Genomic DNA, 57,671 nt, shown 5'->3' on the forward strand with positions numbered 1-57,671 from the left:
GCTGAACATCAGCGACGACCAGGCCAACGAGTACCTGAACACCGCGGTCGACAAACTCCAGGCGAGCGTCGGCAGCATCGCCACGGCCACCCTGAACGGCGTCGGCTCGTTCTTCAACGGCCTGGTCAACACGATCATCGCGCTGTTCCTGATGTTCTTCTTCCTCAAGGACGGGCCGCGCTTCCTGCCCTGGCTCAGCCGCCAGTTGCCGGGCCGGCTCGCCACCGACGTACCCGCCGTCGCCGGCCGCAGCTGGGACGCGCTCGGCTCGTTCGTCCGCTCGCAGGCGCTGGTCGGCATGATCGACGCGGTGCTGATCGGCATCGGACTGTTCGTCCTCGGGGTGGACCTGTGGCTGCCCCTGGCCGTGCTCACCTTCGTGACCGCGTTCGTGCCGATCGTCGGCGCGCTCTTCGCCGGCTTCGTCGCGGTGGTCATCACCTTCGTCACCAACGGCGGGACCGACGCGCTCATCGTGCTGGCCATCATCGTCGCGGTGCAGCAACTGGAGGGCAACGTCCTCCAGCCCATGGTGCAGAGCCGCGGGCTCGGCCTGCACGCCGGGGTGGTGCTGCTCGCGGTCACCCTGGGCAGCAGCCTCTACGGGATCGTCGGGGCGCTGCTCGCCGTACCGGTCGCCGCCATGCTCGCGGTGTTCTGGAACTACCTGCGGGAACAACTCGCCGACCGGCCCGCCGTCGTCCCCGAGCCACGAACAGCAGAATCGGCAACCGTCGATTAACTAGGCGCCGCGGGCTAGAGTGTGGCCCGTGAGGGCCAGGTGAGCGCCGTGGCGCGACAGGAGACCGTCCTCGCCGACGACACCCGGCTCCGCGACCGGCTCGTCTTCGGCGACGAGGACGCCTTCGGTGAGCTGTACGAACGGTTCAGCGCGCTCGTCTACACCGTCGCCGTCCGGGTCACCCGGGACGAGCGCGCCGCCGAGGACGTCACCCAGGAGGTCTTCCTCTCCGTCTGGCAGCGCCCGCTCGCCTTCGACCCGGCCAAGGGCAGCCTGCGCGGATGGCTCGCCATGCTCGCCCACCGGCGGGCCGTCGACCTGGTCCGGCGCGAGGAGACCCACCGGCGCTCCACCCAGGACGGCAAACTCAGCGCGGAGGCCCTCAGCCGCGGTGACCCGGTCGGCGACCAGGTCGAGGACGCCGACGCCACCCGGCGGCTCCGGCTCGCGCTCGGCACCCTGCCCGAACACCTGCACACCGTCATCTCCCTGGCCTACCTCCAGGGACGCACCTATCGTGAGGTCGCGGCCGAACTCGGCCTGCCCGAAGGCACCGCGAAATCCCGGCTCCGCGAAGGGTTACGGCGATTGACCGTGGCGTTGAGTGGAAATCACGCTCACGACCCGGAGGCACAATGACCGGCACTGATCGTCACGAGATCGTGGCCCCCCTCCTCGGGGCGTGGGCCCTCGACGCCTGCCCGCCCGGCGACGACGGCCTCGTCCGCGAACACCTCGACCACTGCGACATCTGCGCCGGCGAGGCACGCACCCTGCGCGAGACCGCGGCCGAGCTGGGTGGCACGCACCGGCGGCCCCCGGCCCGGCTCGCCGCCCGGTTGCGGTCCGCGGCGCCCGCCCGGCGGCGTCCGGCTCCCGCCGCTCCGGGGTGGGCGCAGCCGTACGCGGCCCAGGTGGCGGCCCTCGACCTGCTGCTCACCGGGCTCGACGACGACCACTGGGGGCGGATCGCGGCATACGGGGAGTGGAGCGTCCACGACCTGCTCGCCCACCTCACCGCCACCGACAGCCTGATCGCGGCCGCCCTCGGGGTCACCGTCGAACCGCCGCTGGCGCCCGGATCCGACCCGGAGTCCCGTACCCGCGAGGTGTTGAACTTCGCCCGGTCCCGCACCGCCGAGCAGGCGCGGCGCACCTGGCGCGCCCAGGCCGAAGCCCTGTGCGGCGCCCTGCTCGCCGGCCCCGCGCCGACCGGGACGATCGCCGTCGGCTGGGACATGCCGGTGCCGGACGCCCTGGTGGCGCGGGCCTTCGAGACCTGGATCCACAGTGAGGACATCGGCGGCGTCCTGGCCCGGCCCACCGTCGCGCCCCTGCCCGAACACCTCAACCCGATGGCCGACCTGGCCGTCCGGACCCTGCCGCTGGCCACCGCCACCCGGGTCACCGCGCCGGAGGGCCGCCACGTCCGGCTGAACCTCACCGGGCCCGGCGGCGGCACGTGGACCGTCCCGGTGACCCCGCCGGCGCCCGGTTCCACCCCGCCCGCGTCGCTCGTGCCGGACGCCGAGGTCACCGCCGACATCGTCGAGTTCTGCCGCCTGGTCGGCGACCGCCGCCGGCCGGACCAGCTCTCCGTCAGCATCACCGGCGACACCCGTCTCGGCCTGGAGTGGCTCGCCGCCGCCCCCGCCCTGGCCGTCCCCTGACACCCCGCCCCCGCTGGCTCTCAGCCCTGCCTCGGCAGCCGTGAAACATCTTCAGCCGGCCGCCAGAGCTGTATCGCGGGGCCTGAGACAGCACTGGGAGCCAGCTGGTTCGGGCGGGTGTGCACTGTGGGCCGACAGGGCTGCACCGTGGGCCAGCGGATCCTGGGTGGAGGGCCGATAGCTTTCGGTTCGTCATGGCTCTACAGGGACGGGCCGGGGAATGCGGGACGCTGCGGGAGTTCATCCGGGCGCTGCATGGGGGCCTCGGCGACGCGCTGGTGCTGGTGGGCGATCCGGGGTCGGGTAAGACCGCACTGCTGGAGGAGGCCGTCACCGGAGCCTCCGGCCTGCGGGTGATCCGGGTGACGGGGGTGGAGGCGGAGAGCGGCTTTCCCTATGCGGCGCTGCACCGGCTGCTGATCCCCGTGCTGCCTCTCGCCTCGACGTACCTGCCACCGGACGGTCTGCGGGCGTTGCATGCGGCGTTCGGGCTGGTTGATGATCCGCCCACCGGGCCGGAACCGGTCGTCCGGGCGGTCGCCGCACTACTCGGCGGCCTCGCTGTCGAAAGCCCGGTGCTCTGCTGCGCCGACGACGCCCACTGGTTCGACCGGGAGTCCCTTGCGGTGCTCGCCGCGGTCGCCCGCCGTCTGCCGGGCGCCGCCGTCGCCGTGATCCGGGACGGACGGACGGCGGCGCGGTGGGCTCAGGGCGGAAGGGCGGGGGTGGGACTGATTGTGGCGGCTCGGGAGATGCCCGCCGGGTGGGGGCGGTTCCCGGTGCTGGAGGTGGCGGGGCTGGGCGCCGCGGACGGGGCCGCCGTCCTGCGGTCGGTGGTGGCCGGGCCGCTGGATGCCCTGGTCGCGGCTCGTCTGGTGGCGGGGACCGGCGGGAATCCGCTGGCGCTGATCGACCTGGGGCGGGAGCTTTCCGCCGATCAGCTGGCCGGGGCGCAGTCGTTGCCCGATCCGCTGTCGGCCGGCAGCCGAATCGAGGAGTTCCACCTGCGCCGGGTCCGGGAACTGCCGGACGACACCCGGACCTGGCTGTTGATCGCCGCGGCCGAGCCCGGTGGGGACATCGCGCGGATCGCGGCGGCCGCCGACCGGCTCGGCATCGCTCCGGGGGCGCCCGGACCGGCGGTGGCCGCCGGCATACTGACACTCGGGGTGACCGCGGTGTTCCGGCGTCCCCTCGCCCGGTCGGCGATCTACAGCGGAGCGACCGGTGACCGGCGGCGGGCCGTTCATGCCGCCCTCGCCGCCGTGACCGGACCGGCCGACGACGCCGACCAGCAGGCCTGGCACCTGGCCGGATCCTGCGCGGGGCTCGACGAGACGGTGGCACGGGCTCTGGTCGGGGCCGCGGACCGGGCCGGCGAGCGGGGCGGATATGCGGCACGGGCGGCCTTCCTGACCCGGGCCGCGGAACTCACCCCGGGCGCCGGCCGCGCGGAACGGTTCCTCGACGCGGCCGAGGCCGCTCTGGTCGCGGGCGCGCCCCTACAGGCACGGCGGCTCGCCGACGCCGCCCTCGAGGCAAACACACCCTCACCGGTACGCCGACCCGCCCGCACCGTCCTGGAAGCGGGGTCGCCCCCGCCTGATCGGCAGCCCCGTGACGTCGCCCGTGACGGAGAGGTCGAGGGCTTACGAGCGCGGCAGGTTGTTGGTGGGCGGGCGATGCTCGTCGAAGCGGGGGCCGTGGTGATGTCGGGGCGCGCGGCGGCGTACGCGGAAGGGTCTCTGATCTGTCTGGAAGCCGCGCGCGCGATCGGGGAGAGTGAGCCGCGACTGGCTCGCGGAGCTCTGCTCGAAGCGGTGGAGCATCTGATCCGCGCCGGGAATGCGGGACCCGGCACCGGCCTCGCCGAGATCGCGGAGGCAGCGGCCCGACCGCCCAGCGGCAGAGGGACAGCGCGGGTGAGCGGGGCCGCCGAGGTTGACGGGGCGGCGGTGGTGGAGCAGCAGCTACGGGCGTTCGGCGCGCTGGTGGCGGAAGGATGCGCGGCGGCCGTGCCCGAGGTGCGGCGGGCGGTGGGGATGCTGCTGGCGCCGAACGTCCCGGACGACGTGGTGTTGCGGCGGCATCTGACCGCGGCGACGCTGTCGGCTCTGCTGTGGGATCCGGGTGCGGAGCGCGCGGTCTGGCGGCTGGTGGTGCGGACCGCGCGGCGGTCGGGGGCCCGGTTTCAGCTGGTGACGGGGCTGTACGGCTCGGCGGACGCGGCGGCGCGGCTCGGTGATGTGGCGGCGGTTCGGGAGTCGCTGGCGGAGGCGGAGCGGGTGTGTGCCGAGATCGGCGTCGACCCGCGCCCGGACCGGCTCGCCGAGGGGGCGGTGGCGCAGGCGCTCGGCCGGGGTGACTATCGGCGGGCTCGGGTTCTGGCCGGTCAGGTGGTCGCCGCGGACGTGCTCGGGGTGCATGGGCGGGTGCTGCCCGATCTGGTGGAGGCGGCCGTCCGCAGCGGTGATCCGGAGACGGCCGGTTCGGCGCTGGCGAGGTTCACCGGCTTGGCGGAGGCGGCGGGCACCGGCTGGGCGCTGGGTGTGCTGGCCTGGACGCGGGCGCTGGTCGCCGGGGCCGGGGAGGCCGAGCCGCTGTACCGGCGGGCGGTCGCGCTGCTGGCCGGCACCGGGGCCCGGGCGGATCTGGCGCGGGCGCATCTGCTCTACGGGGAGTGGCTGCGGCGGCGAAGGCGGCGCCGTGATGCCCGCGACGAGTTGCGCCGGGCGGCTTCGATGTTCGAGGCGCTGGGCGCACGAGGGTACGCCGAACGCGCGGCCCGGGAACTGGACGCGGCCGAGGGGACGGGCGGCGGCCTGACCCCGCAGGAGCTGACGATCGCGCGCCTGGCCGCGGCCGGCGCGACGAACGGGGAGATCGCCGCGCGGCTCTTTCTCAGCGCGAACACCGTCGACCACCATCTACGCAAGGTGTTCCGGAAACTGGACGTGACCTCCCGCCGTCGGCTGCCGCCCGTCTAGGTCAGGTGGCGGTCGAGGAAGGTCAGGCCCTCGTGGACGAGCGGGGCCAGGCCGGCGCCGACGAAGCAGTGGTCGGCGCCGGGCACGATGTGCAGTTCGGCGGGGGCGCCCACCGCGGTGAGGCGTTCGTGCAGCTCCCGGCTCTGGCCGACGGGCACCACCCGGTCCTGGTCGCCGTGCACGAGCAGCAGCGGCGGCGCGTCCGGGGAGACGTAGCTGACCGGGCTGGCGGCGGCCGACTCCTTCGGCATCTCCTGGACCGGGCCGCCGACGAGCCGGCTCTCCGGGGAGTCCGGGGCGTCGTGGTCCTGGAGGCCCCGCGGGTGGTTCTGGGCGGCCATGGTGAGCAGATTGCTGGGCGCGTACCAGAGGACGCCGGCCCGGACCGCGTCGGAGACACCGGGGTCGTGGTCGCCGACGGTGGGATCGTCGCCGGTGAGCGCGACGAGCGCGGCCAGGTGGCCACCCGCCGATTCGCCCCAGATCGCGAAGCGGCTCCGGTCGAGCCCCAGGTCGGCGGCGTTGCGGCTGAGCCAGCGGACGGCGGCTTTGACGTCGTGCAGCGGGGCCGGGAAGGTGGCTTCGGCGCTGAGCCGGTAGGTGACGCGGGCCAGCGCGTACCCGGCGGCGAGGATCCGGTCGCCGATCCGGGCCGGGGCGAGCTGGGGCCCGTCGTGCTTGTTGGTGCCGTAGCGCCACGCCCCGCCGTGCACCCAGATCACCAGCGGCAGCGGGCCGTCGACGAGCGGCCGGAACAGGTCGAGGGTGACCGGCCGGTAGCCGGGGTGCTCGGCGACGATCGCGTCGATCACCGGGGTCGGTTGCCGTAACACGAGATCCCCCTGCTCAGAATCGGGTTTCCCGGGGGCGGCACCGGGCGGTTCAGATCCGAGGTGCCCGCCTGCGGCCCGGGAAAACCAGCATGCCCGGAGAAACCGGCTCCGTGCGTCCTGCTGTCCGGTGTGCGACCGCGCCCGCGATGCGCTAAAGATGTTCTATGCGCCTCAACCGCAGACTGCTTCTGACCGGGGGCTCCGGTGTCCTCGGGGTGACCGTGCTGAACACCGTGACGGGCTGTTCCGGCGCCGATCCGGCGGGGACACCGTCGGCGGCCGCTCCACCGCCGGGCCTGGTCGGCGACTGGCGCCGGGTCGATCTCTCGTTCGTCTCGGTCTACCTGCTGGTCCGGGGCGGGGAGGTGGCCGTCGTGGACACCGGCACCCCGGGTTCGGAGGCGTCGGTGGAGGCCGGCCTGAAGGCGGCCGGCCTGGGGTGGGACTCGGTGCGGCACGTGATCCTCACCCACCAGCATCAGGACCACGCGGGCGGGCTCGCCGCGATCGCCCCGCTGGTCGGCGCCACCCTGTACGCCGGTGAGGCGGACGTGGCGGCGATCGACGCGGCGGGCGACACGCTGACCCCGCTCAAGGACGGCGACGAGGTGTTCGGCCTCCAGATCATCGGCACCCCGGGGCACACCCTGGGTCACGTGTCGATCTTCGAACCGGGGACCGGGGTGCTGGTGACCGGTGACGCGCTGCGCAACCAGAACGGGCTGGAGGGTTCCGCCCCGCAATACACGGCGGACGCCACCCAGGCCGCCGCGTCGGTGAAGAAGCTGGCCGGCCTGGAGGTGAAGGCGATCCTCCCCGGTCACGGGGAGCCGTTGACCACCGGGGCCAAAGAAGCGCTGCAGAAGCTCGCGGCGTCGCTCTGAGACTCGTTCAGCCATGACCGTTTCCGGCCGAAGAGGTTTTCGTGACGCCGGACGCGAAGTGAAGGTTCCCGTGACGGATACAGGGTTGACCGGCCTCGAGGTGGTCGACGAGCTCGGTCGTGGCGCGTTCACGATGGTCCACCGCGCCCGGCGCGGCGACCGCTGGTACGCGCTGAAGCGCCCCCTCGCCGACGCCGCCGAGTACCCGAGGATCCGGACCGAGTTCGCCCGTGAGGCGTCGTTGCTGGCCTGCATCGACGATCCGGCGGTGGTGCGCGTCTTCGCGGTCGGCGACCTGGACGGCGTACCGGCTCTGGTGCTGGAGCATCTGCCCGGCGGAACGCTCGCCGACCAGCTGTCCGGTGGCGTGCTGGCCGAGGACTGGGTGGTCGCCCTGGCCGCCCGGCTGGCCCGGGGCCTGGCCGCCGCGCACCGGCTCGGGCTGGTGCACCGGGACCTCAAGCCGGGCAACATCATGGTCGGCACGGATCAGCCGGCCAAATTGATCGACTTCGGTCTGGCGCAGCTCGGCGAGGAGACGGGACCGTCGAACCAGGCGGTCGGCACCTTCCTGTACTCGTCGCCGGAGCAGTCCGGCATGCTCAAGCGCCCGGTCGACGGCCGCTCCGACCTGTACTCGCTGGGCGTGGTGCTCTACGAGTGCCTGGCCGGGCGGCTGCCGTTCGAGACCGACGACGTCGGCGAGCTGCTGCGCCTGCACCTGGCCGCCCCTGTTCCGGACCTGGCGGTGCTGCGCCCGGGCATCAGTCCGGCGCTGGCCGAGGTGGTGTACCGGCTGCTCGCCAAGGACCCGGACGACCGCTATCAGGACGCCCGGTCGCTGCTCGACGCCCTGCGCGGCTGTCCGGGCGGAGAGGCCGCCGAGCAGCCCGCGGTGGGCGCGTGGCCACTGCGCGGCCGGGCCGCCGAGACGGAGCGGCTGGCCCGCCGCTGGGGACGGGCACGGGCCGGGCACGGCGGGGTGGCGGTGATCCGCGGCGGGCCCGGTTCCGGCCGGACCCGGCTCGCCGAGCAACTGGCCGCCGAGGTGGAGGCGGCCGGTCTCCCCCTGTTCTGGGCCACCTGCCGGGCCGGCGAGGCGACCCCGCTGTCGGCGGTCCGGGAGGCCGTGCGGAACTGGCTGGCCGGGGTCCGCCGACTTCCCACGGCCCGGCGCGCGGCGGTCGAGCGGCTGGTGGCGGAGGCGGCCGCGGCGGCCGGGCCCCGTCTGCTGGCCCGGATCTCCGGTGAGCTGGGCCTGCCCGGCGCCGACGTCGCGCCGGCCGGCGGTGACGAGCACGTGCTCGGCGCCGGGGCCACCTTCCTGAGCGAGCTGGCCACCCGTTGCGGTGGGCTGATGCTGGTCATCGACGACGCACAGCATCTGGACTCGGGCTCCCGGCAACTGCTCGAGAAGCTGGCCGCCGACGTGGCCGGGCTGCCGGTGCTGGTGCTGCTCACCGCCCCGGACGGGGCGGGTGACCCGGCCGCCGGGCTGGACAGCACCGGGACCCTGGAGGTCGACTGCGACCCGCTGGCCGGGCCGGCGGTCGCCGATCTGATCGCGTCCCGGCTGCCCGGCGCGGAGGTGACCGGGGAGCTGGTCCGGCACGTCGCGGCGCGGACCGACGGTACGCCGCTGGCCGTGGTCAGCTACCTGCTGCGGCTGCTCGACGCGGGCCTGCTGCGCCCGGTGTGGGGCGCCTGGCACCTGGACGTCGCCGGAGCGGACGCGCTGCCGCCGGTCGCCGACGTCCTCGACCTGCTCGCCACCCGCCTGACCGCGCTGCCGGACGGCATGCTCGACTGCCTGGCCGTCGCCGCGGTGGCCGGAGTCCGGTTCCGGACCGCGACGCTGCTCGCGGTCGGCGATCCGGACCGGATGCTGGCCGCGCTGAGGGCCGCGGCCGACCGGCACGTGCTGGAGCCGCGGCCCGGCGGCTGGTACGCCTTCGTCCACCCCCAGTTGCGCGACGTGCTGCTGGAGCGGCTCGACGAGGACCGGCTGCGGCGGGTGCACGCCGATCTGGCCCGGGCCCTCGAGGGTCTGCCGGCGGAGCTACGGGACGAGGGGTACGCGTACGCGGTGGCCCGTCACTACAGCCGCGCCGGTGACCAGGTCCCGGCCGAGGACCGCCGGCGCAGCGCCGCTCTGGCCGGCCGCCGTGCCCTGGCCGACCAGGCGCCGGACGAGGCGATCCGCTACCTGACCGAGGCGGTGGCCGGGGACCAGGCGCCGGACACCGGACTGCTGCACTCGCTGGCCCAGGCCTACCTGCGGGCGGGCCGGCTGGAACTGGCCGGGGAGGTGCTGGACCGGGCGCTGGCCGGGGAGACGGACAGGCTGTGGCGGGCCCGGCTGCTCGCCACCCGCATCGAGCTCTACCACACGGTCTGGGACGACGGCCGGGCTCTGGAGGCGACCCGGGCCGCGCTGGCCGAGCTGCGCCGACCGCTGGGTGGCCCGGGGCTGCTGGTGGTGGTCACGTCGCTGCTGGTGGCGTTCCTGGGTGGGCTCGTCCGGCGTACCCGGGTGGGTTTCGGAACCGCACGCGGCCGCCGCCGGGAGCACCTGGCCGTGCTCGCCGCCGTGCTGGATGCCGGCGGTTATGCCGCCGGGCTCGGGTTGCGCCTGGCCGAGGCCGGCGCCCTGTCGTTGCGGGCCGTGTACGCGGTCAACCGGCTGGGCCCGTGTCCCGAGTACGTCCGCGTCTACGCCCTGATCGGCTACGTGACCGCGGTGATCAAGCTGCGCGCCACGAGTGAACGCTGCCTGCGCCGGGCCGCCGAGGTGGCCGCCGGGCTCGACGACCCGGGGCTGGGCGCCTATGTGGAGTGGATGCAGGGTTGCGCCCTGATGATCAGCGGCGTCGACGACGGCAGCATCTGGGAGAAGACCACCACCCGCAACGCCCGCTGGTACGTTCCGGCCCAGCTGATCCCCGGTTACGCCACCCTGGCGATGCGGTACCTACTGCGCGGCTACGTGGAGGAGAGCGCCCGCGAATACGAGCGCGGCATGCGGAACCTGCCCGACCAGGAACAGGTGCTGGGCACCTCGCTCGGCATGCTGAGTGTGATGATCCCGGCCGGGCAGAGCCGGTTCGGTGAGGCCGCGGCCGCGCTGAAACGGCTGCACACGGCGTTCCCGAAGGGCACCGGCACCCGGGTGCAACGGGCCAACATGCTGACCGCCGCCGCCTGCCTGCTGATCGAGCAGGGCGACGTGGGGCCGCAGCTGGAGGAGGTGCTCGCCGAGTTCCACGCGCTCAAGCTGCGCCGCGGTGAGCTGCTGCCGCAGCACAAGTGGATCTATATGTACCAGGCGCACGGCCGGCTCATCCAGTTCCGCTTCGCCGCGGACGCCGACCGGCCGGCCCGGCTCGCGGTGGCCAAGAAGGCGATCCGGGATCTGGGCCGGGTCGGCGGCACCCCGCTGCTGCGCTGTGTGCACCTGACCACGAAGGCGTCCTGGTACCTGGCCTCCGGCGACCCGCAGCGCTGCCTGCGGATCGCCGACGAGGCGGAGCGGCGGCTGCGGAAGGTGGACGCGCCGTTCATCCAGTACGAAGTGTTCCGGATCCGGGCCCGGGCGATGCGCGCCATGGGCATGGCCAACGAGTCCGACCGGCAGGCGCGGTTCGCGCTCAGCCTGGCACTCTTCCACGGCTGGGAGCAGCGGCGGCGGCAGACGCGTGCCGAGTTCGGTGTGGACGAGGGCGCCGGCACCCATCGGCGGACCGTGGCGGACCGCCGCCCGGCGTCCGGTCGCAACCGGCACCTGGAGGCGTTGCAGCAGGTCGGCACGGCCGCCGCGACCATCCTGGACCCGCAGCAGCTGGCCAGCGTGGCGCTCGACGAGATGCTGCGCATCCTCGGCGCCGAGCGTGCGATCTTCTTCCGGCTGGACGAGTCCGGCGAGCCGGTCCGGTACGCGGGCCGGGACGCCTCCGGTGATCTTCCGGAGGCCGACGAGTACGCGTCCACGCTGGTCCGCCGGGTCGCCGGCGCCGGGGAGCCGCTCGTGGTGGCCGGCACCGAGCAGGGCGCCGCGCTCGGCTCACGCAGCGCCGTGGTGCACGGGCTGCGCAGCATCCTGATCGCCCCGGTCCAGTTCAAGGGCCGGATGGTGGCGGTCGTCTACCTGGACAGCCGGCTCGCCCGGGGCGTCTTCACCGACGACGACGTCGCCGTGCTGACCGCGGTGAGCAGCCACGTCGCCGTGTCGCTGGAGACGGCGCGGGCGGCGCAGCTGCACTCGCAGGTGCAGGCCGCCCGGCAGCAGCAGGCGCTCGCCGAGATGCTGCGGGCCAGCCTGGCCGAGATGAGCGCCATCCTGGAGCCGGACCGGCTGCTGTGGCACCTGTGCGGCACGCTGCGGACCCAGCTCGGCGCGACGGCCGGATGCCTGATCAGCACCGGCGGCGAGGTGCTCGAGGTGGTCGGTGCCGCGCCCGTCGAGGCGGTCGGGACCACGGTGCGGCTCATCCCGGGCGACACGCCCGAGCTGCTCGGTCTGGAAGAGACCGCGGGAGTACGCGAACGCCTGCTCGCCGGCGCGCCCAGAGCATTGACCGTTCCTCTGGCGGGACGGGACGGCCCGGTCGGGCTGGTGCTGCTCGGCGGCGCCGGGCTCGACGGCACCAGCCGTCAGGTGGCGGCCGCGCTGGCCACCCAGGGCATGACCGCGTACGAGAACGCCCGCCTGTTCAGCCGGGTGCAGGAACTGGCCACCACCGACGAGCTGACCGGGCAGCACAACCGGCGGCACTTCTACGCGATCGCCGGCGCCCTGGTACAGGCGGCCGCCCGCAACAGCCGTCAGCTGGCGGCGGTCATGCTGGACATCGACAACTTCAAGACCATCAACGACTCGTACGGGCACGGCGTCGGCGACGAGGTGATCCGTACCGTGGCCGCCCGGATCCGGGGCCGGCTGCGCCACTCCGACGTGCTCGGCCGCTACGGCGGTGAGGAGTTCGCCGCGGTCCTGCCCGATCACGGTGGCCACGCCGAAGACCTGGCCGACCGGATCCGCCTGGCGGTCTCCGCCGAGCCGGTGCCCACGCAGGCGGGCCCCCTGCCGGTGACGATCAGCGTGGGCCTGACCAGCCTGAGCCCGGACGACACCTCGCTGGACGAGCTGCTGGCCCGCGCCGACCACGCCCTCTACCGGGCGAAGGAGGCCGGCCGCAACCGCGTCATGTCCGGCTGAGGGCGCCCTGCCGGGAAGACTGGACAGCTGTGATCCGACTGCTCGCCGCCCTGCTCCTGCTCCCACCCGGCCCGCCGGCACACGCCGCCCTGCCCCTGTTCCCGCCCGGCCCGCCGGTGCACGTCGTCCGGCCCGGCGACACCCTCTCCGGCGTCGCCGCCCGGTACGGTCACCGCGTCGCCGACCTGCGGAAATGGAACGGCCGGGCGGCGCTCTCGGTGGATGGCATGCTCCGGCTCACCGCACCCGCCGCACCGCTGCCCGGCTGGCGCACCCGGATCGAGCGGCTCACCGCCCCGGAACCGGAACACTGCCCGCTGCGCGCCACCGATCTGCGCCGCATCTGGGTCCGCCATCTCGGCTTCGACGGCCGCGCCCACGACGGCCACCTCACCATGCACCGCACCCTGGTCCGCCCCACCCAGCGGGCGTTCGCCACCCTGTACCGCCGCCGCTTCCCGATCATGGCGATGCCGCCGGCCGTCGTCCCGGACGAGACGGTGCTCACTCTCGGCTACGAGTGCCGCTACGTGGCCGGGACGAAAACCTGGTCACAGCACGCGTACGGCCGTGCCTTCGACATCAATCCACGACAGAACCCGATGATCCGCGGCGACTACCTCGACCCGCCGAACAGCGCCGCCTGGCTGGCCCGCGACGCCCACCACCCGGGCATGCTGCACGCGAACGGCGCGGTCACCGCCGTGACCCGCGAGGGCTTCACGTGGGGCGGCCACTGGACCACGTTGAAGGACTACATGCACTTCAGCACCACCGGCCGCTGATGACCTTTGAATCCGGGTTGCTCCGGAGCCCGGCTCTCAACCCCTCCGCAATCTTGGACGGGCGCCCACCGCTACAGGTGGCAAAACGTCCAAGATCGCGGAAGGAGGGCTTTCGGAAGTGAGCGCACACGGAAGCCGCCACGTGGCCGCCACGTGGCCGTCGCGGCTATGTGCCATGTAGGCGACCACGACACCGCCGCCGTGTGCGCCCACGGGACGGCCCTGATATGGGCGGGACGCGGACACGCGTACAAGAGAAAGGAGCCGGAAGCGACACGCGGACCTGGACCATGAAGGTCTTCTAGACGCCGGGGCGGCGGGCGTCGGCCGAGGCGCGGCGCAGCTGGGTGGGGGTGAGGCCGTAGCGGGCCTTGAAGCGGCGGGTGAAGTGGGTGACGTCGCGGAATCCCCAGGAGTGGGCGATCGCGGTGACCGGCCGGTGCTGGTGGCCCGGGTGGAGCAGGTCGTGGCGGGCGCCGCGGAGGCGCTCGTTGATGATCCACTGTTCCAGGCTGAGGCCAGCGCCGGCGCAGAGTTTGTAGAGCTGGCGCAGGGAGATGTTGTGGGCCGCGGCGATCCGGGCCGGGGTGAGGCCGGGGTCGGTCAGGTGGTGGCGGACGTGCGCCCGGATCCGGGTGAGCAGGGTCTCGGCGAGGGCGCGGCGAGTGTGCCGTTCGCTGCGGGTGGCCGACGCGAGCAGGGCCCGGACCAGGTCGACGGTGGCGGCGGCCACGGTGGGGGCGGTCGGGTCGGCGGTGATCCGGGCACGGTCCCGGGACAGGGTGGCGACGTGGGCGGCGACCAGGCGGTAGAGCGGGCTGGCCCGCAGGTTGCCGAGCGCCGAACGGATCGCGTCGAGGGGCAGGTCGAGCTGGTCGAGCGGGATCTGTACGCACCCGGCCGCCCCGTCACCGGACCAGGAGTAGTCGTAGGCGCCGGAGAGGTCGACGCCGAGCAGTTCGCCGGGTGGCGTGACCCGCTGGTGGCCGTGCTGGTCGAGGCGGCCGTGGCCCTCCCGCTGGACGGCCAGCGAGATCACCGGCATCGCGTCCTGCCGGGCCAGTCTGGCGGTGCGCAGCAGCCGCAGACCGGAGGAGCGGCAGGTGAAGATGTTGGTGTCGCCGAGGTCCCACACCTCCATCCGGGCGTGCACCGGGCCGGCCGGGTTCTCGTGGATGACGTGGCAGGGTGCGGAGGCGAACATCATCGCGGTGTGCACGGCCTCCACACGTTCGGGGGCGGGCAGGGCCGCGGTGTCGAGAACGAACGCCATGCCTGCTCACGTTAGGCGGCAGAACCCGGAACGGTACGTACAGGGGACTCGAAAAGATCAATTTCGAGGAATGTTTGGTGTACCCCGGGATGACACTGCATGTTTGGGTTCCCCCCGATTCAGGAAGACCCACGCCGTGCATCCTCAACCCCCGCGCCGCACCACCCACGCCTACGGAACTCCGAAGAATCTGCTGGTCTACGACCGCTGGGGCAGCTACGGCCGCCCGGTGGTCCTGCTGCACGGCCTGTTCTACGACCGCACCATCTGGTGGCCGGTCGCGGCCGAGCTGACCGGCCCGTGCAGTGTCATCGCCGTGGATCTCCCCGGTCACGGCCAGTCCGCCACCCGCGGCGACAACGACCTGGACGCGCTGGCCCGGGATCTGGCCGTGCTGGTCCGTGACCTGGAGCTGCACCGCGCCCCGGTGCTGGTCGGCCAGGGCGAGGGCGCGCTGCTGGCGGAGGCGTTCGCGGCCGCCTACGCGACCCGGGCGGTGCTGACCTTCGACGAACCGGCCGAGGCGCCACCGGAGAGCCCGGAGCAGCACCGGGCCGGTGCCGACCTGGCCGGGGTGCCGGCGGCGTACCGCCAGTTCGCGGTGCCGCGCGGGGATCGGCGGCTGCGGGACTCGTACCGGTGCTGGTTTTCGAGTGGAGTCCCGGCCCGGGCCGCGAAACGGCCCGGTTTTCCGCATCTGCGCGCGCCCGCGCGTTTCGCCGCGACCCTGCGCGACCTGATCTGAGCCGCGACCCCGCACGACCTTGATCTGAGCCGCGACCCCGCACGACCTTGATCTGAGACGCGACCCCGCGCGACCTGATCTGAGACGCGACCCCGCGCGACCTGATCGGAGGGAAGCGCGTCAGCCGTGCCGGTGCCGGTGGCGGCGACGGCGCCGGTGATGTGGTGACGACAGCGCGGCCATGCTGATCAGCATGCAGAGGATCAGCAGGCCGGCGAGCACGATCTCGATGAACATCGCGGACCTCCTCAGGGCCGCCGGCGACTGCGATGAGCAGCCGGAATCTCACCGTCCCCCCGGTGGCGGCGGCCGTCAACCGATTCGGCGGAATCCGCGGTTGGCATGGTGTGCCGGGCCGGGCCTGCCTATGCTGCCCCCGAGGGGAGTACCTCCACGAGAGCGTGGCGGTCACCACGGGCACGCGGAAGTGCCCTCGTGCGTTCGCCCGGCGTGCCGCCGGGTGAGGGAGACCTCGGACGATGACACGTGTCCGAGGGGGTCCCGTGCTCGATCTTCCGTCCATCGCGTCTCCGCAGCTCTGGGCGATCAGCGTCGCCGTTCTGCTGGGTCTGCTCATCGCCGATTTCGCGATCACCCATCGCCCCCACGACGTGGGGATGCGCGAGGCGGTCGGTTGGTCGCTCTTCTATCTCGCGCTTCCGGCCGTGTTCGGGGTCCTTCTCTGGCAGGTGTACGGACAGCGCCCGGCCGTGGAGTTCTTCACCGGTTACGTGGTGGAGAAGTCGCTGTCGGTCGACAACCTGTTCGTCTTCATGCTGCTGCTGGCGGCGTTCGCCGTGCCTCCGCGCCTGGCCCAGCGGGTGCTGCTGTACGGGATCGCCGGCGCCCTGGTGCTGCGCGCCGTCTTCATCGCGGCCGGCGCCGTCGTGCTGCGCAGCGGGACGTGGGCGTTCCTGCTGTTCGGGGCGGTGCTGCTGGCGACCGCGGTGAAGGTGTTCCGGGAGGCGTTGCGCCACGAGCAGTACCGGGTCGACATCGACGACATGCGCAGCGTGCGGCTGATGCGACGGCTCATGCCGGTGACCGGCGGCTACCACGGCGGCCGGCTGACCGTGGTGGAGCGGGGCCGGCGCGCGCTCACCCCGCTGGCGCTCGTGGTGGTGGCCGTCTTCATGACCGATCTGGTCTTCGCGGTGGATTCGGTGCCGGCCGTCTACGGCGTGACCGAGGACCCGTACCTGGTGTTCGCGACGAACGCGTTCGCCCTGCTCGGCCTGCGGGCGCTGTATTTCGTGCTGCACAACGTCCTGGACCGGCTGCGGCACCTCAACTACGGGCTCGCGGTCATCCTCGCCTTCATCGGCGTGAAGCTGGTGCTGCACTGGGCGCACGGTGTCTGGCCGGGCGTGCCGGACATCCCGACCGACGCGTCGCTCGCCGTCATCGGCCTGACCCTGGCCACCGTGACCGCGACCAGTCTCTACGCCGACCGCCGGGAGCGCGTCCGCGCCTGAAACCCCGTCAGTGGCCGGCTCGCACCGGGCGCCGCCGGATCTGGTCGGCGGCCTCCCGGACCGTCCGGATCAGCGGGCGGGCCGCGGTGAAGGCGACCACGGCGGCGTCCAGGTCGCCGGCGCGGGCCGCCGACTCGATCCGGCCGCAGGCGGTCGTCGCCGGGCCCGCTCCGAGGTTCGCCAGCACCCCCATGAGCTGGTGGGCCTCGGTACGGATGGCGCCCGCGTCGTCGAAGGCGAGGGCCTGCTCGATCCGGTCCAGGTGTTCCGGGATCTTCGCCGAGAGGGTGGCGAGCAGCCCGGTCAGCGCGCCGGCGGTGGCCGCCGGGTCGGGTCCGCGCAGGTGGTCCAGCCGCCGTTCGATCTCCGCCGTCACCTCGGCGAGGTCCGGCGGCGTCGCCTGTGACCAGTGTTCCAGCACGCGGGCCACGTCCACCGCGATGAGCGGCTTGGGCAGGTGCTCGTCCATGCCGGCGGCCAGGCAGCGGGCCCGGTCCTCGGCCAGGGCGCTGGCGGTGAGCGCGATGATCGGCACGTGCCGGCCGGGCGGCTCACGACGGCGGATCTCCGCGGTCGCCTGGTAGCCGTCCATCTCCGGCATCAGGCAGTCCATGAAGACGGCCTGGTAGTCAAGGCTCAGGGCGCGGTCCACCGCCTCCCGGCCGTTGACCGCCACGTCGGCCGTGTAGCCGAGGTTCGCCAGGATGCCCAGCGCGACCGTACGGTTGATCTCGTTGTCCTCGACCACCAGCAGGTGACCGCGACCCGGCGGATTCGCCGCGACCGTGCCCACCACGCCGTCGCCGTCGGCCTCGCTCAGCACCCCGGCGAGCGCGTCGAAGAGCTGTGCCTGCCGCAGCGGTTTGGCGAAGGCCCCGGACACCCGCTGGTCCGGCTCGCTGGGCAGGTGACCGGGGTCGGCGGCGAGCAGGACGGTCTTCGGCACCGGGCAGCCGGCCGGCACCAGCCGCTCCACCGGGGTGCTCTCGGCGTCGGTGAGGACCAGGTCGAAGGGGCGTCCCGCGCCGGCCGCCTCGGCCAGCGCCCGGGTGGCGGCGTCCTCGTCGCGGACCCCGGTGGCGTCCATCGACCAGGCGCCGAGCTGTTCCATGAGGACGGTCCGGTCGTCATCGTCGGGGTCCACGATGAGCACCCGCAGCCCATCCAGGCTGTGCAGGTCGAACAGGTCCAGGCCCTCCCGTGCGGTCCGCAGGGTGACCGAGAACCAGAAGGTGCTGCCCTCCCCCGGCACGCTCTCCACGCCGATCCGGCCGCCCATCAGCTCCACCAGGTCGCGGCTGATGGCCAGGCCCAGGCCGGTGCCGCCGAACCGCCGGGTGGTGCTCGCGTCGGCCTGGGTGAACGCCTCGAACAGCCGCTCCCGCTCCAGCGCCTCGATGCCGATGCCGGTGTCGCGCACCTCGAACCGGATCGGTACGGCGTCCGGGCCGCCGGTGACCGTACGGTCCAGCGCCGCGGCGACCACCACCCGGCCGCTCGGGGTGAACTTGACCGCGTTCCCGGCCAGGTTGAGCAGCACCTGGCGCAGCTTGCCGGGGTCGCCGCAGACGGTGGCGGGCAGCTCCGGGTCGCAGTCGCCGCGGACGGTGACCACCTTCTGGGTGTCCGGCGGGGCGACCAGGGCCACCACGTCGGCGATCAGCCGGGCCACCTGGAAGTTGGCGTCCTCCAGCAGCACCTTGCCGGCTTCCAGCTTGGAGAAGTCGAGGATGTCGTTGATCACCGCGAGCAGGGCCGATCCGGCGGCGCCGATGCCCTCGGCGTACCGGCGCTGCCGGTCGTCCAGCGGGGAGCCGAGCAGCAGGCTGGTCAGGCCGATCACGCCGTTCATCGGCGTACGGATCTCGTGGCTCATCGAGGCGAGGAACTGCGACTTGAGCCGGGCCGCCTCGATGGCCTGGTCGCGGGCCTCGGCGAGGGCCTGTTCGGTCTGCCGGCGGGCCGTGATGTCCCGGACGAAGCCGTGGTAGTGCGGGCTGTGGTCGTGCCGGATGCACCACATGGTCAGCTCGACCGGGATCTCGTGGCCGTCCCGGTGCCGCGCGGCCATCTCGGTCGGCCGGTCCAGCAGCCATTCGAGGCGGCCGTCCAGCAGCCGCAGCAGCGCCGCGTGGTACCGCTCCGGCAGTATCGTGCCGGTCAGGTCCCGGCCCAGGATCTCCTCACGCCGCCAGCCGAAGACGTGCTCGGCCTGCCGGTTCCACTCGGTGATCTCACCGGCCGCGTCCATCGTGAAGAACGGGTCGCTGGCCGCCTGCATGATCATTTCGAGCTGTTCGCGTTCCACCCGGCGGCGATGCTCGGTCAGGACCCGCACGGTGATGTCGTGCGCCACGGTCGAGGCGCCGATCACCGCGCCGTCGGCATCGCGCATCGGCGCCATGCTCAGCGACACCTCGATGACGGCGCCGTCCTTGCGCCGGCGACGGGTCTCGAACCGGGTCAGGGCCTGGCCGCCGAGCACCCGGGCGAGCAGGTCCCGCTCCTCCCCGAGCCGGTCCGGCGGGAGCAGGCGGGTCATGTCGCTGCCGATCATCTCCTCGGCGGTGTAGCCGTAGAGCCGCTCGGCGCCCGGGTTCCAGGTCTTGATCGTGCCGTCCGGGAACTTGCTGACGATCGCGTCCTGTGAGGCCTCGACGATCGCGGCGAGCTGGGCGTTCTCGTGCGCCTGCGTGAGGCGGCCGGCCTCGGACACCGTCAGGTCGGTCACTTCGGCGCTGACCCCGAAGATCGCGTACGGCCGGTCGTGCTTGTCGCGGAGCGCGTACAGGGTGGTGACGAACCGGCGCATCCGGCCGGCGTCGGGAATCATGTCCTCGAAGGCGACCGGGCCGTCCGCGGCGAGGGCCGCCCGGTCCCGGCGGCGGAACTCCCCGAGCCGGGCGGGCGGGTGCACCTCGCGGTCGTAGCGGCCGGTGGCGCCGCCGTTCGGGATGCCCTGGAGCCGGTCGTAGGCGGCGCTGGTCAGCCGGTAGCGCCCGGTGAGGCCTTTCACGAACGCCGGCGTGCCGGTCTGGTTCAGGATCACGGCGAGGTAGTGGTAGCGGTCCAGGCGGTGCCGGAGCCGGCGGGCGGCCAGCGTCATGGCTCCGGCCGTGACGACTCCCGCGGCCACCAGAGAGGCGGCACCCCCCAGCACGGCCAGCACCCCCGAAGATTCGAATCCGTTTCAGTATCAACGTACATGCTTTAACCTTTATTACGGACATATCCTGATCAAACGCTTCTCTTCTCGAGGGAGCCTCCGTGGCGACAGTGATGGTCGTCGACGACGTAGCCGCCAACCGGGACATCGTGCGCCTACTGCTCGGCTTCCGGGGTCACGAGGTCATCGAGGCGAAGGACGGCGCCGACGCGCTCCGGCTCGCCCACGTCCACCACCCCGACGTGGTCGTCTCCGACGTGCTGATGCCCGGCATCGACGGCCTGGAACTGGTCCACCGCCTGCGTGCCGACCCGGACCGGGAGGCCGCCTCCGCACCGGTCATCTTCTACACCGCCAACTACCTGGAGCCGGAGACCCGGCCGCTGGCCGAGGCCTGCGGCGTGAGCCAGGTGGTGCTGCGCTCCCAGGACCCGGGCACCCTGCTCGACGCGGTCGAGTCCGCGCTGGCCGCCGGGCCGGTCACCGTCGACCTCGACACGGAGGAGGACTTCGCCCAGGCCCACCTGCACGCGGTCAACGCCAAGCTGATCGAGAAGGTACGGGCGCTGCACGACACCGAGCGCCGGTTCGAGGCGATGGCGGTGGCCTCCCCGGTCGGCATCGGCATCATCGACCGGCACGGTCACGCCGACTACGTGAACCCGCGTTTCGCCGAGATCCTCCAGACCCCGATGGACCGTCTCCTCGGACAGGGCTGGCTGGCCTGCCTGGACCGGCCCGCGCAGGACGCCGCCCGTGAGTTGCTGCGCGGCTCGGGCCCCGACACCGAGCTTCGGTTCACCCACCGGATCACCCGGCCGGACGGGGAAGGGCTCTCGTTGCGGGTGCACCTGCGGCAGATCCACGACGGGGAGGACGGCCTGACCGGCGGCGTGCTGATGGTCGACGACGTCACCGACGTGGCCCTGGCCGAGGAGCGGCTGCGCGAGGAGACCGAGCGGCGGCAGGACGAGGCCCGGACCCGCGACGCCGAACGCCTGCACGCCCTGCGCCGGATGGCCGGCGGCACGGCGCACGACTTCAACAACATCCTCGGCGCGATCCTCGGCTACGTGAACCTCGCCATCGAGTCGATCAACGACGGCCGCGACGACGGCAGCATCCCGGCGGACACCGCGGAGAGCCTGATCGACGACCTGGCCCAGGTGGTCAAGGGCGGCGAACGCGCCCAGGGCCTCACCCAGCAACTGCTCGCCTTCGGCCGCCGCGAGGTCAACCAGCCCACCGCCCTGGACATGAACGCGCTGCTGTGCGACTGCGAGACGTCACTGCGAGCCGCCGCCGGACCGGGCTCCGGCCTGCGACTCGACCTCGGCGCCGGGCTGCCCACCGTCAAGGCCGACCCCGCGCAGCTCACCCAGGTCCTGTCCAACCTGGTCCGCAACAGCGGTGAGGCGATGCCGGAGGGCGGCGCCGTCACGATCACCACGTCGGCTCAGGACGACCAGGTGGTGGTCGAGGTCCGCGACACCGGCACCGGCATGGACTCCGACGTCCTCGAACGCTGCTGCGAGCCGTTCTTCAGCACCAAGTCGACCACCGGCACGGTCGGGCTGGGCCTGTCCACGGCGCACGGCATCGTCAGCCAGGCCGGCGGTCAGCTCACCATCGAGTCCCGGGTCGGGCAGGGCACCTTCGTCACCTTCACCCTGCCCGCCATGGCCGGCGCCGTCCCGGCGGTCCCGCCGCCGACGACCGCACCGCAGGACCCGGCCGGCGGCGAGACGCTGCTGCTGGTCGACGACGAGGAGGCGGTGCTCCAGGTGACCGCCCGGATCCTCAGCGGCGCCGGGTACCGGGTGCTCACCGCGCCCGACGCGGGTGAGGCGCTGCGCCTGCTGGAACGGCACGGCGGCGAGGTGGCGGCCCTGGTCACCGACGTGGTGATGCCCGGCATGAACGGCCGCCAGCTGGCCCGCATCGCCGCCGGGCGACGGCCCGGCCTCTGCGTCGTCTTCGTCTCCGGGTACGCCGAATCGCTCTTCGACGACCAGGGCAACAACCTGGAGCCGGGGTCGACGATCCTGGCCAAGCCGTTCGACCGGGAGAAGCTGGTCAGCACCGTACGTACCGCCCTGGGCGCCCGCGTCAGCTCTTCGTAGCGGCCACCACCAGGTTGAACCCGGTGTCGGCGGCCAGGACCGGGTCGCTGAAGCCCGCGCCGGCGAGCAGTTCCAGCCGCTTGGCCGGACCGCCCAGCGTGCCCAGACCGTGGGCGCCCGGCTGGCTCAGCGAACCGGGCGTGCACAGGGCGGTCGACGACGCGTAGCCGATCCTGGTGATCGGCATCCCGATCGTGGACGTCCAGTCGTCGGCCGACCACGGCTCCACGGCCACCACGACGCCACCCGGCGCGAGCGCCTCGTATGCCGCCTTCAGCGCCGACACCGGGTCGCCCAGGTCGTGCAGCGCGTCGAAGAAGACCACCACGTCGAACGGGCCGTAACCGCTGATCGCGGCCGAGTCGGCCACGTGGAAGGCGACGTTCGCCGGGCTGCCCGCCTCGATGGCCCGGGCCCGGGCGGTGGCGATCGACGGCGCGTGCAGGTCGAATCCGGTCACCCGGGAGTTCGGCCAGGTGCGCCCGATCAGCAGGTCGGCGTACCCGTGGCCGCAACCGACGTCGGCCACCCGGGCGCCCGCTTCCAGCTTCTCGACCAGCCCCGGCACGGCCGGGAACCAGGCCTGCGCGAGCTGGTTGACGTACGCGGTCCGGAAGTACCGCTCGATCCCGTGGTACGTGCACCCCGGCACCTCGTCGCCGGACAGCCCGCCGTCACCCCGGAACGCCGTCTCCAGGCGCTCCAGCGACAGGAAGTATCCGGTGATGATCTCGCCGGCCGCGACCACGTGCACCGGCGAGTCGACCATCGCCAGCGCCAGCGCGTGCTCGAGCGGCAACTCGAACCGGTCCCCGTCGACGACCGTCAGGTAGCCGGAGACGGCCATCTGGTGCAGCCACTCGGTGACCAGGCGCGGGTTGAGCCCGGTGCGCGCGGCCAGGTCGGCCGCGGTCACCGGTCCGGCGCCGGTCAGCGCCCGGAACAGCCCCAGCCGGTCCCCCAGCACGGTCATCGCGGTGCTGGCGGCCCCGGCGAAATCGGTGATCAACTGTCCGACGAAGGCTTCCGCGCGCGCCTCGTCGATGGTCGGAGTCTGCTGTGTCTCAGTCATGCCTCCACCGTGCGGGCCGACCCTTGCCACCCACTTGCGGCGACCTTGCCGCCCGCCGTCACACCCTCCGCTCAGCCTTCGCGGGGCGCCGCGCGCCCGGTTCGCTCAGCCTTCGCGGGGGCCGCGCGCCCGGTTCGCTCAGCCTTCGTGGGGCGCCGCGCGCTTCGTGCGTTTCTCTTCGGCGTACGCGGTGAGCCGCGCCGAGGCCAGTTCGGCCGCTCCCGCCACACCGCCGCCGCACGGTGGCGCCGTGGCGGCGGCAGTGCGGATTCCGGCCATCCGGTCCCGGTCCGGACCCATCACGACCGGGGCCATCGGGTCGCCGTCGGCGGCCGCCACCAGCGCCGCGGCGGTCTGCGTGTCGCCCAGCCCGGCGAGCAGCTCGGCACTGAGGCGGATCATGGTCCACACCTGGGCGGTCATGTTCGCGGCCCGGACCGCCGCGAGCACCTCACGGCACGCGCCGATCGCCTCCGAGGTCCGGCCCAGCCGGATCAGCACGGCGGCCCGCGCCACCCGGGCGACATGCCCCGTGTAGATCAGGTTGGCCCTGTCGCTGGCCGCGATCGACCGGTCGTACCAGGCCAGCGCCCCCTCCGGATCGGCGCCCGCCGACAGCTCGCCCCGGGTGAACGGGACGAACCCGTCCAGATGCTCGGTGTCCAGCGCACCGGCGTACCTCTCCAGCCACCGGGTGCCGGCGGCCGGATCGCCGCCGTACGCGTCCATCAGCGCCGAACAGCAGATGCCGGTCGCCCGCGCCCAGTCCGGAGCGTGCGTGTCGGTCGCCATCCGCTCGGCGTCCTGCCGGACCGGCTCCGGCCGCCCGGCGAACATCCCGTTCGAGATCCGGATCAGCAGCGCGCCCCAGCGCAGCCGGTGATCGCGCGGCAGCCGGTCCAGCGCTGCGGTGAGCAGCCGGTCCGCCTCGGGCAGGTGCCCGCGCAGCCATTCGCCGGTGCCGGCGGCGACCGCCCGCAGCGCGTCGCTCTCGGTCTCCACCCGCTCCGGCGCGCACCGGGCCAGCTGCTCGGTCAGGCCGGGATCCGGCGAGTCGGAGCCGACCACCGCGAGCATGGCGGCCATCCGGGCGCCGTCGTCACCGGCGCCCAGCCAGGCCAGGGCCTCCTGAAGGTTGGGCAGCTCACGGCGCATCGCCGGATAGGTACGCGGGTCCCGCCGCCGGGCGCCGTCCACGAGTTCCGCGGCGGTCGCCAGCATCCACCGGGCGTGCGCCTCCCTCGCCTGCCGCTCGCCGTCCGGACCGAGGTGGCCCAGCCCGACGTGCCGTACCGTCTCCAGCAGCCGGTAGCGGGGCGGATCGGCGACCACCAGCGAGGCGTCGACCAGTTCGGCCAGCAGCGGCTCGGCGTCCTCCTGGAAGTACGGCAGCGCGTCCAGCCCGAAGCCGCCCCGGCACACCGCGAGCCGGTCGAGCATCCGCTGCGAGGCCGGGTCGAGCAGCCGGTAGGACCACTCCACGGTCGCCGACACCGCGGTGGCCCGGTCGCCGCCGCGGGCCGGTTCCAGCACGTTCAGCCCGGCGCCGAGCCGGTCCCGCAGATGCGCCAGCCCGAAGACCGACTCCCGCCGGGCGGCCAGTTCCACCGCCAGCGGCAGCCCGTCGACCAGCCCGCAGATCTCGGCGGCGAGCTCACGCGTACGAGAATCGTCGGGGAAATCGGCGCGCAGAAGCGCGGCCCGATCACAGAAGAGCGCCACCTGATCGTCCGCCGGAAGCGGCCCGATCCGCAGCACCCGCTCCCCCGCCACATCCAGACGGTGCCGCGAGGTGGCCAGCACGCGCAGCCCCGGGCAGCGCGCCACCAGTTCCCCGGCAAGCGCCCGCACGGCGTCCAGCAGGTGCTCACAGTTGTCCAGCACGAGCACGGCGGGCATCGACCCGAGCCGCTCGGCCAGCGCCGCCACCCCGCCCCCGGGCGCGGCACGCATGCCCAGCGCCCCCGCGACCGCCGCCGCCACATCCTCCGGAACGGACCGCTCGGCCAGCTCGACGACCAGCTCCCCGCCGCCGAGCATTTCCCGCACGATCCGCGTCTTCCCCACCCCACCGGGCCCGACGAGCGTCGTCACCGCCCCACCGGCAAGCGCGGCCCGCACCGCGGCGATCTCCTCCCGCCGCCCGAAGAACCGATCCACCCGCCGCCTGCTCCCGCCCCCCGCGGCGTCTCCAGCGGCGCCCGCCATCCCGGCGACGACACCCGCGCCCTCACCTCCCGGCCGCCATGCGTCCTCACCGGCGACACGCGGCGTCGAGGAACCCGCGGCTCCGGTGTCACGGCTGAACGCGCCCGCGGCGGCGGGACTGTGGCGGGTGGGCGCACCGATCAGCCCGGCCGTCTTCGGCCCGGAACGCACCGGCCTCTCAAGCCCGGAACGCACCGGCCTCTCAAGCCCAGAACGCACCGGCGTCTCAGGCCCGGAACGGGCGGGCACGCGCAACCCGGGATCATCGGCGAGGATTCGCCGCTGCAACTCGGCCATGGCGGGCGACGGATCGATGCCGTGCTCATCGGCGATCCGCTTGCGATAGGTACGTGCCACGGCCAGCGCCTCCGGTGTCCGGCCGGTCGCGTGCAGCCCTCGCATCAGCAACGACTGCGCCCGTTCCCGCAGCGGCTCGGCGACGGCCAGCGCCTCGATCTCGGGCAGTGCCTCCGCGGCCGCCCCGGATGCGAGCAGCCGGTCGAGCCACTCCTCCCGCAGGTGCCGCCGCAGCTCGCCGAGCCGGGCCACCTCCGGTGCGAACGCCATCCGGTCCGCCACATCCGACAGCGGATCCCCCCGCCACAGCGCCAGAGCCTCACCGAGCGTCACCGCCGCGGCCGCCGATTCCTGCCCACGCGCGGTCGCGGCCAGCCGCTCCGCCCGCTCGGCATCCACCGCGCCGTCGGGAAGGTCCAGCCGGTACCCACCAGGTTCCCGCCGGAGAGCCTCCCCACCCGTGCACCGCCGCAGCCGCGACACGTAGCTGTGCAGGTTCCCCATCGCGTTGTCCGGCGGCTCCCCCTCCCACAGCGCCTCGATCAGCTCAGCCACCGGAACGGACCGCCCACCGGCCAGCGCAAGCCGCGCCAACAGCACCCGCTGAGGCGCCCCCGCAAGCGGAACCAACACCTCGTCCCGCCGCAGCTCCACCGGCCCCAGCACGCCGACACTGATCCCCACGGCGTCATTCTCGCCAGCGCCCCGCCCCGGGACCAGCGCATATCCGCCTCTCTGTCGCCCATACGACGCCATCCCCCGCAGGACTGTCCGGATCCCGGGAACTGTCCGGATAGCGGCTGGGTCTTGTCCAGCTGGCCGTCAGCGCTGACCCCGCTGGCCGATTGGTCCGCTGTCCGTTCCCCCGGCTCGTTTGCGCCGACCAGCGCACACGTAACGGTTCCCGTGGTCGCCCGCCCGCGTCATAGCGGCAGGCCGGGCACACGGACGGCGCGACGTGAGCGCCCGCCGGGCCGGACAGCGCGGGCGGCGGATGGCGGTGGGGCAATCGACCAGCGGGGTCAGCGCTGGCTCGGCGCCGTTGAGACAGCGCTCAGCGCCAGCCGGTCGGTTCCGGCTGGTCGTGGGTGCTGTCCCGGAGCGCCCTGAGTTGCAGGGTTCGCTGCCACGCCTGATCGATCCTGATTTGTGGCATGTCGGTCACCCGGCCGCGGCAGAAACACCGGGAGTTACGGACGGCGATCAGGTCAGGTTACGGTCGGACAAGATCGATGACCGCGCATGGCGGCTGGTCACGCGTGTGCGGAACTTGCTGCGTCTCGGCTCACCCCTGCCCAGGCTCCGCGACGCTCCAGCACTGAACCTTGGCCCGTGCTGGACTGTGGCCGCAACTCGGCCACGAGTCTATGGTTCGCGGATCAGCTGGCGGCCTTCCGGGCAATACGACCGCGGCGCCCGGCGATGGGGCACCGGCACCAGATCGGGACCGAATCGACTCGGAGGCGGCCGCGCGCATTTACGGTGGCGAAGGATTCCCCATGCGGCAGCAGAAATGCCGCAATGAATACCGAATTTCAGTTGCCGCCGGTCGTTGACAGCCGACAAAGATACGGACCGGGCTCGGGCGTTACGGCGATCGGGTACGTCTCGGCACGACGGCGACGGGCGACAACTGACATCATTGGGCGGCTCGTCGACCAGTTCAGGAAGGCGATCAGCTGCGGGCTCCCCGATCCCGTTGGCCGATGGCCGGATTGGCCCGGCCAGCCGAATCGGTGACTGACGCGGGGACCCGGCGTCGCTTGATGGCCCGCCATGGTCGGCGACTCTTCCCGGCGTGCGGTCGTGGTTGGCGACCTCCACCGGCGCGCGATTGCGGTGGGCGACCTCCACCCGCATGCCATAGCGGTGAGCGACCTCCACCGGCGGCGCCGGGTCTTGGTGGGCGGACCTGTTGGGCCGGTGTCCGGATCTGCTGGGCAGAGTATTCCGGAGTGCCCTCACCCTCGGCGCATTCGTGCAGCTCAGGCAGTTGATCTACCGACCTTCCACCCGTTCGCTTCCGGGGTGAGGTGCTCTTTGACCGGTCGAGTCGCGGCCCCGCTCGATAGTCATGGGGCCGGTTCATGCCGTCACTGATCGGCGGACCTTGTGCTGCCGACCGTTCAACCGTGCGCGTGCCGCTCCACTCCGGAGTGGGCTGGGCATGGACGGGGCGCGACGGGATGGTCGTGGCCGGGCGCGGCGGTGCGGTCACGTCCAGACGCGGCGAGGCAGTCGTGGCCGAGCCCGACCGGGTGGGCGTCGGGCGCGATGGGGCGGTCACGTCCAAGCGCGGGGAGGCTGTCGTGGCCGGGTGGGTGCTTCTTCCTGGTGAACAGTTGGAGCTGCGGCACACCTCAATTCTCCCGCGCCGGGCGCGGGGAAGTGTAAGCCCGGCCGCAAAGATGATCGTGCCAAATTCGCCCGCACCTCTTTGCGCCTGGTTCCTCGATGTCAACTTCGCCCGTCGCCACAATCCCGCGATCAAGGTACTTGATGATGCCGATCGCTCCATTCATGTGAGGCTGTGAACGGATTCCCCTGATAACGCGCCCTGGCTTCTCTCGGTCACCGAACGCGGTACCGGGTCGAAGTGCCGCAGCCGTCGGATCCCCGGCGGGGGAACGAGACCGCGGCCGGTCCGGGGCGCGGTCACCGACGGCCAGGCCATGTTCGACCGGCTCCCCGATCGACGCCGCGTCAGACACGTCGGGGCACGTTGTGCGGATGCGCCGGAATTGCCCGAAGGGTGAGTGGGCAGCACCGCCCGGCGCGGGCGGCACGGGCTGGAGTCGCAGCGAGGCCGCCTGGAGCGGGCGGGACGGTCGCCGTTTTCGGGGGCGGGCACGTGCGTACCGGAAAAGGCCGGGAAGGAAGGGTGGGAGAAGGTGGATAGCGTGGCCGGATGGAGGTCGACTTCGAGGATCCGGCGTTCGTGGGTGATCCGTATCCGGTGCTGGCGCGGCTTCGGGAGGCGGCGCCGATCGGGCCGCAGCGGGGTGGGCGGTGGCTGGCGGCCGGGCATGCGGCCGTGGATGCGGTGTTGCGGGACCGGCGGCTGGGGCGGTTCTGGGTGGATCTGGAGCCGGCGGGGGTGTTCGAGCCGTTCAACACGCTGCACCGCAACCAGATGATGGAGAACGAGCCGCCCGTGCACACACGGCTGCGGTCGCTGGTGGCGAAGGCGTTCGCGCGGGGGCATGTGGAACGGCTCGGGCCGGCGGTCGCCGGGGAGGCGGAGCGGCTGCTCGGGGCGGTGGGGCGGGAGTTCGACCTGCTGGCGGACTTCGCGGAGCCGCTCGCCGTGAGTGTGATCGCCGCGCTGCTCGGGGTTCCGGCCGCTGATCGGCATCGGTTGCGGCCGTGGTCGGCGGCGATGGTCCGGATGTACGAGGTCAGCCGCACCCCGCAGGTGGAGGCCGACGCGCTGGAGGCCTGCCGGGAGTTCGCCGGGTATCTGGAGCATCTCGCCGGGGTACGCGCCGCCGAACCCGAGGACGACCTGGTCAGTCACCTGGTGGCGATCCGGGACGGGTCGGACCGGCTGACCGGGGAGGAACTGGTGGCTTCGGCGATCCTGCTGCTCAACGCCGGGCACGAGGCGTCCGTCAACGGGCTGGGCAACGGTGTGGTGGCGCTGCTCGGGAATCCGGGCGAGCTGGCGCGGGTACGGGCCGACCGGGCACTGGTCCCGCGCGCCGTGGAGGAGATGCTGCGGTACGACTCCCCGTCGCAGCTGTTCGTCCGGACGGCGGCGGCCGACGTGGAGATCTGCGGGGTGACCGTGCCGGCGGGGGCCGAGGTGGCGGCGCTGCTCGGGGCGGCCAACCGGGATCCGGCGGTGTTCGCGGAGCCGGACCGGTTCGACGCCGGCCGCGACCCCAACCCGCACATGACGTTCGGCGCCGGGCTGCACTTCTGTCTCGGCGCGCCGCTCGCCCGGATCGAGTTGCGGGCCGCGCTCGCCGCCCTGCTCGACCACGCGCCGGGGCTGTGCCTGGCCGTGCCGCCGGAGCCGCCGCGGACGTTCGTGCTGCGCGGATATGCGGCCGTCCATGTGAGCCGCTCGTGATCTCCTACCGGTAGGGTCGGCCGGTGCGTACGAAGCAGGAGCTGACCGAGGACATCCGGCGCGAGCGGCGGGCGGCCCTCGTGGTCAACGCCCGGTCGCGGCGTGGCCGGCAACTGTACGCCGACGCGCACGCCCGCCTGCTGGCCGCCGGGTTCGACTTGCTCGGCGCGTACGCCGTGGACCGTCCCGGCGAGCTGGAGAACTCGCTGGCCGCCGCGCTCGCGCACAAGCCGGATCTGCTGGTCGCGGGCGGTGGGGACGGCACCATCAGCACGGCCGGCCGGATGCTGGCGCACCGGGACGTGGCGCTCGGCCTGCTGCCGTTGGGGACGACGAACAACTTCGCGCGTACGGTCCGGATCGAGCCGGGCCTGGACCAGGCGATCGCCACGCTCGTCGACGGCAAGGTCATCGACGTGGACCTGGGCATCGCCGGCGACATGCCGTTCACCAACCACGTCGGCGTCGGCCTCTCCGCCGAGATCATGATCAACGTGCCCAGCCGGCTGAAGCGGGTGATCGGGCGAATCGCCTACCCGATCACGGCACTCGGCCTGCTCACCAGGCATCGCCCGTTGCGGGCCACGGTCCGCGCCGACGGCCGGGAGATCATTTTCAAGACCCATCAGGTGTACGTTGCGAACGGCGGCTTCCACGCCGGGCGCCCCATCACCGCCGACGCCCACGCCGACGACCGCCTGCTGGTCGCCTATCCGGTCGGCGGGTCGGGCAAGTTCCACCTGCTGCGGGAGACGGCCCGCAACGCGCTGACCGGGCACCGGCGGACACTGCGGGAGCAGCCGTTCCTGGCGGTCGGCGAGTTGTGGCTGGAGACCGACCGGCCGGCGCAGGTGGAGGTGGACGGGGAGCCGTGCGGGGAGACGCCGCTGCGGGTGGCGGTCGACCCGAACGCCCTGCGAATCATGGCGCCGCCGGATTCCCCCGATCTCTGACCTTCCGGAATTGATCAGCCAAGATTGGCGACGGCCTGATCAGTAACGGACTGCAATGGATCACGAAGAGCCGTTTTCCCGGCTATGTCGAGTGAACGAGCAGCCGGATAGTCGAATTCGATCTTGATTACCGCATTGTCGATCGCGGTGACCATCAGAATCGTTCCGGTCGCACCCGAGTCCTCACCGAATATTTGATCAGCGCTCTGCTCCCCCAACGGGGCGTAGGTCTGGGACTCGTACTCGACCACGTCGAGGGCCTGTTCATGCGCGTCGTCCAGTTGCCCAGGACGCAGCACGTCCACCCGCACATCCAGTTGCGCCACGTCCGAGCCACCGCCTCCCACCGCGTCGTAACGGCACCGGCTGAGCCTGTCCGGTCCTTCGGCACCGTTGTTGTTCGGCGGCTCCACCGTGGGGACGACACCCAGGCTAGAGGCGACCGTCGCGTCCAGAACCGGACACACATGGTTCACCTCCGTCCAGCGCTCACCGCCCTGAAACACCGGCAGGAAGAACCAGAGCGCCCCGCCCCCACAGAGGACGAGGAGTGGCACGAAGCCGACCACGATGATGAAGAGAGGCCAGCCTCGGAACAACGAACCGGAACGCCTTTCCATCCGAACATTGAAGCAGAGCGACACGAAATGCGACGCCCGGCGGAATAGATCAACAAAGCACACTGAACCGAATACGGCTGCGAGTGGTAATTTCCGCCGAGGGAGTCATTCGGGGGTGGAGCCCATGGATCAATGGGATGAGCTACGGCGATTGCAGCGCGAAGCCGGTTCGCTGGTCCACGAGCCGCGGCCGGCGATCGGCGCGGACGACACCGGCACGGTCGAGGTGCGCGTCGACGGCGCCGGGCGGATCGACGCCGTCGAGGTTCACCGCGACTGGCGCCGCCGGTTGTCGCCGGAGGCCGTCGGACCAGCCGTGCTGGCAGCCGCCGGAGACGCCCTGACGAAACAGGCGACGGCTCTGGCCGTGGATGCCCTGCGGCCGTCTCCGCCGCCCCGGCCACCCGCCGAGTCTCCGGGCCCACCGCCCTCCCCGCACCTCTCCCGGGACGGGCCCGACCCCCGGCTGCACGAACTGCTGGTGACGGTCACCGACGCGATCGGCGAACTTCACGCATATACCGAGCACATGGAGGCCGTCGCGACCCGCACGACGATCGGCCGGACCCGTTCCGGCCGGGTCACCGTCACCTTCACCGGGCGGCACCTCACCGCGGTGGAGATCGACTTCCGGTGGCTGGGCGCGGAGGCGGACGGTCGGCAGATCGCCGACGAGGTCGAGGCCGCCTGCCGGGAGGCCTACCGGGTGATCGCGGCGGAGGACGAGGCCGCCGCCGCCCGCACACCGCATCTCACTGCGGTACGAGACCTGGCCCGGGATCCGCGGGAATTCCTCCGGCGAATCACCGGCGACTGACACCGAGGAGTTGACGGGATGGGAGACGTGCCCACCGCTGACGAGCTGAGGGCGGCACTGGAGGACCTGGACACCGACACGGTCTTCTGGTTCAAGTCCGCCGACATCGTCGCGACCGCAGCACAGACCGCGCAGACCTACACGTTGGGCGGCTTCGAGTTCGGTGTCGCCGCGGACCTGGTCGGCGTCCCGGAGAAATACCAGGACATGCTCGATTTCGTGAAGACCAGCCTGAACGCCGGCGCCGTCGAACTCGAGAAGCTGGCGGTGGCCCTGCGCGACGCCAGAGACATGATCGAGGGCGCCGACCGGGAGTCGGCGACGAGCATCGGCGAAGTCGGCGGCACCGGCACCGGTGCGGCCATCGGCGGGGCGGCGAGCTCGGTCATCAGAGATCTGCAAGGGAGGTAGGCATGACCACACCCGGAGCGGGCGCATTCGAGTCGGACTTCTACGAGGCCACCCAGGCGATCTCCGCGGGCCTGGAGGAGATCCAGACGGAGTACCGGAATCTGGAGGAGCGGCTCAACCGCGTGCTCCGGTTCCTCTTCCCGCCCATCTCGGACGGCCTCATCGCCGCCTTCGAGGAACTCAACGGGGTCATGCACAAATTCATGGACGTTCTCCAGAAGCTCATCACCGAGCCCGGGTACCCTCCGGCACTGTTCCGCATCGGCGACAGCTGGGAGATCGAGGTCGGTCAGAAGCTCAGCGAGCGGGCGGCCCTGATGGCGCCGGCCAGGCTGGCCGCCGCCACCAGTTTCGAGGGGAGAGCCGCGAAGGCCTACGGTTTCGCCGCCGAGGAGCAGAGCAAGGCGACCGAGTCGTTCATGTCGCTCTCCAGCTCGATGAAGTCCGCGCTCCACGAGCTGGCCAACAGTCAGATCATGTTCCTGCTCGCCGTGGGGGTCGCGGTGACGACCGCGGTCGTCGCGATCGCGTCGGCCGCGGTCTCCGCAGGCACCGTCGTCGGCGCACCCTTGGCGCCGCCCATCGCCATCGCCGGGGTCTCGGGGGCGATCATCATGCTCCTGTCGCTGGCGCCGATCATCTACGACGCGTACTCGAAGATGAAGACCGCGATCGCCACCATGGACTCGGAGCTCCGCGGCTCGGCGGGCATGCCGGACGGCAAATGGCCGACAATCGGCGAGCAGATCACGAACAACCGGAAGCCGTGGAAGGTCGAAACCGACTGAGCGCACACGAAACGGGTCCCGCACTGAGGCGGGACCCGTTCCTCGTACGATCGTGGGTCAGGCGTTTGCCGGGGTCTTGTCCTTGTCGTCCGGGGTGTCGCCGGCCGCGGCGATGGCCTCCGCCTCGGCGATGATCTGCGCGTCCTCGGCCGAGTGCTTGCGGTACTGCAACACCGAGTAGACGATCGCCGCCGCCCAGACCACGTAGATCACGCCGTAGACGGCGTAGCGGACGCTGTCGGGGGCGTCGATCCAGTCGCTGCGCAGCAGGGAGCGGGTGTTGGTGAGGATGATGACGCCGCCGACCGCGGCGCCGAGCACCCGCGGCGGGATGTGGCGGACCAGCCAGGCGGCGATCGGCGCGGCGATGACGCCACCGATCAGCAGGGCGAAGGCCCAGCCGTAGTCGATGTTCTCGCTGCCGATGCCGTGGATGAAGCCGATGCTGGCGGCGACGGCGACGAGGAACTCGCTGGTGTCGATCGAGCCGATCGTCTTGCGCGGTTCGAGCCGGCCGCTGGCCAGGATCGCGGGGGTGCCGACCGGGCCCCAGCCACCGCCGCCGGTGGCGTCGACGAAGCCGCCGACCAGGCCGAGTGGGGTGAGGAACCGCTTGCGCAGCGGTTTGCCGAGCTGGTGCTTGGGCAGGCCCTGGAAGGTGAAGCGCAGGAAGACGTAGAGGCCCAGCGTCAGCAGGATGACCGCCATGAGCGGGGCCGCGACCTCGGTGGAGATGCCGGAGAGGACGACCGCGCCGGCGAAGGCGCCGACCGCGCCCGGGACACCGATCTTGAGGACGACTTTCCAGTCGACGTTGCCGAACCGCCAGTGCGAGAGGCCGGAGACCAGCGTGGTGCCGATCTCGGCGAGGTGCACCGTGGCGGACGCGGCCGCCGGGTTGGTGCCGATCGCGAGGAGGAGGGTGGTCGAGGTGACGCCGTAGGCCATGCCCAGACTGCCGTCGACCAGCTGAGCGCCGAGCCCGACCAGGGCGAGGAGGATGAGCTTCTGCATGTGCCGACCGCCAGGGGAGGAGGGTCAATTCCTACTTCTTGGATCGGATAATAGGAGCCTACCTACCCCGTAGGCAAGGCATCCCTTAGCGACGATGTTGCAGAATGGCCACCGTGAGTGACGCGGATGACGTACGGCGGCTGGCTCTCGCTCTCCCGCAGGTCGAGGAGATCGACAGTGACGGCTTCGACTTCCGGGTCGGCGGAAAGGGTTTCGTCTGGTCATATCCGGAACGTCTACCCGGAAAACCGCGCGTGATCCGTACCGACATCGCGGTGGTCTACGTCGGGGACGAGGCCGAGAAGCAGGCGCTGGTGCTCGGCGAGCCGGACATGTTCTTCACCACGCCGGGTTACGACGGCCTGCCGCTCGTCATGGTCCGGCTGGAGCGGGTGTCACCCGATCGGCTGAGCGAGCTGGTGACCGACGCCTGGCGGATGCGCGCGCCCGAAGACGTGGAGGCGGCCTACCGGCCGGGTTAGAGCCGCCCGGCCACCTTCGCCGCGAGGTGCGGGCAGGTGGTGAAGTCGTCGGCGTCGCATTCGGCGGCGTGTTCGACGAGCGCGAGCGCCGCCTCGGCCGCCGCGATGCGCCTGCGGAGAGTCTCGGCGTGGGCCGCGTACAGGTCACGGCGGGACTGCCGGTCGCGGGCGTCGGTGAGCAGCCGCCGGGTCTGCTCCAGGCTCAGGCCGGCCTCCTTGGCGAGCTGGATCAGCACTATGCGGGCGGCGTCCGCCTCGCCGTACAGCCGATGGCCGGCGGTGGACCGCTCCGGGGCGAGCAGGCCCATCTGCTCCCAGTGCCGCAGGACGTGCGCGGGCAGTCCGAACCGGGCGGCCAGATCCCCGATGTTTGACTTCATGTCGACATGAAGATGCAGGGTTCCCGGTGTTGTCAAGCGCATCGGAGGACGCCATGAGCACCCAGATCAGATTCGACCGGCGGGCCAGCGCCGCGTACGACCGGCGGGCCACCCGGCTGCTGCACGGCTTCTACCGCCGGGTCGCCGGGGAGGTCGCGGCCGTCGCCGGACCGGGCGCCGCCGTGCTGGACGTCGGCACCGGGCCCGGCCGCCTGCTGCACGAGCTCGCCGCCCGGCGGCCGGACCTGCGGCTCGCCGGCGCCGACCTGTCGCCGGACATGGCGGCCCTGGCCCGCCGTTCGGGCATCCGCGTCGAGGTGGCCGACGTGGCACGCCTGCCGTGGCCGGACGACAGCCTGGACCTGATCGTGTCGACGCTGAGCGCGCACGAGTGGCCGGACCCGGAGGCAGCCGCCGCCGAACTGTTCCGGGTGCTCAGGCCGGGCGGCCGGATCGTGATCCACGACTTCCGGTTCGCCCGGCTCGGCCGGTTGCGGGACGCCCTCGACAAGAAGACAGCGGGGGTACGGCGTGAGCCGCACCACCCGCTGTCGATCTACACCCGAATTCAGGCCGCCGGGGGCGTGGCCTGAGCGGCCTTGCGGTAGGCGAGCAGACCGATCACCAGGCCGGCGAGGCCCGCGACCAGGCCGGCGATCCCCCAGGCCATGGCGTTGCCGTCGTCCTCGGCCGGGGCGGCCGCCTCGGCGGTGGGCGCCGGGGCGGCCGAGGCCGCGGTCAGCTTGAGGACCGGCGCCGGGCTCTCCGGCTCGGTGCCGTCGGTGGTGGGCTCGTCGATCCAGCGGACGACCGCGCCGTCGGAGTAGTACTGGAGCGCCTTGAAGACCATCTGGTCGGTCTCCGGCAGCGGCCCGAGCGAGACGTCGAACTCCTGGAAGGTGCCCGGCTTGATCTCCGAGCCGGACGCCGCGGTCCAGGTGATCTTGGTGACGGCCTCGCTGATCTCGTGGTCGTGCACCTTCAGCGGGGTGGCCAGCTTCGACTTCTCGGCGACCGCGGTCCAGCCCGGCACCGGCTTGACCGACACCGAACCGACCGGGCTGTCCACCGGCAGGTTGACCTCCAGCTTGTTGGTGGAGGCGGTGTCGCTCTCGTTCGGCACCCGGAACGACACCTTGGTGTACCCGCCCTGGGTCGCGGTGCTCGGGTTGACCGTCACGTGGGCGGCCGCGGGGCCGGCCAGGCCGAGCACGAACGCGGCCGCGACGGCGGTGACGGTGGCGGCGCGCCGCAATGCGGTCTGCTTCATCGGGAAACCTCTCATGCCTTGCGGCGACGGATGAACAGGAAGGTGGCGACCGCGGCAAGAGCGACCGCGATGCCGGCGACAAGACCATAGACAGCGGTGTTCGAGGATTCCTCGGCGGCCAGCAACGGAGGGCTCGCGGCGCTGGTCGTGGTGGCGGTGGCGGTGGGGGCGGGCGCCGCCTCGGAGGGCGCGGCACTGACCGGCGGCGCCGGGTCGTCGACGGTGAACTCGTACGACCCCTTCACCGGGTGCCCGTCCGTGGAGACCACCTGGTAGGCGACCGTGTAGACCCCGTTGGCCAGGGGCTCACCGATGGTGACGGTTCCGGTGGCGCCGTTCACCTTCGGTGCCGAGGCGGCCGTCTTCGCCCCGCCGGCGTCGCTCACCGTGATCGTGGTGTGCTCCGGGTCCAGCTTCTGCAGGAACCGCAGCCTCACCTCGGCCGGCGACTCCTTCAGCGTGGCGCCCTTGGCCGGGCTGGCCTCGGCCAGCGCGTTGTGCGCCCAGGCCGGAGTGCCGGGCACGAGCACCAGCAGCAGTGCGGCGAGGACGAGCAACGGCCTCAGGCGAGCCCGGGTGGTGACAGTCGACATGCCCGTTAGTCGCCGGATGTCGCCACCTGGTTCCCGAGGATTTCCTGGGAACTTCCCGGCCCCCGCGGGCGACCAACCGGCGACGCTGCCCCACCCCTTCGCCGAATGCCGAGGACAGCCGCATGGCCGTGACCCCCGAACTGATCGAACAGCCGGTTACCCCGCCGGCACCTCCCCGCGAGGCCCGCCGGCCGTCCGCGTTCGGCGCGCTGCTGCTGCGCCTGCACTTCTACGCCGGGGTGCTGGTCGCCCCGTTCCTGGCGGTGGCCGCCCTGACCGGCCTGCTCTACACGGCGACCCCACAGATCGACACCATCCTGTACGGCGACAGGCTGACCGCCGCAACGACGAGCGGCCCCATCCTCCCGCTGGCCGAGCAGATCGCCGCGGCCCGGGCGAGCCACCCGGACGGCACGATCGCGGCGGTCCAGCCGGCCGACGGCGACCAGAGCACCCGGGTGGTGTTCTCCCAGCCGGATCTCGGCGAGAACCAGCACACCGTCTACGTCGACCCGCACACCGGCAAGGTCCAGGGACAGCTCACCACCTGGTGGGGCTCCACTCCGGTGACCACCTGGCTGGACGACCTGCACCGCAACCTGCACCTCGGCGACCTGGGCCGGCACTACTCGGAGATCGCCGCGAGCTGGCTGTGGGTGCTCACCCTCGGCGGCATCGTGCTGTGGTGGCGGCGCCGCCGCAGCGTCCGCAAGATGCTGGCCCCGGAACTGTCGGCGAAGAAGGGCGTCCGCCGGACCCGGGGCTGGCACGCGGCCACCGGGCTGTGGCTGAGCCTCGGCCTGCTGATCCTCTCGGCGACCGGTCTCACCTGGTCACGTTATGCGGGCGCCTCGTTCGACACGGTGCAGACCGCCTTCGACGCCCAGCGGCCCGGCCTGGAGGTGCCGGGCGTCTCCGCCTCGGCCGGTGGCCACCACGGCGCCGGCAGCGAGGCCCCGGTCGCGGTCGACCCGGCACAGGCCGACACGGTGCTGAGGGTGGCCCGGGACAGCGGTCTCACCGGCCCGGTCGAGCTGAGCCTCCCGGAGACCGGCGGCGCCGCCTGGACCGTCGCCGGGATCGACAACACCTGGCCGGTTCAGCTGGACCGGATCGCCGTCGACCCGGCCACCGCGACCGTGGTGGCGCGCAGCGACTTCGCCGACTGGCCGCTGCTGGCGCAACTGTCCAAGCTGGGCGTGCAGGCGCACATGGGAATCCTGTTCGGGCCGGTCAACCAGATCCTGCTGGCGGCGCTGGCGATCGGGCTGCTCTGCGTGATCCTGTGGGGTTACCGAATGTGGTGGCAGCGCCGCCCGACCCGGGCCGGCCGTCCGGCCCTGGCCGGCTCCGCACCGGCCCGCGGCGCGTGGCTGGGCCTGCCGGCGTGGGCCATCGCGGCCGGTGTGCCGGTGGTCTTCGCGATCGGCTGGGCGCTGCCCTGGTTCGGCATCCCGCTGGCCGCGTTCCTGCTGGCCGACGCCCTGCTTGGTCTCCGCGGGCGCGCCTAGACGGTACGCAGGTCCAGCGTGTGCCAGACGGCGGCCTCCTGCTGACCGGTCGACCACCAGAGCATCCCGTCCTTGGTGGCGGCCAGGTCGGCGGCGGCCGCCAGGGTCACCGTCCTCCCCGTCGTCAGGTCGTGCACGACGAGGCCGGCCACGCCGGTGAGGTCGGACTCCGGGCCGGGTTCGGAGAGGATCTCGAACCGGTCCAGCACCGCCACGTCGCCCACCGCGGCCTGCGCCTCCGGGCCGGCCATCCGGCGGCGATCGGCGCCGTCCGGGCGCATCGCGTCCATCCGGGCCAGACCGTCGCCGTTCATCACCATGACCCGGCACCAGACCGGGCTGCACATGGTCCACTCGGCTCCGGAGACCGGCGCCCGCACCTCCTGGCCGGTGGTCATGTTCCGCATCCGGACCGTCCCGGACTGGCTGCCGGTGTCATCGGTGAGCCACGGCCAGGCGGACAGCGCCCACTGGCCCCTCTCCTCGCGGATCTCGACCTTGCCGCCGGTCAGCGGAACGGACCGGATCTCGGTGGCCGCGTTGCCCTCGCCGGCCGCCCAGTGCACCCGGCCTCCGGCCACCACCAGGTCGTACTGGTTGCCGTAGAACAGGGTGTTGCCGGTGTCCGCGGTCAGTCTGCGGGGCGTGCCGCCCTCCCGGCGGACCGCCCACACCTCGACCGGCCGGTCGCCGGCCGCCTCGGTCCAGACCATCTCGTCACCGGCGACGGTCAGACCTTCGAAGCGAGGCTCGTCGGCGGCCGGCAGGCGGCGCAACTCACGCTCGACGTCGCCCTTCAAGACCACGAGGTGTACGGCGTCCGCAGTCGCCCGCGTGCCGACGACCGTGGTGGCGTCCAGGAACAGCAGCGGCTCCACGGTGAGGCCGGGCAGGTCGGCGCGTGCGGCATCAGGCCACGCCTGGGCCAGCGAGGGCCGGCCGACCGCGTCCGGGTTGCGTGGCGGCGGCTCCGGCAGGGTGCCGGCCAGCAGGGCCCCGGCCGCGAGCAGGGCCACGCCCAGGCCGATTGCCGTCCTCATTCGTACTGCTGCTTCGGTGGGTCGACCGGTTGCCACTGCTCCACCTCGAGAAACGCGATGTCGGCCTGGTTGACCGGATCCTTGGCCCGCTTGTCGCTGTACTTCCCGGTGATCTGGAGCCAGGTGCCGGAGGGGACGTCGACGACCGGGCCGCCGGTGAGGCCCACCTTGATCGGGCGGCCGTCGGCGGCGCAGCAGCTCACCACGATCCGGGCCAGCATCGGTGAGCCGTCCTCGCCGCGGGTGACGAAACCGGTCAGCTGGACGCGGCGGCCGGCCAGGCTGCGGCCGTCCTCGTAGATCACCCGGGAGGCGTAGTCGATCAGCGCGACCGGGGCCGGGTCCGCATCGGGCAGCGGCGGGAAGTCGGACCCGGCGCTGAGCCGGACCGTGCCGGACTGGACCGCGGTGTACGACCCGAGGGCCGGCGGGGCGACCAGGAGCAGGGCGAGCACCGGGAGGACCAGGAGCCAGCCCACCCGCGGCTCGTGGTGGTGTCCGTGGTCATCGTCCGGGGACGGTCGGGAGCCGCGGAACTCGTACCAGAGGGTCATGATCGCGGCCGCCACCAGGGCCACGCCGGACGCGATCAGGAACGGTCGCAGGCCCTCCTTCACGTACCGCAGATAGAGGTCGGTGAACGACGCCTTGAGGATCGCGCCGCCGAAGAGCAAGAGGACGACCGCCTGCGCCTGCCGGTTCACAGCAGCACCGCCCCCGCCACGACCGCGGCCAGCACCGCCAGCGCGAAGGTGGCCGGGGCGAACCGCAGCGCGAACCCGCGCCCGAACACCCCGGCCTGCATCGAGATCAGCTTGAGGTCCACCATCGGGCCGACCACCAGGAACACCAGGCGCGAGGTGAGCGAGAACTGCGACAGCGAGGCGGCGACGAACGCGTCCGCCTCGCTGCAGATCGACAACAGGACGGCGAGGACGGCCAGCGCCAGCACGGACAGCACCGGGTGGCTCGCCAGCGTCTGGAGCCAGGCCTCCGGGACGATCACGTTGATCGTCGCGGCGGCCGCGGCGCCGAGCACCAGGAACCCGCCGGCGTGCACCACGTCGTGCCGGCAGGCGGCCCAGAACGCCCGGCCTTTGGAGCCGTCCAGGTCGGGCCGGTGCGGCAGACGGATCCAGTCGGACTTCCCGAGGCGCAGCCACAGCCAGCCCATCAGCACCGCGACGGCGAGGCTGGCCAGGCCGCGGGCCACCACCATCTCCGGGTTGCCGGGGAAGGCGACCGCGGTCGCGGTCAGCACGATCGGGTTGATCGCGGGAGCGGCCAGGAGGAACGCGAGGGCGGCGGCCGGCGTCACCCCGCGGCGGATCAGGGATCCCGCGATCGGTACGGCTCCGCATTCGCAGCCGGGCAGCACCACCCCGGCCATGCTCGCCGCCGGGACCGCGAGGGCCGGGTGCCGGGGCAGCGCCTTCGCCCAGAACGAGCGGGGCACGAACACCGCGATGACCGCCGACAGCAGCACCCCGAAGACCAGGAACGGGACGGCCTGCACCAGCACCGAGACGAACACCGTGGTCCAGGTCTGCAGGCGCTCGCCGGTGACCAGGCCGGACAGCCGGCCCCGGAAGATCACCAGCAGGACCAGAACCGCGGCGAGCGCTTCGACCGAACTGATTCCCCGGCTTCGCCGTTCACCGGCCGGGGCGTCGGCTGTTCTCTCGCGCTCCTGCGTTTCGGTCACCGGGGGAATCTACCGTTTCAGGTTGATCACGGACTCCCCGCCAGGAACAGGAACACCGCCAGCACGCTCAGGTGAAGCCCGCCCTGGAGGATGTTGGCCCGCCCGGGCACGATGGTCAGGGTGCCGACCACGAAGGTCAGCGCGAGCAGCACGAGCTGGGTGCCGCCGAGGCCCAGCAGCAGCGGGCCCTCCAGCCAGATCATCGCGACGGCGATCGCCGGGATGGTCAGGCCGATGCTGGCCATCGCCGAGCCGAGCGCCAGGTTGAGGCTGGTCTGCATCCGGTCGCGGGCCGCCGCGCGGACCGCCGCGATGGTCTCCGGCAACAGCACGAGCAGGGCGATCACCACACCGACGACGGCCTGCGGCAGGCCGTTGCCCTCCACCACAGACTCGATCGTGGGCGAGACCCCCTTGGCCAGGCCGACGACCGCGATCAGGGCGAGCAGCAGCAGGCCGAGGCTGGCCAGGGCGGTCCGGCCGGTCGGCGGCGCGACGTGCTCCTCGCTGTCGATGACCTCGCCCTCGGTGGTGATCGGCAGGAAGTAGTAGCGGTGCCGGCGGGTCTGCACCATGACGAACAGCAGGTAGAGGGCGAGCGAGACGACGGCCGCGAAGCCGAGCTGGGCGGGCGAGAACTGCGGTCCGGGCCGGGTCGTGGTGAACGTCGGCAGGACCAGGCCGAGCACGGCGATCGCGATGACCGTGGCGAAGGCGGAACCGGTGCCCTCCGGGTTGAAGACCGCGATCCGCCGGCGGATCGCGCCGACCAGCAGGGAGATCCCGAGGATGCCGTTACAGGTGATCATCACGGCGGCGAAGACGGTGTCCCGGGCCAGCGACTGCGCCTTGTCCCCGCCGCTGATCATCAGCGTGACGATCAGGGCCACCTCGATGATGGTGACGGCGACGGCCAGGATCAGGGAGCCGAGCGGCTCGCCGACCCGGTGCGCGACCACCTCGGCGTGGTGCACCGCGGCCAGGACGGCGCCGGCCAGCAGCTGGGCGACGATGATCACACCTGGTGGCGGGAGGTCACGTCCCCAGGTCAGGACCAGCGTCACGAAAGCGAGGATCGGGACGTAGAGAGCCCAGCGCGAGAGGATCTTCACCCCACAACTGTGACGGTTAATCGGCCTTGTGACCCTCGGAGTGGCCCAGACTCCGCTCCGGGGCGATCCGGTCCCGGACCAGCCGCTTGAGATGCGGCAACTCGGGGAAGCCGCCCTCGCCCTTGCGCGACCACAGGGTCTCGGAGCCCAGCCGGACCTCGAAGACGCCGCCGACACCGGGCACCAGGGCGACCTCTCCCAGTTCGGTGGCGAAGGTGGTCAGCAGTTCCTGGGCCGTCCAGGCGGCACGCATCAGCCAGCGGCACTGGGTGCAGTACTCGATCTCCAGGCGGGGTTCTCGCGGCTGCGTCACAGCTCCGCAGTATGCCGGACCGGCCTGATCAGGCATGATCGCGGGGATCAACCGTCTTAAGGAGTCACATTGAGGGGACGTTGGACCGCGGCCGTCGCCGGTGGCCTGGCGCTACTGACGGCCGTCACCGTCTCGGCCTGTTCCGGCGCGGAGGGTAGCGCCGCCGAGAAGGCCGTGGAGGCCCGTGACTACGTGGCGCTCGGTGACTCGTACGCGGCCGGTGTCGGCGCCGGCAACTACGGCGACACCGAGTGCAAGCAGAGCAAGGACGGCGGCTACCCGCAGCTGTGGGTGAAGGCTCGCGCGGCCACCCCGTTCGGCGCGGTCACCGACGCCACGTGCGGCGGCGCCGTCATCGACGACGTCCAGTTCAACCAGCTCACCGAGCTCGACGAGAACACCGGCTGGGTGACCCTCACGGTCGGCGGCAACGACGCCGGCTGGTTCTCCGTGCTCCAGCAGTGCATCTTCGGTGACGGCGCCACCTGCCGGACGTCGGTGGACAAGGCGGCCACCTCGTTCGAGACCACCATGCCGGCCCGGCTGGACACCCTCTACCAGGCGATCCGTAACCGGGCGCCGAACGCGAAGGTGTACGTGGTCGGCTACCCGCACCTGGTCGCCGACCCGGGTAAGGGCGGCGTCTCGTGTGACTCGCTGACCGACGCGCACCGTAAGGCGCTGAACGCGGGCGCGGACACCCTCGACGAGCTGATCAAGGCGCGGGTGGCGGCCCACCAGGGCTTCACCTTCGTCGACGTGCGCGAGGCGTTCAAGGGTCACGAGGCGTGCACCGGGGAGCCGTGGATCCACTCGGTCCGCGACGATTTTTCGGAGTCGTACCACCCGACCGCCGACGGCTACCAGGCGTACCTGAGGGAACTGGTCGCCGTCACCGGCTGATCGCCTGGTGTTCGCGTGGTGCACACCTGCCCGGGTTGGGATGGGACGTGCACCACGCGAACCACTACTACGGGCACTCCGCGGTGATGGCCCGGTACTGCGGCCTGCCGGAGTCGCCCGATCCGCCGCGCATCCGCGGGTACCTCCAGCACGGCTGGAACATCGGCGACGGCATGGCGCCCGACCACGAGTTCACGCCCGGCGTGCCGTCGTTCGTGTGGAGTGAGCGCACCCGGCGCCGGGCCTGGTCGATGGGGCGCCGTCCGGTGTACGTCACCGGCGCCCCGTGGGCGTACCTGGTGGAGATGACGCCCGCGCCGGACGCCGTGCGCGAGGGGACGATCTGGTACCCGTTCCACGGCTGGGAGGGCCAGCACGTCCAGGGCGACCACGACCGCCTGATCGCCGAGATCCTCGACACCGAGCCCGGCCCGGTCACCGTCTGCCTGTACTGGCAGGAGTACCGGACCGCCGGGGTGCGCCGCCGCTACGAGCGGGCCGGGTTCCGGGTGATCTGTCACGGCTACCGGGGTGGCTGGTGGAAGGACCTGGACCCGGGTTTCCTCGACCGGCAGCTCGCCGAGCAGCGCCGGCACCGCCGGGTGGCGTCGAACCGGCTGTGCAGCGCGATCTTCTACGGCATCCTGGCCGGCTGCGAACCGGCCGTCTACGGCGACCCGATGCAGCTGCGCGACGAGCGCGACCTGTTCGGCGGCCGGCCCCGCATCCGCCGTCAGTGGGCCGGGCTGCACGGCGTCTCGGTCGACCCGGACGCCGCGCGGGCGGCCGCCGTCGACGAACTCGGCGCGGACCGGCTGCTCTCCCCCGCCGAGCTGGGTTCTCTGTTCCGCTGGACGATCGAGGCCGCCGCATGACCGCCCTTCTGCTCGGTGGCGAGATGCCGCACTGGTCGGACCGGGAGCCCGCCGGCGGTCCGGTGCTGCGACGGCTCGCCGCGTCGGCGCGGGGTCACACGCTGATCGTCGGGCCGCACGAGCCGGAGCTGATCGACGCGGTCCCGGCCCGGCAGATCACCGTGCTGGTCCGCGGGGTGCCGGACGCCGACGCGCTGGCCGACCGGTACGCCGACCGCCCCGGCGTCGAGGTGTGCTGCGGGAGCCTGCCGAAGCTGGCGGCGGTTCCGGCGTACGACACGGTGATCGCCCTGGACGGCCTGGACCGGGCCGGCTCGACCGAGACCGGGGACCTGACCTGGGCCGCCGGCCTGGCGCTGCTGCTCGCGGTGCTGCGTCCCGGCGGGCGGCTGCTGCTCGGCTGCGCCAACCCGGCCGGCCTGCACCGCCTCTACGCGGCCGCCGCGGAACTGGGCGACGCCGACTGGGCCGCTCCGGACGGCGACGACCCGACGCGGCCGGTGGGGCTCGACGATCTGCGGGAGCGGCTGCGGGCCGCGGGGCTCGTCCCGGCGCAGGGGTACGCCGCACATCCGTCCCCGCGGAACCCGGCCGTGCTGGTGAGTGACGCCGCCCTCGCCGACCCGGAGCTGGCGGGTCTGCTCACCTCGGCGCTGCGCCGGGCCGGCCGCCCGTCCGGGCCGCTGCTGGCCGACCCGCGCCCGCTCGCGGCCGCCCTGCTGCGCCACCGGCTGGCGTCCGCGCTGGCCCCGGCCTGGTTCGTGGCCGCCGCCCTGCCCGGCCACCATCCCGCTCCCCTGCCGGACGTGCTGCTGGCCCCGCCCGGCGACGACCCGGGCACGCTGCTGGCGTTGCGGCGGACGCCGCGCGGCTGGGTTCCGGAGGGGACGGACGAGCCGCTGCCCGCCGGCCGCTGCCTGCATGACGTCCTGCTGACCGTGGCCCGCCGCGGCGACCTGCCGGAGATGCGGGCGCTGCTGACCGCCTGGCAGTCCGGCGACGCCGCGGGGGTGGCCGCCGACGCGATCCTGGTGACCGCGGACGGCGGCCTGCATCCGCTGGCCGCGCCCACCGGCCCGGAGGCCGCGCTGAGCAGGTTCGCCGGCGCGCTGCACGACGAGAACCTGGCCGACCGCTGGCCCGCCGATCTGCTGGCCGCCATGACCGGCCGCGATCCGGCGCCCCGGCCCCTGCCCGCGTCATTCCGCGGGCTGAGCGCGGCGCACGACCGTCTGGCGAGGGAGCTTTCCGAGGCCAGGGCACAGATCGAGTGGTACGAACAGAGCGCCGCGACCATGCGCGCCGAGCTGTCCCGTGCCCACCGTGTCATCGCCGTGCTCCGCGCCACCACGCCGGGCCGCGCCGCGACGGCCGTCCTGGGCGGCGTGCGCAGCGGAAAGCGCCTGGCCCGGACCGTCCTCACCCGGCTGCGGTCGACCACCTGAACGCGGTACCCGATGGCTCGGGTGTGCGCCACGGGACGGCCATGGTTCGGCGGGGCGGCGCAGGCCGTACCGAAACCGCTGCTAAGGACGACCGGGCAGTGCGGGTGACGTGTGGACGGCCTGGTCGTAGAGGTCCTCCAGACGGGACGTCTGGGTGTTCAGGTCGAAGTGGGTGGCCACGTGGGCGCGGGCCCGGGCGCCGAGGCGGCGGCGCAGGCCGGCGTCGCCGAGCAGGCGGGCCAGGGCGGCGCCGAGCGATCGCGGGTCGGCTTCCGGGACCAGCAGGCCGGTCTCTCCGTCGACGACGGCCTCGGAGATTCCGCTGTGCCGGGTCGCCACCACCGGCAGGCCGAGCGCGCCGGCTTCCAGGATGGTGGTGGGCAGGCCCTCGGTGTCGCCGTCGGGCGCGGTCTTGGAGGGCGCGGCCAGCATCCGGGACTCGGCGAGGTGCTGCTGGACCGACGCGGGTGGCCGGGCGCCGACGAAGGTGGCGTCGACGCCGAGGCGTTCGGCGAGGGCGCGCATCTCGGGCAGCAGCGGGCCGTCGCCGATGAGCAGGGCGCGCGGGCGCGGCGCGGCGAGCGTGGACAGGGCGGTGAGCAGGTCGTCCACGCCCTTCTTGGCGACGAACCGGCCGACGAGGACGACGTCCCAGCGTTTCGGGACGATCGGCGGGGTGTGCGGGACCGGTACGCCGGTGTGGTGGACGCGGATCCGGGCCGGGTCGGCTCCGCACTGTTCGGCGCGGGCGCGGATCACGTCGGAGACGGCGATGACCAGGGCGGCGCGGTCGAAGACGGTCCGCAGGTTGCGCCGGTAGCGCAGCCCGTGCAGTCCGGGGGCCTGCGGCTGCCTCGTGACGTCGTGGCCGTGCACCGTGACGACCAGCGGTCTGCCGAGCCGGCGGGCGCTGTGGCTGATCAGCCAGCCGTCGCCGCCGAAGTGGGCGTGCACCAGGTCGGGGCGGACCTCGGCGAGGACGGTACGCAGCCGGGGTGAGGCGCCGGTGAGCCGCAGCCGCAGGAAGTCGCCGCCGCCGTCCGGGAAGGTGATCACGTCCTCCGGGCGGGACAGCGCGGACCCGGCGCGGACGGCGCCGACGTAGGTGGGCGTCCAGCGGGTGAGCGCGTCGCCCTGGGCCCGGATGAACGTCTCCGAGCCGGGCAGCATGGCGCTGCGCCAGATGGCGACCCGGCGGCCGTCAGCCGACATCGACCGGCTCGGCGGCGGTGGCCGGGGCGGGGGCCGGGTCGCGGCGGCCGACGATCAGGTCGCGCAGCCGGCGGCGCAGGGCCGGCGGCAGGGCCCAGATCTGGAGGTGGGTGAGGTAGTCGAGGGCCCGCGGGTCGCCGTGCTCGCGGGCTTCGGCGAGCAGTTCGCGGAAGTGCCGGCCCTGGCGCGACGGCGCGGCCATCGAGCTGATCACGCTGAGCGTGAAGGCGGCGTACGCCCGGGGCGTGAACAGGTGCCGGTTGCCGCGCAGCCAGGCGAGCTGCTGCTCGTACGGGTGGTGCAGGCTGATCCGGTCGCGGTCCTCGTCCTGGTGCCACAGCACGAGCGGCTGCTCGGCGTAGAGCAGTTCCACACCGTCCTCGCGGACCGCCCGCAGCGCCCAGTCGAGTTCCTGCTGGCGGCGCAGCCCGACGGTGAACGGCACGCGGCGCAGCAGCTCGGTGGGTGCCATGATCGTCGACGTCTGGATGAAACCGTCGCCGTAGAACAGGCCGCGGCGGACGCAGAAGTACTCGCTGAGCGGCTCCCCGGCGGCGGGCAGCCGGCGGGGCATGACCGAGTCGGCGCGCGGGGTGCGGTTGATCAGCCGGCTGGCGACCACCGGGTAGCGGGCGGCCGAACCGGCGGCCAGGGCGAGCTGCACCGCGATCTTGTCGGGCAGCCATTCGTCGTCGTCGTCGAGCAGCGCCGTCCAGCGGCCGCGGGCCTCGGCGGCGCCGACGTTGCGGGCGTTCGGGGCGCGGCGGCGCTCCGGGACGACGACCACCCGCAGCCGGGGGTCGCCGATCGCGGCGAGGGCGTCGGTGGTGGCCTGGTCGGGACCGTCCACCACCACGATGACCTCGAGGTCGCCGTGGGTCTGGCCGAGGGCGCCGTGGACCGCCCGGGTCGCGAGCAGCGGCCGGTCACAGGTCGGGACGACGACGCTGACGTCCGGTTCAGCAGGCATGTCGACTCGCTTACGCAGGGGGCCGGGCGTATTCGAGCCGACGCTAGGAGCGCCGGGAGGCCGGACAGTTAATGCCGGGCGGCGGGCCGCGGAACGGCCCGCCACCAGTGGAGTCTTCGCGGAACTGCCGGAACCGGACTGATCCCGGCGAAACCGATCGCCGCGGGCCTGCCGAAATGTACGGTCAGGCGCGGGGACTGCGATCGAATGGAACAGCTGATGCTCGCTCCGGCCGAAGGGCTGACCGGGGCGGAGGCCGAGGCACGGCGCCGGCGGGGCGAGGCGAACACCGCCGTACAGGGCGGCTCGCGCGGTTACGCCGAGATCCTGCGTACCAATGTCTTCTCGTTCTTCAACCTGATCCTGTTCGGGATCGGCGCCGCGCTGCTGGTGCTGGGCCGCTACAGCGACGCGCTGATCAGCGTCGGCCTGGGCCTGATCAACGCGGTGCTCAGCGCGGCCCAGGAGATCCGGGCCAAACGCAAGCTGGACCGGCTGCAACTGCTGGACCGGGCCGGGGTGCTGGTGATCCGCGACGGCCGGGAGACCGAGGTCGCCCCGGAGCGGGTGGTCCGCGGCGACGTGCTGCGGGTCCGCCCCGGCGACCAGATCGTGGTCGACGGCCCGCTGCTCGACGGCGGCCGCCTGGAGGCCGACGAGTCGCTGCTGACCGGCGAATCCGACCCGGTGGTCAAGCACCCCGGCGACGACCTGCGCTCGGGCAGCCTGTGCGTGGCCGGCGACGGTCACCAGCTGGCCCGGGACGTGGGCGTGCACAGCTACGCCGGCCGGCTCACCGCCGAGGCGCGGCGGGCCACCACCGACAAGACACCGTTGCAGCGCGGCATCGAGTTCATCGTGCGGCTGGTGATGGCGCTGGCCGTGCTGATGAGCGGGGCCATCCTGGCGCAGGCGGCGCTGGAGGGGTTCAGTGTGCTGCGGGTCGTGCAGATCACCGCGGTGCTGTCCGGGCTGGTGCCGTACGGGCTGTTCTTCCTGATCGCGCTCGCCTACACCGCCGGCGCGGTCCGGATCGCCCGCACCGGCGTCCTGGTGCAGCAGGTCAACGCGGTCGAGTCGATGACCAGTGTGGACGTGATCTGCACCGACAAGACCGGCACGCTGACCACCGGCCAGCTGGTGCTGGAGGAGATCGTCCCGCTGGGCGATCACGAGTACGGCGAGGCCACCGGGGCGCTGGGCGGGCTGGCCCACAACGCCACCACCCCGAACCTGACGGCCATGGCGATCGCCGGGTCGCTGAGCGGGCCGGTCTGGGAGGTCCGCGACGAGGTGCCGTTCTCGTCGTCGCTGCGCTGGTCGGGCATGGTCGCGGAGGAGGGCACGTGGGTGCTCGGCGCGCCGGACGCGCTGGCCGGGCGGCTGCTCCGGCCGGTGCCGGCCGGCGAGATCACCGACCGTACCGGGCGAGGGCTGCGGGTGCTGCTGCTGGCCCGTGCCGAGGATCCGGAGGGTGGGCTGCGCGACGCGGCGGGGCGGCCCGGCCTGCCGGTGCTGGAGCCGGTCGCGCTGGCCGTGCTCGCCGACGAGGTGCGTCCCGAGGTGGCCGCGGCGGTGGCCCGTTTCCGGTCCGACGGGGTGGAGCTGAAGGTGCTGTCCGGCGACGATCCGCGTACCGTCGCCGCGATCGCCGCCCGGGCCGGGATCACCGGGGACGAGCCGGTCATGGGCGCCGTCCTGGACGACCTCGACGACCCGGCGCTGGACCGGCTGGTGGCCCGGGCCAGCGTGTTCGGCCGGGTCGCGCCGGAGCACAAGGAGCGGATCGTGCGCTCGCTGCGGCGGCAGGGCCGGTACGTCGCGATGGTCGGCGACGGGGTGAACGACGCCCGCGCCCTCAAGCAGGCGCAGGTCGGCGTGGCGATGCGCAGCGGCAGCGCGGTGACCCGGGACGTGGCCGACATCGTGCTGGTCGAGGACGACTTCTCGGCACTGTCCCCGGCGCAGTACGAGGGCCGGCGGATCATCAACGGGATCGGGATCTCGCTCTACGTCTTCCTGTCCCGGGTCGCCAGTCAGGGGCTGGTCATCGTGTCGGTGACGATGCTGGGGCTGAGTTTCCCGTACTCGCCGACGCAGGTGGGCCTGACCCTGTTCACGGTGGGCATCCCGACGGTGTTCCTCACCTTCTGGGCGAAGCCCACCCGGCCGGACCCGCATCTGCTGCGCAACCTGGTGCGGTTCGTGGCGCCGGCCGCGGTGGTCACCGCCACCTTCGGCACGGCCATCTACGCCGTGTTCTACACGCTCGTCACGCACGGTTTCGGGTCGGGGCGGGCCCCGGAGCGGATAATTCACGAGTTCGAGCGGACGACCGGCCTGACCTACGGCGTCGACGCCGACTTCACCGAGGCCTCCGCCACCATCCTGGCGCAGACCGGGTTGTCGACGTTCTTCTGCTTCGCGTCGTTCCTGCTGATCCTGTTCCTGGCGCCGCGGTCCCGGGTGTTCGCGGCGTGGACCGCGCCGACCGGGGACAAACGGCCGTCGTGGCTGGTGCTGGGGCTGATGGTGGCTTTCGGCGCGGTCCTCTGTGTACCGGTGCTGTGGCAGTATTTCGGGCTGATGGGGCCGTCGAAGGCGGTCTTCTTCGTGGTGATACCGACGCTGATCCTCTGGTACCTGACGCTGACCGTGGTGTTCCGGCTGCGCCTGTTCGACCGCCTCCTCGGCCTCGAAAAACCCGTTTAGAAGCCGATTTGGTACGCCGAAAGCGCGCTCGGGCTCATGATGGGCCCGAGCGCCTTCCGTCAGCCGGTGATGATCTCGTTGGTGACCAGGAACCGGGTGCGCTCGGTGATGAGCGTGCGCAGGTTCTCCGCCTCGGTGGCGGTGGACTCCGCGTTCGCCCCGTCGACGGTGCCGATGACCTCGGTGATCGCGTTGATGGCGTTGAGTGCCGACGCGTTCCCGTAGATCTTGTTGAACAGCTCCTTGTAGGCCTTCCGGTAGGTGTCCTTGTAGGCGGCGCTGGCGAGGAAGCGTTCCTTGAGCTTGTGGCCGCTCATGAAGCCACCGCGCCCACCGGCCGGCATCTCCATGCCGGGTGGCATCTCCATGCCCTCGGGCGGCCGGAAGTCACCGCCACCACCCCGCATGCCGCCGCCCATGCTGACCGACTCGGCCGGATCCTGGGTGGCGGAGCCGGACAGGGTCAGGTTGTAGTCCCAGCCGACCACCGAGAACCGCTTGGCGCCCAGGTCGTACCAGAGGTAGTAGTTGCGGCCCGGACCGGCCATGTCGTCGAAGTTGACCAGCAGGTTCTGGATGGCCGCGTACCGGGCGAGCGACGTCACGTCGACGTGCTCGTCCAGGTGCTCGTCGAACTCGGCGTCACCGGCGCTGTTCACCCATGTGATCAGGTCGATGACCGGCTGGAGGTCCTGGCTGCCCTTCTTGTTGATCTGCTTGAAGTCGTCGGCGTACTCCGTCGGGTCGTCGCCCTGATCGGTGAACTGGCTGGACGCCATGCTCTTGTAGAGCACCCCGTTGCCGCCGATCGCGTCGGCGAAGTTCTCGTCCGGGTGCTCGACGATGAGCCGGGCCGTGGTGGGCCGGTCGTTGACGGTGAAGCTGGTGTAGGCGTACCGCTGGGTCACCTCACCGGCGGCGGCCAGCACGTTGAGCGAGACGGCCTCGTTGAGGACCGCCGCGCCGCCGCCCATGCCGCCGACCCGCACCGCGATCTCCCGGTGGCCCTGGTAACGGCGGCCCTCGACGAACTCGTCGAAACGGATCAGCCACGGCAGGGTCTCCGGCTCCTCGGTCTTGAGCGAGGTACGCCCGCCACCTCCGCCCATGCGGAACCCGCCACCCTCCGGGGGCCCGCCCTGCGGCATCGCGCCCTGGGGCATCGCGCCCCGGCCGCCGCCGAATCCGTTCTGCCGGGCCTCGCCGTTGCGGGTGATGCCCTGCAACGTCGAGTTGCCCTTGAGCCGGATGCCGACGCTCGGGACGGTGGTGCCGTCGATGGTGAGGTCGGCCTCCAGGTACTCCTTCTCACCGTCCTTCCAGAACGAGTCGAGCAGTTCCTCGTACGCCTCGGTCCGGTATGTGATCTTGATGTTGTGCGCCCTGGTCGCGTCGAACAGGTCGGTGGCGCCGGCGATGTTCACCGACACCTCGTCACCGCTCTCGTCGCCGGCGCTGGTGACCAGCGGCGCGACCCGGACCGTGCTGAACACCACGGTGAACGCGAGCAACGTGGCGGCGCAGGTGGCCAGCAGTTTCCAGTAGTGCCGGACCCGTACCGGAATCCGGTGGACCAGCCGGCGCTTCATCAGAGGTCCGTCTGGTCGTACCCGGTCAGGACGGTGACCCGCTGCCCGCCGGTCCGCTCGCCCAGCTTGGTGATCAGCTCGCCCGGCTCGGTGCCCTTCTTCAACCGGACCGTGTACATCAGCTCGGTGAGCGCGCCACCCCGGATCGACTCGATGCTGACCAGCTCGAACTCGCTGGTCAGGGTGATCAGCACGTCCTGGATGTTGTCCGTGTAGTTGCCGTCCGGCGGAACCTGCACCTTGACCACCTGGCGCTGCACGTTGGCGGCGAACCAGTTGAACCGGTACATCACCAGGATGATCAGGCTGATCGCGACCGCGGCCACGACGGCCAGGGTGTAGAAGCGGGTGCCCGCGGCCATGCCGACGCCCATCACCAGGAAGATGAACACGACGTCGCGGGTCTCCTTGATCGCGTTCCGGAACCGGACCACCGACAGCGCGCCGACCAGCGCGAACGCCCGCGCGATGTTGGAGCCGACGACCAGCATGATCAGCGCGATCAGCATGCCGAGGATGACCAGCGTCTGCACGTACGACTGGGAGTACGACACGTTGCGGTGGGTGAACCGGTAGACCCAGGCGATGAACGCGCTGAGCAGGAACGACAGCGACAGCGCGATCGCGATGTCACCGACGCTGAACGTGCCGGACAGATCCTGTACTTCGAATGGCATGGGTCAGACCTCAACGGTTTCGGAATCAGGGATGTGGAAGATCGACCGCGGGGCACGGCCGAAGGCCTCGACGCTCTGGCAGTACTTGGAGACCCGGACCACCGACATGTTCAGCCGCGCGGCCAGATCGGTGAGCCAGTACGGGACACGCTCGTTGGCCTTGAACTCGACCACCGACAGCCGGGCCGGCACGATCAGCCGGTTCTCCGCGTCCGCCGCGAAGCCGAAGTCCCGGTCCCGGCCACGGACCCGGGAGTCGATGGTGACGCGCAGGCCCACGTCGGCGTCCCGGCCGACGTACGCCTCCCGCTGGTAACCGGTCATCGCGACCGGCCGCAGGTCCAGAGTCGAGATCAGTTCGAGGACCTCTTCGAGGAAGGCGGTCTGCGACGGGTCGTGCTCGACCATCCGCCGGCCGTCGCACAGGTCCCGGGCCAGGCGGTACGGCATGGCCACCCGCCGTTTCTGGGTGACCCGGTTGACCCGCTGCTTGATCTCGACGTGCACCGTGGTGTCGTCGCCGACGTTCGTACGGTCGCCGTAGTGACGCATCCGCAGCTTCCGCCGGAACCTGAGGCCCTCGATCTTCTCCCAGTAGAAGCGCAGGTCACGGGTGTCGTAGTAGGTGCTCCACACCCCGTACCCGCCGTCGGCGCCGTGACTGTCGGAGTCCATCCGCCCGGCCAGCTCCGCCCGTAGCGCGGGCAGCCGCTCACTCGGCACCAGGTACTTGATCTCGTACCGGTTGAACGAGTGCAGCCCACTGGGAGCCCGCAGAGCGTGACCGGCGTGATCGTCACCGAGCAGTCGATTCATGCCTGTTATCTACGAGGAGCAACGACAGAGCCAGCTCGATGGCCCCTGTGAAGTTCATGGGAACAGCGGATGAACCCCGGATGGACCCTGCCCACTTATGATCATCGACCGGCTTGCCTCCGCGCGGCGCGGCGTCTACGTTGGCGGAACATCGTTTCCCTCAATGGAACAGGGGCACGTATGCTCAGTACGCTCTTCGGCCTGATCACCGTGGCGGAGACGGTCCTGCTCGGCATGGTGATCGCGCTGCGCCGCCGCCGGCCGGACTGGGCGCTCACCCTCCTGATCCTGGTCCTGCTCGGCCTGATCTGGGACAACGCGGTGATCGCGATGGGCGCCACGGTCGGCGAGGGCGACACCCTGGAGGCCCTCTCGTTCCCCCGCTACGCGGCGCACGGCATCCTCGTACCGTTGCTGATCATGGTCGGTGTGGGCCTGGCCCGCCGCCACGACGTCCGCTTCTTCAGCGGCGCGACCGTACCGGCCGTCTTCGGCGCGGTGACCGTCCTGCTGATCACCATCGGCATCTGGCTCGACATCGTCACCCTCGATCTGGAGCCCGCCCGCTACGCCGACACCCTCCGCTACACCAACGCCGCCGCCCACGGCCCCCCGATCCCGGCGGTGGCCACCATCCTCATCCTGATCGCCATCGGCGCCCTCCTACTGGCCCGCGCCCGCTGGCCCTGGCTCCTGGCCGGATCGATCGCCATGTTCGCGGCCGCCGCGGCCGCGGTGGCCGGCTTCTGGATCGGCAACGTGGGCGAACTGATCCTGATCCTGACCATCTGGTTCACCGCCACCCACCGGCCGGCTACCGGGTCATGATCCAGGTGGGGAACGGGGAGCTGAACTCGCTCAGGACCCGCCAGCCCGCCCGGCGGTAGAGGTCGACGTTGGCGGGCTTACTGGTCTCCAGCACCGCCGGAAGCCCGTCCTCGGCGGCCCGGCGCAGACCGGCGGCCATCACCGCCCGGCCCAAGCCTCGGCCCGCGCTCGCCGGGTGGGTGCCGAGCACGCCCAGGTACCAGAACGGCTCCTCGGGAAGCGCGAGGTGGACCGCCTCGTCATACTCCTTGACCCGCGCCAGCGCGCCGGCCGGCAGGTCCATCTCCGCGGCCGGCACATCGCCGCCGGAGGGCGGCTCCCAGATCGCCACCGACGCCCCACCGCCGATCGTCCAGATCGTCCCCCGGCCCACCCGCTTGTCGAAGAGGTGGCCGAAGAAGACCGCCGCCTGAGCCGGATAGTCCTCCGGATCCGGGCAGATGAACCGCAGCACGGGATCCTCGGTGAACGCCGCCACCAGCGACGCGACGACCCGCTCCCGGTCAGCGGGCCGGGCGATGGAAATCTCCTCAGTCACGGAGTCGCATCCTACCGCTCGCGTAGCGCCGTCCTAGGAGGCTAGCCAAGGCGTCCGCATCTTGTGCGGGGGGTTCGTACCGGTCTGTCACGCGGTGGGAGTGGTGTGACCGTTCCCGGTCAGGACCGCCGCCACGTCTGATCCCCATCTCTCTCAGTGGTCGCGCCGGGTTGCCGATCGGTTTCTGTGATGGGGCGTGACAACAAGCCGGTCGCCGCGCCGGGCCGGACCGACGGCCCGGTGCTTGCCACCCCGTACGCCCGGGAGACGGCCTCCCTCCGCGCCGAACGGGACGAGGCCCTGCGCGCCGTGGCCCGCCTGCGGGCCGTCCTGGACAACGCGCACGACGCCTTCGTGTCGATGAGCGCGGACGGCGTGATCATCGCCTGGAATCCGGCCGCCGAGCGGCTCTTCGGCTGGACCGCGGCCGAGGCGGTGGGCCACCCGGCCACCGAGCTGATGATCCTGCCATCGCTGCGGGAGGCCCACGAGCTGGGCCTGCAGCGGGCCCGCCGGTCCCGGACCTCCCCGTTCGCCGGGCGGCGCCTGGAGTTCACCGTCGTCGACCGGTCCGGCCGCGAGTTCCCGGTCGAGATGACCCTCCAGACGCAGTACGAACGGGGCGAGCCGGTCCACCACGCCTTCCTGCACGACATCACCGCCCGGACCACCGCGCGGCTCGAACTCAAGCGGGAGCGCGCCTATCTCCAGGCGCTGCTGAACAGCCTGGACACCGGGGTGGCGGCCTGTGACAGCGACGGCACGCTGGCCCAGTTCAACTCCGCGATGTGCGAGATCCACGGGCTCGGGCACGAGCCGATCGGCCCGGGGTCGTGGGCGAGCACCTATCACCTGTTCCGGGCCGACGGCCGTACCCCGATGGAGCCGGAGGAGGTGCCGCTGGCCCGCGCCTTCACTGGCGAGATCGTCTCGCACGAGGAGATGGTGGTCCTGGCCCCGGGCCGGCCGCCGCACTGGTTCCTCACCAACGCCCGGCCGATCGACTCCGCCGACGGTCACCGGCTCGGGGCGGTGGTGGCGATGCACGACGTCACCGACGCCCACCGGGCCGAAGTGCTGCAACGCTGCCGGTACGCGGTGGCCCGCGCACTGTCCGAGGCCACCTCGGCCCGGGACGCCTCGATCGCCGCCGCCGCCGCGATCGCCGCCGAACTGGACTGGTCCTGCGCCGAGTACTGGGAGGTCGACGAGGAGCGGAACCACATCGCCCGGGTCAGCTCGTGGGTCCGGCCCGGGGTCGATCTGGCCGAGTTCACCGGGGACACCCCGCTGGCGTTCGGCATCGGGCAGGGACTGCCCGGGGCGGTGTGGGCGACCGGGTCCGACATCTGGAGCTGCGACCTGCTCAACGAGCTCACCGAGGTGAAGCGGCTGCCGCTCGCGTACCGGCTGGGGTTGCGGGCCACGATCGGCATGCCGGTGCACAGCGGCGCCCGGGTGGCCGGCGTCCTGGCGTTCTTCACCGACACCGACGGCGCCCGCGACGACGACGTCCTGGCCATGCTGCGCGACGTCGCGGCCCAGATCGGCCGGTTCGTGGAACGTCGCCGCGCCGAGGACCTGACCCTCGCCCTGGCCGCCGCGCGGCGCGATTTCAACCGGGTGATCGAGCAGGTCAACGACTGCTTCTGGACGGTCGAGATGATGCCGGACGGCTCGGTCCGGTCGGTCTACTCCAGCCCGGGGGCCACCGGCGTCTTCGGCGGCGCCCTGCCCACCGACGCCGACATGGCCGACACCCTGGCCGAACGGATGCACCCCGACGACAGGGAGGTGTTCCTCGCCTACCACGAGCGGATCGGCACCGGCGAGCCGGCCGAGTTCGAATGCCGGATCATCGGGTACGACGGCCGGACGCGCTGGGTGTGGACCCGCGGCGTCGCCCGGCACGAGGACGGCCACCTGTACGTCGACGGGATCAGCACCAACGTCACCGAACGGCGGGAGCTGGCCGACCAGCGCGAGCTGCTGCTGGCAAAGGAGCAGGAGCAGGTCCGCCGGCTGCGCGAGCTGGACCGGATGAAGGACGAACTGGTCGCCGTGGTCAGCCACGAGATGCGCAACCCGATCGCGATCATCGCGGCCCAGACCGACTCGCTGCTGGACGAGCCGGAGTTCGCCGGCCGCACCGAGCTGGCCTCCATCGAGCGGACCAGCGCCCGCCTGATGCGCCTGGTCGAGGACCTGCTGGACCTGGCCCGGTTCGAGAGCGGGCCGACCATGCTGGACCCGCGGCCGCTGCGCCTGGACCGGCTGCTGCGCCAGGCCGTCGAGGAGCACCGGCTCAATGCGCCGGTGGACCTGGTCACCGAGGTCGACAGCCTGCTGATGGTGGCCGGGGACGCCGCCCGGCTCCGGCAGGTGCTGGACAACCTGCTGTCCAACGCGATCAAATACACGCCGCCGGGCGGCACGGTCACCGTCGCCGCCCGGGAAGACGCCGACACCGTGACGGTGACGGTCACCGACACCGGCATCGGGATCCCGCCCGAGCAGTACCCGAAGCTGTTCACCCGCTTCTTCCGG

The 57,671-nt window shown here is 72.4% G+C and carries 46 protein-coding genes (2 of these 46 cut by a window edge); 25 read left to right on the forward strand and 21 right to left on the reverse strand.

What is annotated here, in order from left to right:
- The 4 genes from KZ829_RS08775 to KZ829_RS08790 all read left to right on the forward strand — a co-directional run.
- Nucleotides 1-742, forward strand: partial view of an AI-2E family transporter gene (locus KZ829_RS08775; RefSeq protein ID WP_220143351.1) — the 3' portion only. 371 nt of this gene lie to the left of the window's left edge; only the last 742 of its 1,113 coding nucleotides appear in the window; its start codon lies beyond the left edge, outside the window; its stop codon occupies nt 740-742.
- A 48-nt stretch (nt 743-790) separates the two neighbouring features.
- Nucleotides 791-1,381: a sigma-70 family RNA polymerase sigma factor gene (locus KZ829_RS08780; RefSeq protein ID WP_220143352.1), complete on the forward strand. Its 591-nt coding sequence runs from the start codon at nt 791-793 to the stop codon at nt 1,379-1,381.
- Nucleotides 1,378-2,412 (forward strand): maleylpyruvate isomerase family mycothiol-dependent enzyme, encoded by a 1,035-nt coding sequence (locus KZ829_RS08785; RefSeq protein ID WP_220143353.1) that lies wholly within the window; start codon nt 1,378-1,380, stop codon nt 2,410-2,412. Before KZ829_RS08780 ends, KZ829_RS08785 begins: the two co-directional genes overlap by 4 nt.
- Before the next feature lie 194 nt (nt 2,413-2,606).
- Complete coding sequence (locus KZ829_RS08790; protein ID WP_220143354.1) at nt 2,607-5,399, forward strand: helix-turn-helix transcriptional regulator; 2,793 nt, start codon at nt 2,607-2,609, stop codon at nt 5,397-5,399.
- Here KZ829_RS08790 and KZ829_RS08795 read toward each other — a convergent pair.
- Nucleotides 5,396-6,232, reverse strand: a complete 837-nt coding sequence (locus KZ829_RS08795) for an alpha/beta hydrolase (RefSeq protein WP_220143355.1) — start codon at nt 6,230-6,232, stop codon at nt 5,396-5,398. The two genes, KZ829_RS08790 and KZ829_RS08795, sit on opposite strands and share 4 nt — an antisense overlap.
- A 164-nt stretch (nt 6,233-6,396) precedes the next feature.
- On the opposite strand from KZ829_RS08795, the gene KZ829_RS08800 reads away from it, so the two are divergent.
- The 3 genes from KZ829_RS08800 (at nt 6,397) to KZ829_RS08810 (ending at nt 13,116) form a co-directional block, all read left to right on the forward strand.
- Nucleotides 6,397-7,116: an MBL fold metallo-hydrolase gene (locus KZ829_RS08800; RefSeq protein WP_220143356.1), complete on the forward strand. Its 720-nt coding sequence runs from the start codon at nt 6,397-6,399 to the stop codon at nt 7,114-7,116.
- 85 nt (nt 7,117-7,201) lie between these two features.
- Nucleotides 7,202-12,331: a diguanylate cyclase gene (locus KZ829_RS08805; protein WP_246635317.1), complete on the forward strand. Its 5,130-nt coding sequence runs from the start codon at nt 7,202-7,204 to the stop codon at nt 12,329-12,331.
- 29 nt (nt 12,332-12,360) lie between these two features.
- Nucleotides 12,361-13,116, forward strand: a complete 756-nt coding sequence (locus KZ829_RS08810; RefSeq protein WP_220143358.1) for a M15 family metallopeptidase — start codon at nt 12,361-12,363, stop codon at nt 13,114-13,116.
- Nucleotides 13,117-13,417: 301 nt separating this feature from the next.
- Here the strand turns inward: KZ829_RS08810 and KZ829_RS08815 are convergent, their stop codons facing one another.
- Nucleotides 13,418-14,389 (reverse strand): AraC-like ligand-binding domain-containing protein, encoded by a 972-nt coding sequence (locus tag KZ829_RS08815; RefSeq protein WP_220143359.1) that lies wholly within the window; start codon nt 14,387-14,389, stop codon nt 13,418-13,420.
- A gap of 136 nt (nt 14,390-14,525) precedes the next feature.
- Between KZ829_RS08815 and KZ829_RS08820 the strand changes: the two genes are divergently transcribed.
- Together KZ829_RS08820 and KZ829_RS08825 are read left to right on the forward strand one after the other, a co-directional pair.
- Complete coding sequence (locus KZ829_RS08820) at nt 14,526-15,134, forward strand: alpha/beta hydrolase (protein WP_220143360.1); 609 nt, start codon at nt 14,526-14,528, stop codon at nt 15,132-15,134.
- Between the two features lie 503 nt (nt 15,135-15,637).
- Nucleotides 15,638-16,609 carry a TerC/Alx family metal homeostasis membrane protein gene (locus KZ829_RS08825; RefSeq protein WP_308285395.1) on the forward strand — a complete coding sequence of 324 codons (972 nt, stop codon included), beginning with the start codon at nt 15,638-15,640 and terminating at the stop codon, nt 16,607-16,609.
- A 7-nt stretch (nt 16,610-16,616) separates the two neighbouring features.
- Here KZ829_RS08825 and KZ829_RS08830 read toward each other — a convergent pair whose 3' ends face one another.
- Nucleotides 16,617-19,769: a PAS domain-containing hybrid sensor histidine kinase/response regulator gene (locus KZ829_RS08830; protein ID WP_220143362.1), complete on the reverse strand. Its 3,153-nt coding sequence runs from the start codon at nt 19,767-19,769 to the stop codon at nt 16,617-16,619.
- 107 nt (nt 19,770-19,876) lie between these two features.
- Between KZ829_RS08830 and KZ829_RS08835 the strand changes: the two genes are divergently transcribed.
- Nucleotides 19,877-21,898 (forward strand): ATP-binding response regulator, encoded by a 2,022-nt coding sequence (locus tag KZ829_RS08835; protein WP_308285396.1) that lies wholly within the window; start codon nt 19,877-19,879, stop codon nt 21,896-21,898.
- Here the strand turns inward: KZ829_RS08835 and KZ829_RS08840 are convergent.
- Both KZ829_RS08840 and KZ829_RS08845 read right to left on the reverse strand, forming a co-directional pair.
- On the reverse strand, nt 21,885-22,970 hold the full coding sequence (locus KZ829_RS08840; RefSeq protein ID WP_220143363.1) for a class I SAM-dependent methyltransferase: 1,086 nt from the start codon (nt 22,968-22,970) through the stop codon (nt 21,885-21,887). The genes KZ829_RS08835 and KZ829_RS08840 overlap by 14 nt on opposite strands.
- Before the next feature lie 138 nt (nt 22,971-23,108).
- Nucleotides 23,109-26,159, reverse strand: coding sequence for an AfsR/SARP family transcriptional regulator (locus KZ829_RS08845; protein WP_220143364.1), 3,051 nt, complete (start codon nt 26,157-26,159; stop codon nt 23,109-23,111).
- A gap of 1,556 nt (nt 26,160-27,715) precedes the next feature.
- Here KZ829_RS08845 and KZ829_RS08850 point away from each other — a divergent pair.
- From KZ829_RS08850 to KZ829_RS08860, 3 genes are all read left to right on the forward strand, one after another.
- Nucleotides 27,716-28,009, forward strand: coding sequence for a hypothetical protein (locus KZ829_RS08850; RefSeq protein WP_220143365.1), 294 nt, complete (start codon nt 27,716-27,718; stop codon nt 28,007-28,009).
- 374 nt (nt 28,010-28,383) lie between these two features.
- On the forward strand, nt 28,384-29,550 hold the full coding sequence (locus tag KZ829_RS08855; protein WP_220143366.1) for a cytochrome P450: 1,167 nt from the start codon (nt 28,384-28,386) through the stop codon (nt 29,548-29,550).
- Between the two features lie 23 nt (nt 29,551-29,573).
- Nucleotides 29,574-30,503: a diacylglycerol/lipid kinase family protein gene (locus KZ829_RS08860; protein WP_220143367.1), complete on the forward strand. Its 930-nt coding sequence runs from the start codon at nt 29,574-29,576 to the stop codon at nt 30,501-30,503.
- A 14-nt stretch (nt 30,504-30,517) separates the two neighbouring features.
- On the opposite strand, the gene KZ829_RS08865 is transcribed toward KZ829_RS08860, so the two are convergent.
- Nucleotides 30,518-31,123, reverse strand: coding sequence for a hypothetical protein (locus KZ829_RS08865; protein WP_220143368.1), 606 nt, complete (start codon nt 31,121-31,123; stop codon nt 30,518-30,520).
- Between the two features lie 124 nt (nt 31,124-31,247).
- Between KZ829_RS08865 and KZ829_RS08870 the strand changes: the two genes are divergently transcribed.
- Genes KZ829_RS08870 through KZ829_RS08880 form a run of 3 tightly spaced genes read left to right on the forward strand, consistent with a single transcriptional unit; the run spans nt 31,248 to nt 33,139 of the window.
- Nucleotides 31,248-31,940, forward strand: coding sequence for a YbaB/EbfC family nucleoid-associated protein (locus KZ829_RS08870; protein ID WP_220143369.1), 693 nt, complete (start codon nt 31,248-31,250; stop codon nt 31,938-31,940).
- Nucleotides 31,941-31,958: 18 nt separating this feature from the next.
- On the forward strand, nt 31,959-32,351 hold the full coding sequence (locus tag KZ829_RS08875) for a hypothetical protein (RefSeq protein WP_220143370.1): 393 nt from the start codon (nt 31,959-31,961) through the stop codon (nt 32,349-32,351).
- Between the two features lie 2 nt (nt 32,352-32,353).
- Nucleotides 32,354-33,139 carry a hypothetical protein gene (locus tag KZ829_RS08880; RefSeq protein ID WP_220143371.1) on the forward strand — a complete coding sequence of 262 codons (786 nt, stop codon included), beginning with the start codon at nt 32,354-32,356 and terminating at the stop codon, nt 33,137-33,139.
- A 57-nt stretch (nt 33,140-33,196) separates the two neighbouring features.
- Here the strand turns inward: KZ829_RS08880 and KZ829_RS08885 are convergent, their stop codons facing one another.
- The gene (locus tag KZ829_RS08885) at nt 33,197-34,153 is read right to left on the reverse strand and encodes a sulfite exporter TauE/SafE family protein (protein WP_220143372.1); all 957 of its coding nucleotides are present in this window, start codon (nt 34,151-34,153) and stop codon (nt 33,197-33,199) included.
- Nucleotides 34,154-34,266: 113 nt separating this feature from the next.
- Between KZ829_RS08885 and KZ829_RS08890 the strand changes: the two genes are divergently transcribed.
- Nucleotides 34,267-34,635 carry an MmcQ/YjbR family DNA-binding protein gene (locus KZ829_RS08890; protein ID WP_220143373.1) on the forward strand — a complete coding sequence of 123 codons (369 nt, stop codon included), beginning with the start codon at nt 34,267-34,269 and terminating at the stop codon, nt 34,633-34,635.
- Here KZ829_RS08890 and KZ829_RS08895 read toward each other — a convergent pair.
- Nucleotides 34,632-35,015, reverse strand: a complete 384-nt coding sequence (locus tag KZ829_RS08895; RefSeq protein ID WP_220143374.1) for a MerR family transcriptional regulator — start codon at nt 35,013-35,015, stop codon at nt 34,632-34,634. The genes KZ829_RS08890 and KZ829_RS08895 overlap by 4 nt on opposite strands.
- Nucleotides 35,016-35,068: 53 nt before the next feature.
- Here KZ829_RS08895 and KZ829_RS08900 point away from each other — a divergent pair, with 53 nt between their 5' ends.
- Nucleotides 35,069-35,608, forward strand: a complete 540-nt coding sequence (locus KZ829_RS08900; RefSeq protein ID WP_220143375.1) for a class I SAM-dependent methyltransferase — start codon at nt 35,069-35,071, stop codon at nt 35,606-35,608.
- Here the strand turns inward: KZ829_RS08900 and KZ829_RS08905 are convergent.
- Nucleotides 35,584-36,285 carry a YcnI family protein gene (locus KZ829_RS08905; protein ID WP_220143376.1) on the reverse strand — a complete coding sequence of 234 codons (702 nt, stop codon included), beginning with the start codon at nt 36,283-36,285 and terminating at the stop codon, nt 35,584-35,586. The two genes, KZ829_RS08900 and KZ829_RS08905, sit on opposite strands and share 25 nt — an antisense overlap.
- An 11-nt stretch (nt 36,286-36,296) precedes the next feature.
- A complete protein-coding gene (locus KZ829_RS08910; protein WP_220143377.1) occupies nt 36,297-36,878 on the reverse strand; it encodes a copper resistance CopC family protein in 582 nt (193 codons plus the stop codon).
- 122 nt (nt 36,879-37,000) lie between these two features.
- Between KZ829_RS08910 and KZ829_RS08915 the strand changes: the two genes are divergently transcribed.
- On the forward strand, nt 37,001-38,389 hold the full coding sequence (locus KZ829_RS08915; RefSeq protein WP_220143378.1) for a PepSY-associated TM helix domain-containing protein: 1,389 nt from the start codon (nt 37,001-37,003) through the stop codon (nt 38,387-38,389).
- On the opposite strand, the gene KZ829_RS08920 is transcribed toward KZ829_RS08915, so the two are convergent.
- The 5 genes from KZ829_RS08920 to KZ829_RS08940 are packed head-to-tail and all read right to left on the reverse strand — an operon-like array spanning nt 38,386 to nt 42,559.
- On the reverse strand, nt 38,386-39,429 hold the full coding sequence (locus KZ829_RS08920) for a hypothetical protein (RefSeq protein ID WP_220143379.1): 1,044 nt from the start codon (nt 39,427-39,429) through the stop codon (nt 38,386-38,388). The two genes, KZ829_RS08915 and KZ829_RS08920, sit on opposite strands and share 4 nt — an antisense overlap.
- Nucleotides 39,426-40,133, reverse strand: coding sequence for a TIGR03943 family putative permease subunit (locus KZ829_RS08925; RefSeq protein WP_220143380.1), 708 nt, complete (start codon nt 40,131-40,133; stop codon nt 39,426-39,428). Before KZ829_RS08925 ends, KZ829_RS08920 begins: the two co-directional genes overlap by 4 nt.
- The gene (locus KZ829_RS08930) at nt 40,130-41,134 is read right to left on the reverse strand and encodes a permease (RefSeq protein ID WP_220143381.1); all 1,005 of its coding nucleotides are present in this window, start codon (nt 41,132-41,134) and stop codon (nt 40,130-40,132) included. Before KZ829_RS08930 ends, KZ829_RS08925 begins: the two co-directional genes overlap by 4 nt.
- A gap of 26 nt (nt 41,135-41,160) precedes the next feature.
- Nucleotides 41,161-42,246 (reverse strand): calcium:cation antiporter, encoded by a 1,086-nt coding sequence (locus KZ829_RS08935; RefSeq protein WP_220143382.1) that lies wholly within the window; start codon nt 42,244-42,246, stop codon nt 41,161-41,163.
- 16 nt (nt 42,247-42,262) lie between these two features.
- Nucleotides 42,263-42,559, reverse strand: coding sequence for an Rdx family protein (locus tag KZ829_RS08940; RefSeq protein WP_229807019.1), 297 nt, complete (start codon nt 42,557-42,559; stop codon nt 42,263-42,265).
- 69 nt (nt 42,560-42,628) lie between these two features.
- Between KZ829_RS08940 and KZ829_RS08945 the strand changes: the two genes are divergently transcribed.
- Genes KZ829_RS08945 through KZ829_RS08955 form a run of 3 tightly spaced genes read left to right on the forward strand, consistent with a single transcriptional unit; the run spans nt 42,629 to nt 45,782 of the window.
- A complete protein-coding gene (locus KZ829_RS08945; RefSeq protein WP_220143384.1) occupies nt 42,629-43,462 on the forward strand; it encodes an SGNH/GDSL hydrolase family protein in 834 nt (277 codons plus the stop codon).
- A 47-nt stretch (nt 43,463-43,509) separates the two neighbouring features.
- Nucleotides 43,510-44,337 carry a hypothetical protein gene (locus KZ829_RS08950; protein ID WP_220143385.1) on the forward strand — a complete coding sequence of 276 codons (828 nt, stop codon included), beginning with the start codon at nt 43,510-43,512 and terminating at the stop codon, nt 44,335-44,337.
- Complete coding sequence (locus KZ829_RS08955) at nt 44,334-45,782, forward strand: hypothetical protein (protein WP_220143386.1); 1,449 nt, start codon at nt 44,334-44,336, stop codon at nt 45,780-45,782. The genes KZ829_RS08950 and KZ829_RS08955 overlap by 4 nt, the downstream gene beginning before the upstream one ends.
- Nucleotides 45,783-45,863: 81 nt before the next feature.
- Here the strand turns inward: KZ829_RS08955 and KZ829_RS08960 are convergent, their stop codons facing one another.
- Nucleotides 45,864-46,994: a glycosyltransferase gene (locus KZ829_RS08960; RefSeq protein WP_220143387.1), complete on the reverse strand. Its 1,131-nt coding sequence runs from the start codon at nt 46,992-46,994 to the stop codon at nt 45,864-45,866.
- Nucleotides 46,984-47,964: a glycosyltransferase family 2 protein gene (locus tag KZ829_RS08965; protein WP_220143388.1), complete on the reverse strand. Its 981-nt coding sequence runs from the start codon at nt 47,962-47,964 to the stop codon at nt 46,984-46,986. Before KZ829_RS08965 ends, KZ829_RS08960 begins: the two co-directional genes overlap by 11 nt.
- A gap of 207 nt (nt 47,965-48,171) precedes the next feature.
- On the opposite strand from KZ829_RS08965, the gene KZ829_RS08970 reads away from it, so the two are divergent.
- Nucleotides 48,172-50,676, forward strand: a complete 2,505-nt coding sequence (locus tag KZ829_RS08970; protein WP_220143389.1) for an HAD-IC family P-type ATPase — start codon at nt 48,172-48,174, stop codon at nt 50,674-50,676.
- A 59-nt stretch (nt 50,677-50,735) separates the two neighbouring features.
- Here the strand turns inward: KZ829_RS08970 and KZ829_RS08975 are convergent, their stop codons facing one another.
- From KZ829_RS08975 to KZ829_RS08985, 3 genes are read right to left on the reverse strand one after another with little or no spacing between them, the layout of a single operon-like run.
- Entirely contained in the window at nt 50,736-52,265 is a 1,530-nt protein-coding gene (locus KZ829_RS08975; protein WP_220143390.1) for a CotH kinase family protein, read from the reverse strand.
- Nucleotides 52,265-52,942, reverse strand: a complete 678-nt coding sequence (locus tag KZ829_RS08980) for a DUF4956 domain-containing protein (RefSeq protein WP_220143391.1) — start codon at nt 52,940-52,942, stop codon at nt 52,265-52,267. Before KZ829_RS08980 ends, KZ829_RS08975 begins: the two co-directional genes overlap by 1 nt.
- A 3-nt stretch (nt 52,943-52,945) precedes the next feature.
- A complete protein-coding gene (locus KZ829_RS08985) occupies nt 52,946-53,758 on the reverse strand; it encodes a polyphosphate polymerase domain-containing protein (RefSeq protein ID WP_220143392.1) in 813 nt (270 codons plus the stop codon).
- A gap of 180 nt (nt 53,759-53,938) precedes the next feature.
- Here KZ829_RS08985 and KZ829_RS08990 point away from each other — a divergent pair, with 180 nt between their 5' ends.
- Entirely contained in the window at nt 53,939-54,586 is a 648-nt protein-coding gene (locus KZ829_RS08990; protein ID WP_220143393.1) for a hypothetical protein, read from the forward strand.
- Here KZ829_RS08990 and KZ829_RS08995 read toward each other — a convergent pair.
- Nucleotides 54,573-55,124 (reverse strand): GNAT family N-acetyltransferase, encoded by a 552-nt coding sequence (locus tag KZ829_RS08995; RefSeq protein ID WP_220143394.1) that lies wholly within the window; start codon nt 55,122-55,124, stop codon nt 54,573-54,575. The genes KZ829_RS08990 and KZ829_RS08995 overlap by 14 nt on opposite strands.
- Nucleotides 55,125-55,313: 189 nt before the next feature.
- Here KZ829_RS08995 and KZ829_RS09000 point away from each other — a divergent pair, with 189 nt between their 5' ends.
- Nucleotides 55,314-57,671, forward strand: partial view of a PAS domain-containing sensor histidine kinase gene (locus tag KZ829_RS09000; protein ID WP_220143395.1) — the 5' portion only. 147 nt of this gene lie beyond the right edge of the window; the window shows 2,358 of its 2,505 coding nt (coding positions 1-2,358); it begins with the start codon at nt 55,314-55,316; the stop codon falls past the right edge of the window.

The organism is Actinoplanes hulinensis (assembly GCF_019429605.1).
Taxonomy (GTDB): domain Bacteria; phylum Actinomycetota; class Actinomycetes; order Mycobacteriales; family Micromonosporaceae; genus Actinoplanes; species Actinoplanes campanulatus.

Bases quoted from the DNA above. Each gene is read 5' to 3' on its own strand.
- KZ829_RS08885 (WP_220143372.1), bottom strand. From the start codon at position 34,153: ATGCAGAAGCTCATCCTCCTCGCCCTGGTCGGGCTCGGCGCTCAGCTG.
- KZ829_RS08920 (WP_220143379.1), bottom strand. From the start codon at position 39,429: ATGAGGACGGCAATCGGCCTGGGCGTGGCCCTGCTCGCGGCCGGGGCC.
- KZ829_RS08895 (WP_220143374.1), bottom strand. From the start codon at position 35,015: ATGAAGTCAAACATCGGGGATCTGGCCGCCCGGTTCGGACTGCCCGCG.
- KZ829_RS08855 (WP_220143366.1), top strand. From the start codon at position 28,384: ATGGAGGTCGACTTCGAGGATCCGGCGTTCGTGGGTGATCCGTATCCG.
- KZ829_RS08900 (WP_220143375.1), top strand. From the start codon at position 35,069: ATGAGCACCCAGATCAGATTCGACCGGCGGGCCAGCGCCGCGTACGAC.
- KZ829_RS08975 (WP_220143390.1), bottom strand. From the start codon at position 52,265: ATGAAGCGCCGGCTGGTCCACCGGATTCCGGTACGGGTCCGGCACTAC.
- KZ829_RS08915 (WP_220143378.1), top strand. From the start codon at position 37,001: ATGGCCGTGACCCCCGAACTGATCGAACAGCCGGTTACCCCGCCGGCA.
- KZ829_RS08965 (WP_220143388.1), bottom strand. From the start codon at position 47,964: ATGCCTGCTGAACCGGACGTCAGCGTCGTCGTCCCGACCTGTGACCGG.
- KZ829_RS08990 (WP_220143393.1), top strand. From the start codon at position 53,939: ATGCTCAGTACGCTCTTCGGCCTGATCACCGTGGCGGAGACGGTCCTG.
- KZ829_RS08865 (WP_220143368.1), bottom strand. From the start codon at position 31,123: ATGGAAAGGCGTTCCGGTTCGTTGTTCCGAGGCTGGCCTCTCTTCATC.
- KZ829_RS08815 (WP_220143359.1), bottom strand. From the start codon at position 14,389: ATGGCGTTCGTTCTCGACACCGCGGCCCTGCCCGCCCCCGAACGTGTG.
- KZ829_RS08875 (WP_220143370.1), top strand. From the start codon at position 31,959: ATGGGAGACGTGCCCACCGCTGACGAGCTGAGGGCGGCACTGGAGGAC.
- KZ829_RS08840 (WP_220143363.1), bottom strand. From the start codon at position 22,970: ATGACTGAGACACAGCAGACTCCGACCATCGACGAGGCGCGCGCGGAA.
- KZ829_RS08980 (WP_220143391.1), bottom strand. From the start codon at position 52,942: ATGCCATTCGAAGTACAGGATCTGTCCGGCACGTTCAGCGTCGGTGAC.
- KZ829_RS08960 (WP_220143387.1), bottom strand. From the start codon at position 46,994: ATGTCGGCTGACGGCCGCCGGGTCGCCATCTGGCGCAGCGCCATGCTG.
- KZ829_RS08790 (WP_220143354.1), top strand. From the start codon at position 2,607: ATGGCTCTACAGGGACGGGCCGGGGAATGCGGGACGCTGCGGGAGTTC.
- KZ829_RS08870 (WP_220143369.1), top strand. From the start codon at position 31,248: ATGGATCAATGGGATGAGCTACGGCGATTGCAGCGCGAAGCCGGTTCG.
- KZ829_RS08910 (WP_220143377.1), bottom strand. From the start codon at position 36,878: ATGTCGACTGTCACCACCCGGGCTCGCCTGAGGCCGTTGCTCGTCCTC.
- KZ829_RS08800 (WP_220143356.1), top strand. From the start codon at position 6,397: ATGCGCCTCAACCGCAGACTGCTTCTGACCGGGGGCTCCGGTGTCCTC.
- KZ829_RS08880 (WP_220143371.1), top strand. From the start codon at position 32,354: ATGACCACACCCGGAGCGGGCGCATTCGAGTCGGACTTCTACGAGGCC.
- KZ829_RS08785 (WP_220143353.1), top strand. From the start codon at position 1,378: ATGACCGGCACTGATCGTCACGAGATCGTGGCCCCCCTCCTCGGGGCG.
- KZ829_RS08970 (WP_220143389.1), top strand. From the start codon at position 48,172: ATGGAACAGCTGATGCTCGCTCCGGCCGAAGGGCTGACCGGGGCGGAG.
- KZ829_RS08905 (WP_220143376.1), bottom strand. From the start codon at position 36,285: ATGAAGCAGACCGCATTGCGGCGCGCCGCCACCGTCACCGCCGTCGCG.
- KZ829_RS08985 (WP_220143392.1), bottom strand. From the start codon at position 53,758: ATGAATCGACTGCTCGGTGACGATCACGCCGGTCACGCTCTGCGGGCT.
- KZ829_RS08955 (WP_220143386.1), top strand. From the start codon at position 44,334: ATGACCGCCCTTCTGCTCGGTGGCGAGATGCCGCACTGGTCGGACCGG.